Source organism: Nocardia sp. NPDC058519 (assembly GCF_042719755.1).
Taxonomy (GTDB): Bacteria; Actinomycetota; Actinomycetes; order Mycobacteriales; family Mycobacteriaceae; genus Nocardia.
Map to the genome: position 1 here is coordinate 1 of NZ_JBHXNK010000045.1, position 49,994 is coordinate 49,994.

48 protein-coding genes are annotated in these 49,994 nt (G+C 66.5%); 22 read left to right on the forward strand and 26 right to left on the reverse strand.

Annotated features, from left to right (window positions below):
• Window positions 1–517: 517 nt before the first annotated feature.
• The 5 genes from ACFWPK_RS32100 to ACFWPK_RS32120 form a co-directional block, all read right to left on the reverse strand.
• Window positions 518–1,777, reverse strand: a complete 1,260-nt coding sequence (locus ACFWPK_RS32100) for a S1 family peptidase (protein ID WP_378922198.1) — start codon at window positions 1,775–1,777, stop codon at window positions 518–520.
• Between the two features lie 153 nt (window positions 1,778–1,930).
• Window positions 1,931–3,292, reverse strand: coding sequence for a S1 family peptidase (locus tag ACFWPK_RS32105; protein WP_378922199.1), 1,362 nt, complete (start codon window positions 3,290–3,292; stop codon window positions 1,931–1,933).
• A 118-nt stretch (window positions 3,293–3,410) separates the two neighbouring features.
• Entirely contained in the window at window positions 3,411–4,511 is a 1,101-nt protein-coding gene (locus tag ACFWPK_RS32110; RefSeq protein ID WP_378922201.1) for a hypothetical protein, read from the reverse strand.
• Window positions 4,512–4,555: 44 nt separating this feature from the next.
• A complete protein-coding gene (locus tag ACFWPK_RS32115) occupies window positions 4,556–7,066 on the reverse strand; it encodes a LuxR C-terminal-related transcriptional regulator (RefSeq protein WP_378922203.1) in 2,511 nt (836 codons plus the stop codon).
• Window positions 7,059–8,873 carry an Hsp70 family protein gene (locus ACFWPK_RS32120; protein ID WP_378922205.1) on the reverse strand — a complete coding sequence of 605 codons (1,815 nt, stop codon included), beginning with the start codon at window positions 8,871–8,873 and terminating at the stop codon, window positions 7,059–7,061. The genes ACFWPK_RS32115 and ACFWPK_RS32120 overlap by 8 nt, the downstream gene beginning before the upstream one ends.
• Before the next feature lie 292 nt (window positions 8,874–9,165).
• On the opposite strand from ACFWPK_RS32120, the gene ACFWPK_RS32125 reads away from it, so the two are divergent.
• The 6 genes from ACFWPK_RS32125 to ACFWPK_RS32150 all read left to right on the forward strand — a co-directional run bounded on the left by ACFWPK_RS32125 (window position 9,166) and on the right by ACFWPK_RS32150 (window position 19,385).
• Window positions 9,166–11,949, forward strand: a complete 2,784-nt coding sequence (locus ACFWPK_RS32125; protein ID WP_378922207.1) for an IniB N-terminal domain-containing protein — start codon at window positions 9,166–9,168, stop codon at window positions 11,947–11,949.
• A 17-nt stretch (window positions 11,950–11,966) separates the two neighbouring features.
• The gene (locus ACFWPK_RS32130; protein ID WP_378922209.1) at window positions 11,967–13,805 is read left to right on the forward strand and encodes a dynamin family protein; all 1,839 of its coding nucleotides are present in this window, start codon (window positions 11,967–11,969) and stop codon (window positions 13,803–13,805) included.
• Between the two features lie 89 nt (window positions 13,806–13,894).
• Window positions 13,895–15,364, forward strand: coding sequence for a dynamin family protein (locus ACFWPK_RS32135; protein WP_378922284.1), 1,470 nt, complete (start codon window positions 13,895–13,897; stop codon window positions 15,362–15,364).
• 270 nt (window positions 15,365–15,634) lie between these two features.
• The gene (locus ACFWPK_RS32140) at window positions 15,635–17,779 is read left to right on the forward strand and encodes a hypothetical protein (protein WP_378922211.1); all 2,145 of its coding nucleotides are present in this window, start codon (window positions 15,635–15,637) and stop codon (window positions 17,777–17,779) included.
• 67 nt (window positions 17,780–17,846) lie between these two features.
• On the forward strand, window positions 17,847–19,058 hold the full coding sequence (locus ACFWPK_RS32145; protein ID WP_378922213.1) for an LGFP repeat-containing protein: 1,212 nt from the start codon (window positions 17,847–17,849) through the stop codon (window positions 19,056–19,058).
• Between the two features lie 39 nt (window positions 19,059–19,097).
• Window positions 19,098–19,385 carry a hypothetical protein gene (locus ACFWPK_RS32150; RefSeq protein ID WP_378922214.1) on the forward strand — a complete coding sequence of 96 codons (288 nt, stop codon included), beginning with the start codon at window positions 19,098–19,100 and terminating at the stop codon, window positions 19,383–19,385.
• 49 nt (window positions 19,386–19,434) lie between these two features.
• On the opposite strand, the gene ACFWPK_RS32155 is transcribed toward ACFWPK_RS32150, so the two are convergent.
• On the reverse strand, window positions 19,435–19,737 hold the full coding sequence (locus tag ACFWPK_RS32155; protein ID WP_378922216.1) for a hypothetical protein: 303 nt from the start codon (window positions 19,735–19,737) through the stop codon (window positions 19,435–19,437).
• A gap of 21 nt (window positions 19,738–19,758) precedes the next feature.
• Window positions 19,759–21,447 (reverse strand): MFS transporter, encoded by a 1,689-nt coding sequence (locus ACFWPK_RS32160; protein WP_378922218.1) that lies wholly within the window; start codon window positions 21,445–21,447, stop codon window positions 19,759–19,761.
• Between the two features lie 107 nt (window positions 21,448–21,554).
• Here ACFWPK_RS32160 and ACFWPK_RS32165 point away from each other — a divergent pair, with 107 nt between their 5' ends.
• The 6 genes from ACFWPK_RS32165 to ACFWPK_RS32190 all read left to right on the forward strand — a co-directional run bounded on the left by ACFWPK_RS32165 (window position 21,555) and on the right by ACFWPK_RS32190 (window position 28,173).
• On the forward strand, window positions 21,555–22,019 hold the full coding sequence (locus ACFWPK_RS32165) for a MarR family winged helix-turn-helix transcriptional regulator (protein ID WP_378922220.1): 465 nt from the start codon (window positions 21,555–21,557) through the stop codon (window positions 22,017–22,019).
• Window positions 22,020–22,258: 239 nt separating this feature from the next.
• The gene (dnaK, locus tag ACFWPK_RS32170; protein WP_378922222.1) at window positions 22,259–24,124 is read left to right on the forward strand and encodes a molecular chaperone DnaK; all 1,866 of its coding nucleotides are present in this window, start codon (window positions 22,259–22,261) and stop codon (window positions 24,122–24,124) included.
• Window positions 24,125–24,150: 26 nt separating this feature from the next.
• Window positions 24,151–24,693 (forward strand): nucleotide exchange factor GrpE, encoded by a 543-nt coding sequence (grpE, locus tag ACFWPK_RS32175; protein WP_378922286.1) that lies wholly within the window; start codon window positions 24,151–24,153, stop codon window positions 24,691–24,693.
• A 24-nt stretch (window positions 24,694–24,717) separates the two neighbouring features.
• The gene (dnaJ, locus tag ACFWPK_RS32180; RefSeq protein WP_378922224.1) at window positions 24,718–25,911 is read left to right on the forward strand and encodes a molecular chaperone DnaJ; all 1,194 of its coding nucleotides are present in this window, start codon (window positions 24,718–24,720) and stop codon (window positions 25,909–25,911) included.
• 128 nt (window positions 25,912–26,039) lie between these two features.
• Complete coding sequence (locus tag ACFWPK_RS32185; protein ID WP_378905048.1) at window positions 26,040–26,387, forward strand: heat shock protein transcriptional repressor HspR; 348 nt, start codon at window positions 26,040–26,042, stop codon at window positions 26,385–26,387.
• 616 nt (window positions 26,388–27,003) lie between these two features.
• On the forward strand, window positions 27,004–28,173 hold the full coding sequence (locus ACFWPK_RS32190) for an FAD-binding oxidoreductase (RefSeq protein ID WP_378922226.1): 1,170 nt from the start codon (window positions 27,004–27,006) through the stop codon (window positions 28,171–28,173).
• Between the two features lie 3 nt (window positions 28,174–28,176).
• Here the strand turns inward: ACFWPK_RS32190 and ACFWPK_RS32195 are convergent, their stop codons facing one another.
• From ACFWPK_RS32195 to ACFWPK_RS32230, 8 genes are all read right to left on the reverse strand, one after another.
• A complete protein-coding gene (locus ACFWPK_RS32195; protein WP_378922227.1) occupies window positions 28,177–28,581 on the reverse strand; it encodes a type II toxin-antitoxin system VapC family toxin in 405 nt (134 codons plus the stop codon).
• Window positions 28,569–28,835: a type II toxin-antitoxin system Phd/YefM family antitoxin gene (locus tag ACFWPK_RS32200; RefSeq protein WP_378922229.1), complete on the reverse strand. Its 267-nt coding sequence runs from the start codon at window positions 28,833–28,835 to the stop codon at window positions 28,569–28,571. The genes ACFWPK_RS32195 and ACFWPK_RS32200 overlap by 13 nt, the downstream gene beginning before the upstream one ends.
• Before the next feature lie 400 nt (window positions 28,836–29,235).
• Window positions 29,236–29,520 carry a hypothetical protein gene (locus ACFWPK_RS32205; RefSeq protein WP_378922231.1) on the reverse strand — a complete coding sequence of 95 codons (285 nt, stop codon included), beginning with the start codon at window positions 29,518–29,520 and terminating at the stop codon, window positions 29,236–29,238.
• Window positions 29,517–30,911, reverse strand: a complete 1,395-nt coding sequence (locus tag ACFWPK_RS32210) for a hypothetical protein (RefSeq protein WP_378922233.1) — start codon at window positions 30,909–30,911, stop codon at window positions 29,517–29,519. Before ACFWPK_RS32210 ends, ACFWPK_RS32205 begins: the two co-directional genes overlap by 4 nt.
• Window positions 30,908–31,210, reverse strand: a complete 303-nt coding sequence (locus ACFWPK_RS32215) for a WXG100 family type VII secretion target (RefSeq protein ID WP_378922235.1) — start codon at window positions 31,208–31,210, stop codon at window positions 30,908–30,910. The genes ACFWPK_RS32210 and ACFWPK_RS32215 overlap by 4 nt, the downstream gene beginning before the upstream one ends.
• Window positions 31,211–31,212: 2 nt before the next feature.
• Window positions 31,213–31,530, reverse strand: a complete 318-nt coding sequence (locus ACFWPK_RS32220) for a WXG100 family type VII secretion target (protein ID WP_378922237.1) — start codon at window positions 31,528–31,530, stop codon at window positions 31,213–31,215.
• Window positions 31,531–31,675: 145 nt separating this feature from the next.
• Complete coding sequence (locus tag ACFWPK_RS32225; protein WP_378922239.1) at window positions 31,676–32,434, reverse strand: FAD-binding oxidoreductase; 759 nt, start codon at window positions 32,432–32,434, stop codon at window positions 31,676–31,678.
• A 29-nt stretch (window positions 32,435–32,463) separates the two neighbouring features.
• Window positions 32,464–33,621, reverse strand: a complete 1,158-nt coding sequence (locus ACFWPK_RS32230) for an FAD-binding oxidoreductase (protein ID WP_378922241.1) — start codon at window positions 33,619–33,621, stop codon at window positions 32,464–32,466.
• 253 nt (window positions 33,622–33,874) lie between these two features.
• Here ACFWPK_RS32230 and ACFWPK_RS32235 point away from each other — a divergent pair, with 253 nt between their 5' ends.
• Both ACFWPK_RS32235 and ACFWPK_RS32240 read left to right on the forward strand, forming a co-directional pair.
• The gene (locus ACFWPK_RS32235; protein WP_378922243.1) at window positions 33,875–34,654 is read left to right on the forward strand and encodes a hypothetical protein; all 780 of its coding nucleotides are present in this window, start codon (window positions 33,875–33,877) and stop codon (window positions 34,652–34,654) included.
• A gap of 32 nt (window positions 34,655–34,686) precedes the next feature.
• Window positions 34,687–35,265, forward strand: coding sequence for a DapH/DapD/GlmU-related protein (locus ACFWPK_RS32240; protein ID WP_378922245.1), 579 nt, complete (start codon window positions 34,687–34,689; stop codon window positions 35,263–35,265).
• A gap of 7 nt (window positions 35,266–35,272) precedes the next feature.
• Here the strand turns inward: ACFWPK_RS32240 and ACFWPK_RS32245 are convergent, their stop codons facing one another.
• Complete coding sequence (locus ACFWPK_RS32245; protein ID WP_378922247.1) at window positions 35,273–35,707, reverse strand: MarR family winged helix-turn-helix transcriptional regulator; 435 nt, start codon at window positions 35,705–35,707, stop codon at window positions 35,273–35,275.
• A gap of 74 nt (window positions 35,708–35,781) precedes the next feature.
• On the opposite strand from ACFWPK_RS32245, the gene ACFWPK_RS32250 reads away from it, so the two are divergent.
• Complete coding sequence (locus tag ACFWPK_RS32250) at window positions 35,782–36,411, forward strand: maleylpyruvate isomerase family mycothiol-dependent enzyme (RefSeq protein WP_378922249.1); 630 nt, start codon at window positions 35,782–35,784, stop codon at window positions 36,409–36,411.
• Window positions 36,412–36,418: 7 nt separating this feature from the next.
• Here the strand turns inward: ACFWPK_RS32250 and ACFWPK_RS32255 are convergent, their stop codons facing one another.
• Window positions 36,419–36,784 (reverse strand): hypothetical protein, encoded by a 366-nt coding sequence (locus ACFWPK_RS32255; protein WP_378922251.1) that lies wholly within the window; start codon window positions 36,782–36,784, stop codon window positions 36,419–36,421.
• 88 nt (window positions 36,785–36,872) lie between these two features.
• Here ACFWPK_RS32255 and ACFWPK_RS32260 point away from each other — a divergent pair, with 88 nt between their 5' ends.
• Genes ACFWPK_RS32260 through ACFWPK_RS32275 form a run of 4 tightly spaced genes read left to right on the forward strand, consistent with a single transcriptional unit; the run spans window position 36,873 to window position 39,876 of the window.
• Window positions 36,873–37,397, forward strand: a complete 525-nt coding sequence (locus ACFWPK_RS32260; RefSeq protein WP_378922253.1) for a DUF3558 domain-containing protein — start codon at window positions 36,873–36,875, stop codon at window positions 37,395–37,397.
• 12 nt (window positions 37,398–37,409) lie between these two features.
• Entirely contained in the window at window positions 37,410–37,787 is a 378-nt protein-coding gene (locus ACFWPK_RS32265) for a hypothetical protein (protein WP_378922255.1), read from the forward strand.
• 1 nt (window position 37,788) lies between these two features.
• Window positions 37,789–39,084, forward strand: coding sequence for a hypothetical protein (locus tag ACFWPK_RS32270; RefSeq protein ID WP_378922257.1), 1,296 nt, complete (start codon window positions 37,789–37,791; stop codon window positions 39,082–39,084).
• A gap of 33 nt (window positions 39,085–39,117) precedes the next feature.
• Window positions 39,118–39,876, forward strand: coding sequence for an ESX secretion-associated protein EspG (locus ACFWPK_RS32275; protein ID WP_378922259.1), 759 nt, complete (start codon window positions 39,118–39,120; stop codon window positions 39,874–39,876).
• Window positions 39,877–39,891: 15 nt separating this feature from the next.
• Here ACFWPK_RS32275 and ACFWPK_RS32280 read toward each other — a convergent pair whose 3' ends face one another.
• Both ACFWPK_RS32280 and ACFWPK_RS32285 read right to left on the reverse strand, forming a co-directional pair.
• On the reverse strand, window positions 39,892–40,278 hold the full coding sequence (locus ACFWPK_RS32280) for a type II toxin-antitoxin system VapC family toxin (protein WP_378922260.1): 387 nt from the start codon (window positions 40,276–40,278) through the stop codon (window positions 39,892–39,894).
• 13 nt (window positions 40,279–40,291) lie between these two features.
• Complete coding sequence (locus ACFWPK_RS32285) at window positions 40,292–40,546, reverse strand: type II toxin-antitoxin system Phd/YefM family antitoxin (RefSeq protein ID WP_378922262.1); 255 nt, start codon at window positions 40,544–40,546, stop codon at window positions 40,292–40,294.
• Window positions 40,547–40,569: 23 nt separating this feature from the next.
• On the opposite strand from ACFWPK_RS32285, the gene ACFWPK_RS32290 reads away from it, so the two are divergent.
• Window positions 40,570–40,830: a hypothetical protein gene (locus ACFWPK_RS32290; RefSeq protein ID WP_378922264.1), complete on the forward strand. Its 261-nt coding sequence runs from the start codon at window positions 40,570–40,572 to the stop codon at window positions 40,828–40,830.
• On the opposite strand, the gene ACFWPK_RS32295 is transcribed toward ACFWPK_RS32290, so the two are convergent.
• Genes ACFWPK_RS32295 through ACFWPK_RS32305 form a run of 3 tightly spaced genes read right to left on the reverse strand, consistent with a single transcriptional unit; the run spans window position 40,827 to window position 43,721 of the window.
• Entirely contained in the window at window positions 40,827–41,465 is a 639-nt protein-coding gene (locus tag ACFWPK_RS32295; protein ID WP_378922266.1) for a hypothetical protein, read from the reverse strand. The two genes, ACFWPK_RS32290 and ACFWPK_RS32295, sit on opposite strands and share 4 nt — an antisense overlap.
• A 27-nt stretch (window positions 41,466–41,492) precedes the next feature.
• A complete protein-coding gene (locus ACFWPK_RS32300) occupies window positions 41,493–41,897 on the reverse strand; it encodes a hypothetical protein (RefSeq protein ID WP_378922268.1) in 405 nt (134 codons plus the stop codon).
• Window positions 41,898–41,906: 9 nt separating this feature from the next.
• Window positions 41,907–43,721 carry a hypothetical protein gene (locus ACFWPK_RS32305; RefSeq protein WP_378922270.1) on the reverse strand — a complete coding sequence of 605 codons (1,815 nt, stop codon included), beginning with the start codon at window positions 43,719–43,721 and terminating at the stop codon, window positions 41,907–41,909.
• Between the two features lie 328 nt (window positions 43,722–44,049).
• On the opposite strand from ACFWPK_RS32305, the gene ACFWPK_RS32310 reads away from it, so the two are divergent.
• Both ACFWPK_RS32310 and ACFWPK_RS32315 read left to right on the forward strand, forming a co-directional pair.
• Window positions 44,050–44,238: a hypothetical protein gene (locus tag ACFWPK_RS32310; RefSeq protein ID WP_378922272.1), complete on the forward strand. Its 189-nt coding sequence runs from the start codon at window positions 44,050–44,052 to the stop codon at window positions 44,236–44,238.
• 210 nt (window positions 44,239–44,448) lie between these two features.
• Entirely contained in the window at window positions 44,449–44,601 is a 153-nt protein-coding gene (locus tag ACFWPK_RS32315; protein ID WP_378922274.1) for a hypothetical protein, read from the forward strand.
• 204 nt (window positions 44,602–44,805) lie between these two features.
• Here ACFWPK_RS32315 and ACFWPK_RS32320 read toward each other — a convergent pair whose 3' ends face one another.
• The 4 genes from ACFWPK_RS32320 to ACFWPK_RS32335 form a co-directional block, all read right to left on the reverse strand.
• Window positions 44,806–46,842: a hypothetical protein gene (locus ACFWPK_RS32320; protein ID WP_378922276.1), complete on the reverse strand. Its 2,037-nt coding sequence runs from the start codon at window positions 46,840–46,842 to the stop codon at window positions 44,806–44,808.
• Between the two features lie 3 nt (window positions 46,843–46,845).
• Window positions 46,846–47,163, reverse strand: coding sequence for a WXG100 family type VII secretion target (locus tag ACFWPK_RS32325; RefSeq protein ID WP_378922278.1), 318 nt, complete (start codon window positions 47,161–47,163; stop codon window positions 46,846–46,848).
• A 123-nt stretch (window positions 47,164–47,286) separates the two neighbouring features.
• The gene (locus tag ACFWPK_RS32330) at window positions 47,287–48,000 is read right to left on the reverse strand and encodes a DUF6882 domain-containing protein (protein ID WP_378922280.1); all 714 of its coding nucleotides are present in this window, start codon (window positions 47,998–48,000) and stop codon (window positions 47,287–47,289) included.
• A 712-nt stretch (window positions 48,001–48,712) separates the two neighbouring features.
• A complete protein-coding gene (locus ACFWPK_RS32335) occupies window positions 48,713–49,702 on the reverse strand; it encodes an NADP-dependent oxidoreductase (protein ID WP_378922282.1) in 990 nt (329 codons plus the stop codon).
• Between the last annotated feature and the right edge of the window lie 292 nt (window positions 49,703–49,994).

The following is a 49,994-nucleotide window of genomic DNA, read 5'->3' on the forward strand; positions in this document are numbered from 1 at the left end:
GTCAGGCACCGTTGCTTGCTCCTTCGTCGCCTACGCAACGGCGCCTGACCGGCGACCCGGCCGCGGACCGGCCACTTCGTGGCCGCCGCTCCCTAGGGGTCGCGGGTGGGGGTTGGGAGTGCGGTCATGGCGGAGCTGGGGTGCACGGGGTGGTTGGAAGTGCGGTAGGGCGGAGCTGGGGTGCGCGGGGTGGTTGGAAGTGCGGTAGGGCGGTGGACCTTGTTAGTGGGGTGTGGCTGGTAGTGCGGTAGCACGCCGGGCTCGGGGTGTGCGGCGTGGCAGGGAGGTTGAGCGGGCGGCGCAACCGACTGATCACTCGAGGACATGGGTAACTCCCCAACCACTTCCCAGCCGCTACGTACATAACGTAAGTCCGAGAGCTAACAGTCGAGCTACCGGACGACACGCTGAAGTCTCGGGGAGGCGGACAAGCCTCGGGGAGGCGGACAAGCCAAAAGGCCGGTAGCGGGAGTGCTACCGGCCTTTTTGGGGCTGCTCTGTGCCTACATGGTGTTGATCAGTTGGTGCGGACCGACAGACCGGGGTTGTCCGAGAGGACGACGGTCAGGGGCTGGGCGAACAGCTGGGGGGTGTCGCCGGTGATGGCGCCGATGATGTTCGGGATCTCGCAGATGGGGAAGTCGGCGACCGAGGACGCGCTGGAGATGCCGAGGGCGAGGCGGCCGGTGACGATGGCGCCGCCGGAGTCGCCGGGGAGGGCGCAGATGTTGGCCGAGAAGCTCTGGGTGAGCTGACGGTCGCCGACCTGGACGGTCTGGTCGATGCCGTTGATCACGCCGCAGCTGAAGCCGGTGCGGGCACCGGACTTGCAGACGGGGGCGCCGACCACGGGGATGGCCACACCGTCGACGGCGATGGGGGCGTTGCCGGGGACGCGGACCAGGTTGTTCTCGAAGCGGGCGCGCGCGTTGTCGTTGACCCGGATGATCGAGTAGTCCTGCTCGCCGAGCACCGACTTCTGGAAGGTGCCCAGCTGGGCGCCCGCACGGTCGCCGTTGACCTCGTACACGGCGGCGGCGTTGCCGGTGCCCGCGGCCTCGATGTCGGGGTTGCAGTGGCCCGCCGAGATGTTGATGACGTTGCCCGAGCGGTCGGTGCCGTTGAAGCCGAGCGAGCAGCGCAGCGAGCTGCGGCCGATCACGGAGGCGTAGCCGTCGCCGCCTGCCAGCGCGCCGTTGCCGTCACCGGCGACGGGGGTGGCGGACAGTTCGATCCGCTCGCCCGCCACCGGCGGAGCGGTGACGATGACGCGGGACGGGTCGATGAAGCTGGGCAGCGGCAGACCGGCCTGCTGCACGCGGACCGCGATCGAGTTGTTCACGGTGTCGACGACGACGCCACGCACCAGCGCGGAGATCTCCGGCGGTGCGGCAGCGAGCCAGTTCTCGAAGGCGGTCTTCTCGCCGCGCAGCGTGGACTCGCTCTTGGCGACGTTGCGGACCTCGAAACCGGCCGACTGCGCGGCTTCACGGGCCTGGTCGGTGCCGGGGCCCTGCGACAGCGCGACCACGGCGTTGCCCTGGTCACTCAGCCAGGAACCGGCGAAGACCTGCGGGAACTGACGCTGCGCGGTGGTGGAGAACGCGGCAACCTGCTGCGCGACTTCGGCGCGGCGCAGGTACTCGTCGGGCGAGATCTTCAGATCCCGGGTGACCGCCTCGATGAGCTGGGCGGGCAGGTCTACGGGCGCGGGCTGCGCATCGGCAACCGCCATCGTGGGGCCGAACAGCAGAAACGCCGCCGAAGCGGCGATCATGGATTTCCGAGCTCTTCTCGAGCTTCGCGCGGACGGGGTACGACCCATACGTGGCAGGAGCATGGTCCGAACTATATGGGCTCGAGCGACTTATGCCTACTCGGACCGGGCAAGAGATTTCGCTCACCCGGTCCGGTCGGTGATTTGTCCCGCTCAGCCCGCGTTGGACTTGGTGCGCACCATGATTCCGCTGCCGACGCCGCCGCCGGAGCTCGCCTCGATATCGGCCAGGATGGGCCGGATCGGGATGCCGAGCGAGGCGGTGCCGCCATAGGGGGCGAGCTGGGTGTTGGCTTCGGTGCAGTTGGGCGCGGCCGAGGCGTTCGAGCCGCTGGTGATGCCGAGGGCGAGCGTGCCGGACACGATGGCGCCGCCGCTGTCGCCGCCGAGGGTGCAGGCGGTACTGGCGAAGCCGCGGATCGTCTTGCTGACGCCGGCCTCGGTGAACAGCTGGGTCTCCACGTGGTCGGCCGAGACGAAACCACAGGTGAAGGTCGAGGACTGGCCGGTCTTGCAGACCGGCGCGCCGGTGACGGGTTCGGCGGTGCCGGTGAGCGTCAGCGTGGTGCCTTCGGCGCCGCGCACCCGAGGCTGGTTCATGCCCGCGTTCACCGCGCGCTCGTTGAGCTTGATCACCGAGTAGTCCAGCGAGGCGGCGCCGCCGAGCACCGCGTGGGTGAACGAGCCGACCTCGGGACTGTTGGGGATATCGCGCACATTCGGTACGTAGACCGCGGCAGAGCCGCCGCTGTCGACATTCGGATTGCAGTGGCCCGCGGAGATATTGAGCGCGTTGCCCGCGGCGTCGGTGCTGTTGAAACCGAACGAGCAGACATCGACGCCGCGCAGGTCGGCGTCGTGCAGGCTCTTCTTCGCGGTGATGTAGGTGTCGCCGCCCATCGGCTTGTACTCCACCGGACCGCCGCCGCCGGGCGAGAGCACCACCTTGATGGTGGCGATCAGGGTCGGCAGGTTGAGCATGTGGCCGGTGCCGGTGTTGGCCACGTTGAGCACCAGCTGGCTGTTGAGCGCGTCGATCGCGATCGAGCTGATCGGTGCGGAGATCGCGGGCGGCAGGCTCGCGATCCACTGACTGAGCTGGATCAGCGCGCCTTCCAGACCACCGGCCGAGATCGGCGCGAGGTGGGTCTGGTAGCCGGCGGCGGTGACGAGCTTGCCCGCCTCGGCATCGGTGGTGGCGACGACGGCCTTGCCCTCCGGCGTGAGCCAGGCACCGGCGAAGGTGTCGGGGTTCGTGGCGCGGAAGTCGTTCGCGTAGTCGCGCAGTTGCTGGGCGCGCGCGGCGCGATCGAGGTACTGGGCGGGGGTCATCCCGAGATCACGCGAGAGCGCGGTCACCAGTTCTCCGGGCAACGCATCAGCTGAGAGTTGTAGTGGCGCAGGTGGTTCCGACGACGCGATACCGGATCCGAGCAGGGGTGCGAGTAGAACAGTCGCGGCGAACCCGGCGGAGGCTGCCTTGACCGCGGCGCGACGCGCCACCAACTTGCGCATGAAATCCCTTCGTCGACAACCAGTGACCGAGAACACCGCCGGCGGCGATCATGTCGGTCAGCGCATCACTCTAAGGCACACTCGCCCAGCTGGCGCGGTTACCGTCCGGCTGCTGGATTCAGCGCTGACCCGGGATCGTCAGCGGCGCGGGGAGATAGCCAGGTGGGTAGGTCCCGAAGGGCGACCGAGGTCGGGTGGTGGTGGGGCTCGGCGTGGTCGTCGGCGGGGTGGTCGTCGGTTCCGGGGTGGTCGTCGGTGGCGCCTCGGTGGTGGTGGTCGGCTCCGGCTCGACGGTGGTGGTGACCGGCGGGGGCGTCGTCGATTCGACGACCGGCGCCGGTGGGGGCGGCACGGGTGCCGAGCTGGGGGGCAGCGTATCCGGGCGGGCATCGGAAATCGCCGGTGGCGTGACCGTCTCGGGATCGCGGATCAGCACCGAGACCGCGACACCGCCGAGCAGCAGGCCGATCAGCGCGGCGGCGGCGATCAGGAAGGGGGTTTTGCTCGGGGCGGGTTTCGCGGCGGGCACCACCGCGGGCTCAGCGATCGGCGCGGGTGCGATGGGCGCCATCGCCTTCGTCGGCAGGGGTGAGACCGGCAGCGCCGCCGAATAGGCCTGCGCGGTCACCGCGGGCGGTTGCAGCGCGGGCATCACATCGGTGGCGACCGTGGCGTTCTCGGTGACGATCGGGTCGGGCGGTGTCGCGCCCGCCGGGGTCGCCAGCACCGCGACCAGCGCGGCCTGGGCGGCGGCATTGGCGAAGGTCTTGCCCGGATCGGCGCCGTCGGTGGGCTGGGGCAGTTCGTCCTCGCCGAGCAGGGCCACCGACTTCAATCCCAGATAGTCCAGTGCCTCGCGCACGCCGCGCACGACCTCGGGCGACCAGCCCGCGGGGTGGGTCGCGTAGAACTCGGCGGGACCGCTGAGGTGCTCGGTGGTGAGATCGATCAGGCAGAACATGGCCGTCGCGAGGAGGTCTTCGGCGCGGTAGGCCTCGCCGCCGTCGACGTCGACACCGGCCGGGTCGCCGATCGCGCGCACGAATCCGGCGATCGAGTGGGCGTGCCCGGTGGGAGCGGGTCCGCCGAGGGCGGCGTCACCGTCGTCGGACATGTGCAGGACCGAAGCACGCTCGATGACCTGAACCGTGCCGTCCTCGGTGACCACCGCGGCGATGCATTCGTCATCGGCGATACGCAGGCCGACCCCAGTGGCCATCGGCGGAACACCCCTCATCTCGGCGTCGACATCGTCCGCGCGAGTCACACCAGCAATTGGCCGTGTCCCATCGCGCGCAGCATTGACAGTAATTCCGATCGTGAGCGCGCGCCTAGTCGACGTCGGATTCGCGCGACGTGATGCTCCACGGTCTTCGCGGAAATGTACAGCCTCGCGCCGATCTCGCGGTAGGTCAGACCGAGCAGAACCAGCTCGGCCACCTCGCGTTCGCGGTCGCTGAGCGTGCCTGCCTCGCTGGTCAGCGGCGTCGGCCCGGCGGGTGCCTGCGGTAGCGGTTGGGTGGTCGGTCGCGGCGGCTCGACCGGATGGGCTTGCGTGCGCACCGAACGCGCGAGTTTGAGCAAGGCGGTGGCGGTCGTGGAATCGCCCGCCGCGAGGGCGGCCTCGCTGGCCAGGCGGGCGGCGTCCCAGGTGAGCCCGAGTTCGGCCAGTGCCGACACCGCGGCCTGCACATCGGCCGCGACGACCTGCCCGCGCAGCACGAGCACCCAGGTGCGCCCGGCGTCGGCCAGCACGCCCGCCTGCCGGTCGCCCGCTTCCGCCGCCGTCTTCAGCGCGTGGGCGTGCGGCATGAGCGAGCTCGGCGACTCGTCGGCCAGTGCGGCCTGTACCCCGTACCAGTGGAACGAATTGGACCAGGCCGGTGCGCGGCCGAGCTTGCGCACCAGCGCCCGTGCGGCGTCGACGAGCGGCTCGATCCGGCGCACATCGCGCAGGCGCACCCCTGCCAGCCACAGTTCGCCGATCGGCAACAGACTCAGCAGGTCGGCTTCCAGCTCGTCGAACAGCGGGCAGGCCGCTTGCCACGCGCGAGCCAGGGCCGCGTGATCGCCGCCGCGACGTGCCAGGCCGACGGTGAGGGCGTGGGCGAGGAGTTGATCGCGTGGCGCGAGGGCGGGGATGTCGATCTCGGCGAGGGTGCTCGCGGCGCGGCGTTCGTCGCCGCCGAGCAGCGCGGTCCAGGCGGTCAGCACCGGGAGCTGCCGGCCACCGCCCATACCCGCGGCTCGACGCAGCGCGTCACCGGCGCGGCGGGGCTCGCCGCTGCCGAGGCAGAGCAGGGTGGCGATCGAGACTGCCGAGCAGGGCAGATAGCGATCGTCGCCGGTATCGGTGTTGCCCGCTTGGATCAGTGCGGAAATCGCCGCGGCCGTGCCGGTTCCGTGCGGGTCGAGCGATTCGTCGAGCGCGCCCGCGATCAGCCGGGCGCCCGCGTCGGCCTCGGTCGGCGGCCAGTGTTGCGCGGATTCGGACATGCGCGCGGCGGCGGCCTGTTCACCGGCCAGGGTGAGGACCATGACCGCGGGCGCCCAGTCGGCGCCGATTCGCTCGGGTCCGAGCCAGTTGTACAGTCCGGCAGCCCGGCTCACCAGCCCCCGGCGGGTGAGCACGCCCGCGCAGATTCGCACCGCGGCGACGAGTTCGGTGCGTGCGATGTTCTCCGCGGTCAGCAGCGGTTCGGCCAGGCGTAGCGCGGTGTCGGTGTCACCCGCGTGCGCGGCGGCCTCGGCCCAGCGCACCGCGATCGACTCGACCGGGGCGCCCGCCGCGGCCGCTGCCGCGTAGCAGCGAGCCGCCTGGTCCGACTTCTCGGCTGTGCGGCAGAGGAACTCGGCGAGCCGAGCGTCGACGACACCCGACTCGGCCAGGATCAGCGCCGTGCGATCGCGCAGCAGGCCGGCGTCGAGGCGCGCGGTGAGCAGCCTGCGCTGCACATCGACATAGCGGCGATCGCCGAGCAGCGTCCGCAGCGGACCTACGGCGGGCGAGAGGAGCAGGTCGGCATCGGTGACCAGCGCGCCCGCCCTGGCACGGTCGATCAGCTCGTGCGCGGTGGCGGTGTCGACCCCGAGCACCTCGGTGAGTTCCGTCGCGTCCAAACCGGTTCCGGTCGCCGCGATGACCAGCGTCTCGAGCAGTTCGGGTTCGACCGCTTCCAGCAGCGACCTGGTCCAGCCGGTGACAGCTTCGTCGACCGCTGTCTCGCAGGTCTCGAGCGTGGCCGCGCGGGCACCGACCAGCGCCGCGACGACACCGCCGGGAATTCCCGCAGTGAGCTGATGGATGTGCGACGCGAGCGGCTGTGACACGGCCACGCCGAGTTCCCTGGCGAACGAGGTGATGTGGGCACTACCGAGGGCCCGCAGATCCACCGTGCGGCCGTTGCGCGCCACGGCGTCGGCCAGCGCGCGCAACCGGGGATCGTGTGGGCGCGGCTGGGTGGTCAGTACGACGGAGCGCTGTCCGGTTTCGATTGCCGCGCAGAGTGCGCGAAGCTCGGCGTCGCTGTAGCGGTGGACATTGTCGGCGACGAGCACCGCCCGGTCGGGAACCCGGTTCTCGACATTGTCGGCGGATTCGACGACCGGAATGCCGCGGCCACGCAGATGTGCGCGAACGGCGTTGAGCAGGAACGATTTTCCGGTCCCGGCCCGGCCGCGGATCAACAGCAGCACTGTCTGCTGGGCGGCGGTGTCGAGATCGCGGAAAACTGTTCGGGCGTGGGGGAAGGTCTCGTGGGCGATCTCAGCCACCGTTTCCTCCGAGGACCCGGCCCGGCAGCTGCGTGCCCGATTCGATGGTCTCGTCGACCGCGCCGCCCACGCCGTCGAGCAGACCGCCGGGATCGACCTTGATGGTGGGAACTTGCGGCCGGGTCGGTGCGGGAGCGGGAGCCGGGGCCGGTGCGGGGGCCGGAGCCGGCGCGGGTGCTGGTGCGGGGGCAGGGGCCGGCGCGGGCGCCGGGGCCTGCCCAGCGGGCGGTTCCTGCGCGGCGGGACCTGGCTGACCTGCGGTCGCCGGTGTTCCGTCGGCCGGTGCTCCAACGGCGGGTGTTCCGGCGGCGGGTGCCGAAGTTCCCGCCCCGGGTGTGCTGCCGGGAGCCCCGGCATCGGTCGTGCCGACCGGGATCGCACCCGACGGCACCGCGGCGCCGGTCGTGCCGGGCTTGGCCGGGTCGGTGACCACGGAGTTCGTGGCGTTCGATGTCCCGGCCGTGCCGCCTGCGCTGGTCGAGGTGGGTGCGCCGGGGACCGATGGGGCGCCGGTGGTCGCGGCGGGTCCGGTGGGTGAGAACTGTGTGGTGCCACCGAGAGCGAGGGTGCCGGTGGCCAGCGCGGCCATGGTCAGGGCCGCCGCCGCGACGATCGCCGAGCGTTTGGCCGTGAACATCTTGGTCCGTACGGGCTCCGACGGAGGCAGCGCGAGTTCCGCGACGGCCGGTGCCACGGCCGCCGGCGCCGGTGCCACCCGCACTGCCGGGATGGCCACGGTGGGCACGCTGATCGCGGCGACATCGAGGGCGATCTCGGCCGCGCCGTGTGCCGCACAGGTCGCCGGGTCGGCGCAGGCGATCACCGGCAGGCCGAATTCGGTGGAGATCAGCTCGGCGACAAGGGGAATCGCGCCACCGCCACCGGTGAGGAGCACCCGGCTGACATCGCCGAGGGTGAGTCCGGCGCGGCGCACCGCGTCCTGGAGCAGGCTCATCGAGTCGAGCAGGATCGGACGCAGCAGATCTTCGAGCTCGCCCCGGGTCAGCCGAACCTGTTCGGTATGGATGGAAGGGTTGAGCATGCCGACGGGAATCGCCGTCGCGGTAATTCTGGAGAGCTCTTCTTTCGCAATTCTGCAGCGTTCCCGCAGTGCCGACAATTCTTCTTCGACAACGGGATCGAATGGATCGATATCATTTCCATCCAGAACATTTGCCAGCACGTAGCGCATGGTCAGCAGGTCGAATTCCGAACCGGCGATCGCGGTGCTGTGCGCCGGGGTGCCGAGCAATCCGGCCTGCTCGCCGGTGCGCAGGACCGTCACCGTCAAGCCGCTCGCGCCGAGGTCGTAGACGACCAGCGCGCCGTCGTCGAGCGGTCCGTGCTCGATCTCGTATCGGCGGACCGCGGCCAGCGGCTCGGGCACCAGCGTCACCTCGGGCAGGCCCCAGCGCGCGAGCGCGGACCTGGCGGCCTCGACCGTCTGCTCCGGCCACCATGCCGGGCAGCACGCGACGGTGGTCGGCGCCTCGGTGGATTCGGTGGCGGTGCCGGAAAGTTCGGCGATCAGCGCGCGGGTCGCGGCGGCGACCAGATCGGCTGCGTCGTGGGTGGAACCGTCCTCTGCCAGCAGATCTACCGGATCGCCGACTCTGGACAAGTAGTCCTCGACAACCACTGAGCGATGATGTCGCGTCGTGTCGGCGAAGCTCACCGATCCGTCGGCGCCGAGCGACAGCGCGCTGCGGTGTGTGAGAACCGTGGCATCGGCGCCGTCGGCTGTCGTAGCCACGGCGACCGAATTCACCGCTCCGACAGTGATGCCGAGCGCCTGACGCTCTGTCATGTGACAACCCCGTTCGCAGGACTTCCGGTGGACCGGTAACGCTTGTGTGCAGCGAGATCGCCGATGGCGGGCGTCCCACTCGATCTGTCGGTTGCTAGGGAGCAGCTGTTACCTGCGATGGGGCAAGTACGGGGAAATTCCCCTAATCGGCGGTGGGCCCCTAATGGGGCACCCCGGCGTGAACTAGGTATTCGCCCCATTACCTGTAACGACGAACCCACCTAGCGTGAAAGACATTCCAACGACAAACAGATCCGGCACCACCGCCCATGATCTGGAGGAGCTGATCTCGATGACACCTAACGCGATTCTGGAGTTCATCCTCAATCTGCTGCGCGACCCGGAGGCCGCGGCCAATTACTGCGCCAATCCTTGCTATGCGCTCGCTGAGGCAGGCCTGGCGGTTACCCCGGAGGATATCTCCGCGGTCGCCCCGATGGTGGCGGAATCCGCGCTGGTCAGCGGCGGCTCCCAGTTGCAGGCGATCGTGGCGGCAGGCGCCGCGGCGAGCACGAGCGCGGCCCTCGCCTCCACGGCGACAGCTGCCGCCGCCGTCACGGCTGCCGCGGCCGCCGACAGCGACGTCGACCTCGGCCTCGATGTCGGCCTCGGCGCCGTCACCTCGGTTGTCGCCGATGCCGCCGCGCAGGTGGGGGCAGGCCTCGACGTCGCTCTGAACGCCGTCACCGGCGCGAACGTGGATGTGAACGCCGATCTCGGCGCCGACCTGTCCGCCGGTCTGACCGGCGCCCTCGGCGCGGGCCTCGGCCTGACCGGCGCGATCGACAGCGCGGCCAACCTCGGCGCGAACCTCGGCGCAGGCCTCAACGGAGCCTTGAACGGTGCAGTTGGCGTGGGCGGCGATCTTGCTGCAGGCCTCGGCGGTGCCCTGAACGGTGCGGTCGGCGTGGGTGGAAACCTGGCCGCCGGCCTCGGTGGTGCCGTGAACGGCGCTGTAGGTGCAGGTGGGGATCTTGCTGTCGGCCTGGGTGGTGCCCTCAATGGTGCCGTCGGTGCAGGTGGCGATCTTGCTGCCGATCTGGGTGGTGCCCTGAATGGTGCCGTCGGCGCTGGTGGCGATCTCGCTGCCGATCTCGGCGGTGCCCTCAATGGTGCGGTCGGCGTGGGTGGCGATCTCGGTGGTGCCTTGAACGGTGCGGTTGGCCTGGGTGGAGACCTGGCCGCCGGCCTCGGTGGTGCCTTCAATGGTGGGGTCGGCGCGGGTGCCGATCTCGGTGGTGCTTTGGGCGGTGCGGTTGGCGCGGGTGGAGATCTGACCGCCGGCCTCGGTGGCGTACTGAATGGCGCGGCGGGTGCTGGCGCCGGTCTCGGTGCGAGCCTCGACGGTGCCTTGAATGGCGCGGTCGGCGCTGGTGCGGATATCGGTGCTGGTCTCGGCGGTGCGTTGACCGGCGCGGCGGGTGCGGGCGCAAATCTCGAGACCGGCTTGGACGCTGCCCTTGGTGGTGCGGCTGGTGCCGGTGTCGGTCTCGGTGGTGCGTTGACAGGTGCGGCTGGTGCGGGTGCCGGCCTCGGTGGCGTACTGAATGGCGTGGCGGGTGTGGGCGCCGGTCTCGGTGCGGGCCTCGACGGTGCGTTGAGTGGCGCGGTCGGCGCTGGCGGGGGCATCGGTGCTGGTCTCGGCGGTGCGTTGACCGGCGCGGCGGGTGCGGGCGCAAATCTCGAGACCGGCTTGGACGCTGCCCTTGGCGGCGCGGCTGGTGCCGGTGTCGGTCTTGGTGGTGTTCTGTCGGGTGCGGCCGGTGCGGGTGCTGGTCTTGGTGGTGTTCTGTCGGGTGCGGTCGATGCGGGTGCTGGTCTCGGTGGTGCTCTCGGCGGTGCGGTCGGCGTGGGTGGCGATGTCGCCGGTGGCTTGGATGGTGCGGTCGGGGTGGGTGGCGATGTCGCTGCTGGGCTCGGCGGTGGTCTCGAGGCCGGGCTCGGCGGTGCGACCAGCGTGGCCGGTGGACTGGGGGCAGGCGTCAACGGTGGTCTCGGAGCTGTGGCGAACGCGGGGGCGCAGGCCGCGGGTGGGCTCGGTGCCGCCGCGACCACTACGGCGATCACCGGCATCGACGGTGTGGTCGGGGCAGGTGGGGACCTCGGCACCGGCCTGGAGACCGGGTTCGGCGGTGCCGCCTCGGCGGGTACCGGGCTGATCGGTGGCTTCACCGGTGGGGCGAGCGGCGAGTCGGGTGCCGGGTTCGGTGTCGACGGACTGGTCACCGGCGGTGGCGCCGCGCAGGTCACGACAGGCTTGGAGTCGGCCGTATCCACCACGACGGGCATCGGTCTGACCACCGGCCTGCAAGGCGATCTCGAGACCGCCGCCACTTTCGGCACCGACGTCGCGGGCTCGGTCACCTCGGGTGCCCAAGCAGGGTTGACCGGTGCCGTCGAGACCGGTGTCGGTCTGGCCGGTGGCGCGCAGACAGGGTTGACCGGTGCCGTCGAATCCGGTGTCGGTCTGACCGGTGGCGCGCAGGCAGGTCTGGGCGGGCTCGCCGAGACCGGTACCGGCCTGGCCGGATCGGCGGCCGGTGGTGCACAGGTGGGTCTGAACGGTGCTGCGGATGTCGGCGCTGGACTCGCGGGTTCCGCTGTCGGCGGTGCGCAGCCAGGGTTGACCGGCGCCGTGACGACCGGCGCCGACCTGACCGGTGGTGCCGACCTGACCGGTGGTGCCCAGGCCGGAACAGGCCTCGAAACCGGCCTCGAGACCGGACTCGGCGCAGGACTGTCGGGCGCGGCTGCGGGCGGTACCCAGGTGGCGGGCGGCCTCGCCTCCGCCTTCGACGGTTCCGCGCAGGGCAGCACCGCCGCGACCGGCAACCTCACCGGCCAGACCACCGCGACTTCGACCACTCAGGTCGACGCGTCCGGCACGGTCGGCGCGACCACCCAGGGCGCGGTCACGACCGCGGCCGACACCTGGTCCGCGGTCGACGTATCCAGCGCGTTCGGTTCCGGCCTGCACGGTTCCGGCCTCGGTGGTGCCGAGGCGTCGCTCTTCGGTGAATCGAGTACCGTCACCGAGACCGGTGCCGACGTGCACACCGACGGACTGTTCCACTGAGCGAAACGGGCGCTGCGATGGCGATTCTCGCACCGAACGCGGTGCCGCTGACGACGGTGTTGTCCGACACCGTCGCGGCGGCCCACGCCGCGGGCCGCGATGACCTGGTCGGACGCCTGGAGAAGGTGGCCGAGCGGGTGCGCGACCCGCGGCACCGGATCGTCGTCACCGGGCAGCTCGGTCAGGGCAAGAGCCGGTTCGTGAACGCGCTGCTCGGGCTGGATGTGTGCCGGGTCGGCGACGACGCGACCACCGTGCTCCCCCTACAGCTGTCCTACGGCGAACAGCAGCGGGCGTACCTGGTGCTCACCGCGCCGGGCACCGACGAATCGCGGGTGGAGATCCCGTTCGACGAGATCGGCGACATCGATACCCGCAGCCCGCTGGCGCAGGGCAGACACCTCGTCCGGATCGAGGCCGAACTCCCCAGCCAGCTGCTGGCCGACGGCATCGTCCTGATCGATACCCCCGGCGTCGGCGGACACGGAAGTGCGTGCACCGCAGGTGTTCTCAGCCTCGCCGCAGCCGCCGACGCCGTGCTCGTACTCTCCGACGCCTCCACCGAGCTCACCGAACCAGAGCTCACCTTCGTCCGGCAGATCCGCGAAATGTGTCCCGCGGTCGCGGTCCTGCTCACCAAGACCGACCTGTATCCGCACTGGCGCCAGGTACTCGAGGCCGACCGCGCCCATCTGCTGCGCGCGGAAACCGATGTCACCCTGATCCCGGTGTCGGCGCTGCTGCGCGCGCACGCGCTGCGACTGCAGGACGCGGCGCTGGGCAAGGAGTCCGGTTTCGGCGTGCTGTTCGGTTTCCTGCGTGATCGGGTCGTCGCCCGCGATCAGGCGGCCACACAGCAGGCAGTGGCTCGCGAATTGCATTCGGCGGCAGAGCATCTGGCGCTGGTGCTGGGCAGCGAGCTGGTGGCGCTGCGCGATCCGGCAAGCGGCACGGCCGCGGTCAACGAGCTGCAGTCGGCCCGCGCCGCCGCCGAGGACCTGCAACGACGGACCGCGAGCTGGCAGCAGACCCTCACCGATGGCATCACCGACCTGGTCGGCGACGTCGACCACGACCTGCGCGATCGCCTGCGCGGCATCGCCCGCACCGGCCAGGAGTGGATCGACGAGAACGACCCCGGCCGGCATTGGGGCGCGATCACCGAATGGCTCACCGGCACCGTCGACACCGCGCTCGGCGACAACCTGCTGCTCACCCACCACAGAGCGGAACTGCTCGCCGAACGGATCGCGGGTCACTTCCACGAGGTCGGCGCGGTCGATCTGCCGGAGGTGCACGCCGGGATGGATGACGAGAACGGCCTGGTCAGCTCGGGTTCGCTGGCCGATCTCGAGCCGGATATCGGCTTCACGAGCAAGGTGCTGGTCGGTATGCGCGGCTCCTACGGCGGCGTGCTCATGATCGGTCTGGCCACGACTTTCGCCGGTCTGGCCATGCTGAACCCGATCTCCCTCGGCGCGGGCCTGATCGTCGGCGGCAAGGCCTATCGCGACGACAAGTCGGCCCGGCTGGCGCGCCGCCGCATCGAGGCCAACGGCGAGGTGCGCCGGTTCCTCGACGACATCGCGTTCCAGGCGGCCAAGGACACCAAGGACCGCCTGCACCGCATCCACCGTGCGTTGCGCGACCATTTCGCCGGAGTGGCCGAGCGCAGCCTGCGCTCGATCGACGCTTCGCTGCGCGCGGCACAGGACGCGGCGGCGATGGCGGCCACGCACCGCGCCGAGCGCACCGTCGTGCTGGAACGTCAGCTGCACGCGGTCGCCGAGCTGCGCCGTTACGCGGAATCGATGCAAGCCGACTCGAGACGGGCCGACGGTACGGTATCTGGGTGACCCACCGTTTCGACACCGCCGCGCCCGGCGACCGGACCACACCACCGATCCTGGCCGAAGCGCACGAGCTGATCGGCGCGGCGGCGCGGATGTTCGGCCGCGACGAGTACGCGCGCACGCTGCTCGCCGAATGCGAATACCGCCTGCGTGAGCCGTTGCGCGTCGCGCTGGCCGGTTCGATCAAGGCGGGCAAGTCGACGTTGCTGAACGCGCTGGTCGGTCAGGCGGTCGCCCCGACCGACGCCACCGAGTGCACCCGTGTGGTCACCTGGTACCGCGACGGCGCCACCCCCACGGTCACTGCCCACGCGGCCGACGGCTCGCGCGCGAATGTGATCGTGCGGCGCGGTAGCGGCGCGCACGGACTCACCTTCGATCTGAACGGTCTGCGCTGGGATGCGCGCGGCCCGCGCGAGGTGGACCATCTCGAGGTCGGCTGGCCGTCGGAGGCGTTGTCGCAGACCACGATCATCGACACCCCCGGCACGTCGTCGCTGTCGCGTGAGGTGTCGCTGCGCACCGCGCGACTGCTCACTCCCGCTGCCGCCGAGGATGATTCGCGTGCCGACGCCTCGGCGATCTCGGTGTCGGGCGCCGACGCCGTCGTCTATCTGCTGCGCCGTCTCGATGCCGCCGACGTGCGCTTTCTCGAGCAGATCGGCGCGGGCGCCGGTGGTGCGGGGCCGCTCGGCGTGATCGGGGTGGTCTCGCGCGCCGACGAGATCGGTTCGGGCCGTATCGACGCGCTGCATTCGGCCCGCGATGTCGCCGCCCGGTTCGCCGGTGAGCTGGAACGAACCGGCCTGTGCCAGGCGGTGATTCCGGTGGCGGGCTTGCTCGCGTTCGCCGCCTCGACGCTGCGGCAGCCGGAGTTCGCGGCGTTCGAGGCCCTGGCCACGGTGCCCGCGGAGGACCTCGGGATCGCGTTGCTCTCGGCGGACCGATTCGCCCGCGCCGATATTCCGCTGCCGGTCGCCCCGGAACTGCGTGCGCAGCTGGCGGATCGCTTCGGCCTGTTCGGTATTCGCATGGCCACCATGCTGATTCGACTCGGCGTCCGCGATTCCTCCTCGCTGGCAGCGGAATTGGCGGCCCGCAGCGGCATCGAGGAATTGCGTTCGGTCCTCGAGGTCCAATTCGGCCAGCGCGCCGAGGAGCTGAAGGCGCATTCGGCGCTGAGCACCCTGGACCGGATCCTGGCTGCCTACCCCGGCACCGAAGCCGATCGCCTGCGTCCCCGCGTGCGGGCCCGGCTCGCCGACGTACACGGTTTCACCGAACTCCGGCTGCTCGGCCGCTTGCGCACCGACGAATTACCCCTGCCCCCACCGGTATTGGCCGACCTGCACCGCATTCTCGGTGGTGCGGGCGTGGCCGCGCATCTACGCCTGGGCCTGCCCGCCGAGGCCGCCCCCGACTCCGTGCGCGCCACAGCCTTCGCCGCCGTCCGTACTTGGCGAACGCGAGCCACCCACCCACTCGCCGATCAAGCCACCGCCACGGCCTGTCGCGCCGCCGCCCGCAGTGCGGAAGGAATTCTGGCCGAATTCCGCGGTTAATAGCGAATATCAATTCTATGTGAGTTGTGGAATTGTTATTCGATACGCCGAATTTGTGTGTATTCTGCCGCAGATGTTCCCATCGGGACCGACACGCGTATTTGCCAAGAAGTTATCAAAAGGAATTCTATACGTGTCGGTGACCCGCCTTACATTCCGTTTGGCATGGTGGGAGGCTGGAATGCGATGCATCGTTCACCGGAATCGTCAGGTAGCACCCTTCTTGACCGTCGTTGAGATATCTCGCGACGAATTCACCTCGGAGGCGTCATGGCTAATTTCGATAATCGACCGCAGCAGCCGAAGAATCAGCCGCTGAACGTGACGGATAACGTCGTAGACCACCCTTACACCGTGCAGCGGCTGGTCGAGCAGCCAGTGGAGACCGTGGTGGACCGGCCGGTCACGATGGAGCGACTGATCGAACGTCTGGTTGTCGATACCGTCGACAACGTGGTCGACCGGCCTGTGACAGTCAACCGCCTGGTGGAGCACCCCGTCGTCTCGGTGCACGACGACGTCGTCGACAAACCCGTCACCGTCAATCGGCTGGTCGAGCATCCGGTCGTCTCGGTGCACGACGAGGTCGTCGACAAGCCGGTGACCATCAACCGCCTGGTAGAGCGGCCGGCCGTGCAAATCGTCGACGAGGTCGTCGACATGCCGGTACGGGTGCCACGCCGCATCGAACGGCCGGTGGTCAACGTCGTCGACGACGTCGTCGACACGCCCATCGATGTGCACCGTCTCGTCGAGCACCCGATCGTCAACATCGTCGACAAGGTCACCGACAAGCCGGTCGACGTGCGGCGCAATGTCGAGCACCCCGTGGTCAACATCGTCGACCAGATCACCGACAAGCCCGTCGACGTGCAGCGACTGGTGGAGAAGCTGGTCGTCAGCGTCGTCGACAAGGTGCAGACCCGGCCCACCGAGGTGCAGCGCCTGGTCGAGAATCTGATCATCGATATTCGCGACAACGTGGTCGACAAGCCGGTCAAGGTCCCACGTCTGGTCGAGAAGCCGGTGGTCTCGGTCGTCGACAAGGTCGTCGAGGTACCGGTCCAGCGGATCGTCGAACGGGTCGTCGAGAAGCCCGTGGACAAGATCATCGAGACGATCGTCGAGAAGCCGGTGGAGAAGATCGTCGAGAAGATCATCGAGGTTCCGGTCGAGAAGATCGTCTACAAGACCGTGGAGAAGCCGGTCGAGCGGATCGTCGAGGTGGTCGTCGAGAAGCCGGTGGTCAAGATCGTCGAGGTGCCGCGCGAAGTGATCGTGGAGCGCATCGTGGAGAAGCCGGTCGAGAAGATCGTCGATCGTGTCGTGGAGAAGGTTGTCGAGAAGCCGAACGTGATCGAGAAGGTTGTCGAGAAGCCGGTCGATCGCGTGGTCGAGAAGGTTGTCGAGAAGCCGAACGTGATCGAGAAGGTCGTGGAGAAGCCGGTCGATCGCGTGGTCGAGAAGGTTGTCGAGAAGCCGAACGTCGTCGAGAAGGTCGTGGAGAAGCCGGTCGACCGCATCGTGCAGAAGGTGGTCGAGAAGGTCAACCTGATCGAGAACATCATCGAGAAGCTGGTCGATCGGCCGGTTTCCCGGATTGTCGAGAAGCCCAACATCGTCGAGAAGATCGTCGAGAAGCCGGTCGACCGCCCGGTCGCCAAGACGGTGGAGAAGCCCAACATCGTGGAGAAGGTGGTCGAGAAGGTCGTCGACCGCATCGTCGAGACCGTCGTCGAGAAGCCGCATGTTGTCGAGAACATCGTCGAGCGGCCGGTCGACAAGGTGGTCAACCGGGTAGTCGAGAAGCCCAACATCATCGAGAAGGTGGTCGACAAGCCGGTGGATCGGGTGGTCGAGAAGATCGTCGAGCAGCCGAAGATCACCGAGAAGGTGATCGACAAGCCGGTGGAGAAGGTGTTCGAGAAGACCGTGCAGACCCCGATTCTGATCGAGAAGGTGGTCCACAAGGACGTCGAGATCGTGCAGGAGCGGGTGGTCGAGCATCCCATCGAGACGATCGTCGAACGGATCGTGGAACGGCCGGTCTACAAGGAGGTCGAGCGGGTCGTCGAGAAGCCGGTGGAGAAGATCGTCGAGGTCGTGGTCGAGAAGCCGGTGATCGTGCACAAGTACGTGGAGCGTCCGGTCGAGCGGGTGGTCGAGCACCGCGGTGACACCACGTCCACCTTCGTCCACGAGACGGAGGCGCAGGACAAGGACGTGCACGCGATCTATGTCGGTGACGGCCATCGGGCACCGCGCACGGAATGGGTGGAACGGTCGACCGGTGAGCACCCTGCCGACAACATCGCAGGCAATGGGCCGAAGTCCGGAGCACACCGTGCCGATCCCGGCCAGCCGAGGAAGGACGTCCCGCCGAGCGACAAGAAAGACCGCCGTCATCGCCGTTGAGCGTGCGGATGGCATTCGAGATGCGTTTCACCGCTTCGGCGGCAACTCTGGAAGAGGAGTTATGAAAATGAGTATTCTCGCGCACTATCGCCAACGGGCCGAAAACCATCGACGCAGCCGTATTCTCGCGATCGGTGGCATGACGGTGCTCGCGTTCGGGCTGCTCGGCCCCGCGCCGAGCGTTCTGGCCCAGCCGAGCCAGGATGCGGTCAGTGCTATCGACGACCGATACGAGTCCTTCGGCGGCTCCGGTTCGCTCCTCGGTCAGCCGCTCGAAGCCGCGACCGAGCTGAGCGGCGGCGCTGAACGCGCCTATACCGGTGGATACATCTATTACTCGCCCGATACCGGAGCCAGGGTGATGTACGGCGCGATCGGTGACAAATACCGCGCACTGGGCGGTCCGGAGGGTTCGCTCGGGTACCCCACCAATGACGAATCCGCTACCAGTGACGGCGCAGGTCGTTTCAATGATTTCGCCGCACCCGGTGGGGCCGCGATCTATTGGAACGAGGGAGCGCAAGCCTGGGTGGTCAAGGGCCCGGTGCTGGGAGCTTGGCGCGCCAGCGGCGATGTCGCCGGTCCGTTCGGCTACCCCACCGCCGACATGGTGAGCGTCGAGGGAGTCGATACCGGACAGTTCGCCGGTCCGGAGGGTACCGAGATCAATTGGTCGGAAGCAGGCGGATTGGCCACCGTGCCTGCCGCGCTCGCGGCAACCCTGCCCGGATTCCGGGCCGGGGCACCCAATGTGGAAGGAAACGTACCCGTGCCGACGCCCGCGCCCGCGGCTGCCCCCGTAGTCGCCGACGACCCCGGAATCAACAAATGGTGGGCCCTGCCGATCGGATTGGCGATCGCCGCTCTCGCGGGTGGCCTCATGGCGATGATCGGTCGCCGTCGTCCGACGGCCGACATTACCTCGCCTGCCCACGCGCGCGGATTCACGGCGGCTCCGGCCACCCCCGCCCCGCCGCGGTTCGACCGTCCGGTCACCCCGAAGCCTGCTCCTCCCGTCCCGCCGAAGGTGGCCGCGCCCCGCGTCACCGAGTCGACGGAACGGTTGCGGCCCAACACAATCGGCAAGGTGGACACCGGGCAGAAGCGCAGCCCGATCGGTGACGAGGTCCGTCGAGCACCGCTGGATCGTGCCGCGGCACCGGCGATGGGCCACATCGACGACCTGCACAGCGGCGAGATCCCGGTTACCTACGAGAACAACGCGGTCGGCGCCAACCAGCGCAGCGCCGACGACAAGAGCGATCCGCACCGCCGTTAGGTCCCAACGCTTCACCCGTTCCCACGCGAGGAGAGCACTATGGAATGGCTACTAGGCCTACTCGGCGGAGTCGTCGGAGGCAATCTGGCAGGCTTCGGTAAACCCGGCCTCAATGTCGCCACCAACAGCGCCGCGGGCGCAGTCGGCGGGGGCGTCACGGGCGGAATCATCCAGGCGGCCACCAGTAGTGGACTCGACTTCGGCCAGATACTCGGTCAGGTCGCGGGCGGCGGCGCCGTCGGAGCCGTCCTGACGACGGTCATCGGCTTGACCATGAAGGGCCGCAACACTGCCCACCCCACCAGGACTGCCCACCCCACCAGGTGAATCGGTCGCTATCGGCGGGCCTGCCACTGGCAGGCCCGCCGATCCGCGCTCACCCACCCAGCAACGGCACGACCTCATCGGCGAGATACTGCTCGATCCCGCGCCCGGCCCGCGCCGCCTGGACAACGGTGGTGCCGGCCGCCTCGGCCGCAGCCGTCAACACCTTCCGTGGGTCGGCTTCGACCCCGCCCCCGATCACCAGCAGGCGAACCCGCTCCCGCCCGAGGATCTCGAGTGCCTGCTCATCAGAGGTCGACCCGAGGACGCGAAATCCGAGCCCACCCACATAGCTGAGTGCGGCATCGACAACTTCACGACCACGTCCGACGGCAAGCAAATCAACTGTGTACATGCGCTTTCCACCTTTGCTGTTTCATACCGTGACGATTTGCGGCTCATCATCGAGCACTCGCTCTTCCAGCTTGGCCTCCTTCGGGAGTGCGAAGAATCCGAGGCATACCAACAGCAGCATCCCAGCACCGTAGAACAGCGTGTACCGGAACGTCTCAGCGAAGTTCACCGCGTTCGCCTCAGCGCCTGCCTCGGTGAGTGCGCGCGAAACTGCTGAGTCACCAACAAGATTCGACTGACAGCTGGCGGGCGTCACAGTCGGATCATCCTCCGCCGACCGATCACGCACGCACGCCGCGAACCCGGCGACGATCTGATCCTGGACCTGCACCGGCACTCCCTCGAGCGCCAGCTCCGCCCGGATCTCCGGCGTCACGGCTGCCACGCCGAGATCCGAATCCCGTTCCAGCGCGGTAAAGAACAGCACGCCGACCAACGCGACGCCCAGCGCGGTTCCCAGCTGCTGCCCCGTGTTCAACAGCCCGGAAGCCGACCCTGCCTCCCGAACCGGCACCTGCCGGAGCAGCAGATCGAGCGTCGGCGCCACCACCATCCCGAACCCGGCACCGGTGAGCACCAGCGGCAATGCCATCTGCCACGACGTGAACTCGCTCCCGTATCGCACCCCCATCGCGCCGTACAGCGCGAACCCCGCCGCATTCACCAGCGCCCCGATCATCAACACCCGGCGCCCGTACCGGGCAGCCAGTACTCCGACCGAAAGCCCTGCTCCCACACCGGCACCCACCGCGAACAGCGCCGAGGTGAGCCCGGCCCGCAACGGCGACCACCCGAGTCCGCCCTGCATGAACAACGTCCACACCAGGAAGAACCCACCCATGGCGATCCAGAACAACAACCAGGCTCCCAGTCCGATCGCGAACGGTCGTGACCGGAACAGCCCGAGGTCGACCAACGGCGACCGCCCCGCCCGAGCCAGCGCACGCTCATAGAGCAGGAACCCGGCGAAAACCGCGAGAGCTACCCCCATCATCACGAAAGTCCAAGCGGGCCAGTCGAGTCGACGCCCCTCGGTCACCGGGTAGACCAGCAGCAGCACAGCGGAAACCGCCAGCACCATCCCGACCGGATCCAGCCGAGGCGGCGTAGCCGACTTCGAATCGCTCATCGCGAACCACGCCGCGATGAACCCCGCGATGCCGACCGGGATGTTCACCAAGAAGATCGGCCGCCAGGCCAACCCGAACAGATCGGCCTGCACCAGCACTCCGCCGAGCGCGAGCCCGACGGCTGAGGCGGAGCCGCCGACACCGCTGTAGACGGCGATTGCCTTGGCCCGCTCCTCTTTCGGAAATGTCGTCTGAATGATGGCCAGAATCTGCGGCACCATCAATGCCCCCATCGCGCCCTGCGCGAAACGGGACCCGATCAGCACGGTCGGATCGGTGGCCAGCCCGCACGCCGCCGAGGCGATCGTGAAACCGGCCATGCCGGTGAGGAATACGCGTTTGCGACCATAGATGTCGCCGAGTCGCCCACCGGTGATCAACACCGCGGCGAAGGCGAGGACGTACGCGGCGATGATCCATTCGAGCTGTGAGTACTCGGCGTGCAGGTCGTTGCGAATGCTCGGCACGGCCACGTTGACGATGGTCACGTCGAGTAGATCCATGAAGCCGGCGGCCAGGACCACCGCGAAGGCGATCCAGCGCCGGGGATCGGCGTCGGGGGGAGTGGGAGAGGTAGTCACGATGGTCTCTCTTCGAGTAGGGAAGTCCTCTCAAACTATGCACCTCGAGTGATTATCAATCAAGAGTGCAATCACGAACGGTGCGTTAATCGGCGTATCGTAGGGGTGTGACCGACCCGACGCAGCTGTCGACCCATGCCGGATTCCTCCTCGGCCAACTGGGCTTCCATACCGCCTACCGCTTCGGTGATCTGCTGGCGCCGCTCGGTATCAAACCCCGTCACTTCGGCATGCTGAAGCTCCTGAGGGCCCATGACGGCCGCACTCAGCAGGAGCTCGGTGAGGCTCTGGAGATCCACCGCAACGTCATGGTCGGCCTGGTGGACGACCTGGAAAAACGCGATCTCGTCGAACGCCGCCGCCACCCCAGCGATCGCCGAGCGCATGCCCTCCACCTCCTCCCTGCCGCCCACGCGCTCCTTGCCGAAGCCGAGCAGCGGGTAGCCGAGCTGGACGCCGAAGTCCTGTCCCCCCTGTCTCCCGAGGACCGCACCCTCTTCCTCGATCTCCTGCGCCGAACCGCCGAAGGCAACGGCCTTCGCCCCGGCATCCACCCCGGCCTCACTCGATAGTTCCCTCTCCGGACCGTCACGATCCAGTATCAGGGGCTGCAGTTGAGCGCACTCGTGGCAAGAATGGCCGGGGGTCGGGAAGTTTTTTTCGGGTGGCGGGAATGAATCGCCGCAGCTACTGGTTGTGCTGATCAACAACATGAGCGGACCTGACTCAACTTCGGGTTGACTCACGGTGGATCTCGAAGGCAGGATTGAGCCCACTACGCTCAGCCCATCAAAAACAGGAGGAAACCACTATGGCTCGTGCGGTCGGAATCGACCTCGGGACCACGAACTCCGTCGTCGCCGTGCTCGAAGGCGGCGAGCCGGTCGTCGTCGCGAACTCGGAAGGCTCGCGCACCACCCCCTCGATCGTCGCCTTCGCGAAGAACGGCGAGGTTCTCGTCGGTCAGCCCGCGAAGAACCAGGCGGTCACCAACGTCGACCGCACCATCCGCTCGGTCAAGCGCCACATCGGCACCGACTGGAACGTCGAGATCGACGACAAGAAGTACACGCCGCAGGAGATCTCCGCGCGCACGCTGATGAAGCTGAAGCGCGACGCCGAGGCCTACCTGGGCGAGGAGATCACCGACGCCGTGATCACCGTCCCGGCCTACTTCGAAGACGCCCAGCGTCAGGCCACCAAGGAAGCCGGCCAGATCGCCGGACTCAACGTGCTGCGCATCGTCAACGAGCCCACCGCCGCCGCGCTGGCGTACGGCCTGGACAAGGGCGACAAAGAGCAGACCATCCTGGTCTTCGACCTCGGCGGCGGCACCTTCGACGTCTCGCTGCTGGAAATCGGCGAGGGCGTCGTCGAGGTCCGCGCGACCTCCGGTGACAACCACCTCGGTGGCGACGACTGGGACGAGCGCGTCGTTTCCTGGCTGGTCGACAAGTTCAAGGCGTCCTCGGGCATCGACCTGACCAAGGACAAGATGGCCATGCAGCGTCTGCGCGAGGCTGCCGAGAAGGCCAAGATCGAACTGTCCTCGGGCCAGTCCACCTCGATCAACCTGCCCTACATCACCGTCGACGCGGACAAGAACCCGCTGTTCCTCGACGAGCAGCTCACCCGCTCGGAGTTCCAGAAGATCACCTCTGATCTGCTGGATCGCACCCGCGCGCCGTTCCAGTCCGTGATCAAGGACTCGGGCCTGAACGTGGCCGATATCGACCACGTCGTGCTCGTCGGTGGCTCCACCCGTATGCCCGCCGTGTCCGACCTGGTCAAGGAACTGACCGGCGGCCGCGAGCCCAACAAGGGCGTGAACCCGGACGAGGTCGTCGCCGTCGGCGCAGCCCTGCAGGCCGGCGTGCTCAAGGGTGAGGTCAAGGACGTCCTGCTGCTCGATGTCACCCCGCTGTCGCTGGGCATCGAGACCAAGGGTGGCGTGATGACCAAGCTCATCGAGCGCAACACCACCATCCCCACCAAGCGCTCGGAAACCTTCACCACCGCTGACGACAACCAGCCTTCGGTGCAGATCCAGGTGTTCCAGGGTGAGCGCGAGATCGCCTCGCACAACAAGCTGCTCGGCTCCTTCGAGCTCACCGGCCTGCCGCCCGCCCCGCGTGGCGTGCCGCAGATCGAGGTCACCTTCGACATCGACGCCAACGGCATCGTGCACGTCACCGCGAAGGACAAGGGCACCGGCAAGGAAAACAAGATCAAGATCCAGGACGGCTCCGGTCTGTCCAAGGAAGAGATCGACCGCATGGTCGCCGACGCCGAGGCGCACGCCGCCGACGACAAGGCGCGCCGTGAGGAGGCCGAGACCCGCAACCAGGCCGAGTCGCTGGTGCACCAGACCGAGAAGTTCATCAACGAGCAGAAGCTGAGCGAGGGTGGCGCACAGGTCTCCGCCGATCAGCTGGCGAAGGTGGAGAACGCGGTCACCGAGGCCAAGCAGGCGCTGGAAGGCACCGATATCTCCGCGGTGAAGTCGGCCGTGGAGAAGCTGGCCACCGAGTCGCAGGCGCTTGGCCAGGCGATCTACGAAGCCTCCGCCGCCGCCGACGCGCAGTCCGGCAACGGCGCGGGCCCGAGCCAGGCCGATGACGACCAGGTCGTCGACGCGGAGGTCGTGGACGAGCCGGTCGACACGGACAAGAAGTGACCGAGGCGAACTCCTCGGAGCAGGAGTTGGTCACCGACATCCTGGACGACACCGCGGACGAGAACGCGGAGGCCGCCCCGGCGGACTCCGCCCTCGACGCCGAAGTTGTCGAGCCGGAGAACGACGAGCTGGCCGAGCGCACGGCCGATCTGCAGCGGTTGACCGCGGAATACGCGAACTACCGCCGCCGGGTCGAGCGCGACCGCCAGGCCAACATCGATGCCGCCAAGGCCTCGGTGGTCACCGAATTGCTCGCGGTGCTCGACGATCTGGATCGGGCGAGGTCGCACGGCGACCTCGATTCCGGCCCGCTGAAGTCCGTCGCCGACAAGCTCGAGACCGCGCTCACCAAGCAGGGTCTCGTCGAATTCGGTTCCGCCGGTGACCCGTTCGACCCCACGCTGCACGAGGCAGTGCAGCACGAGGGTTCGGGCGCCGACCCGGTGATCGGTATCGTCATGCGCAAGGGCTATCGGTTCGGCGACCGGGTGCTTCGGCACGCGTTGGTCGGGGTAACCGATGCCGAGGCCGCGGGGGCATCGGATCCGGATGCCGTCGACAGTCAATAAGAACGCGAAAGGAGGAGATGCCCGGTGAGCCAACGGGAGTGGATCGAAAAGGACTTCTACAAGGAGCTGGGTGTCTCCTCCGGCGCCTCGCAGGACGAGATCAAGAAGGCCTACCGCAAGCTCGCCCGCGACCTGCACCCGGATTCCAACCCGGGTGACACCAAGGCCGAGGAGCGGTTCAAGACCGTCAGCGAAGCCAACGCGGTGCTGTCGGATCCGGCCAAGCGCAAGGAGTACGACGAGACGCGTCGCCTGTTCGCGGGCGGCGGCGGAGGCGGCCGGGCCTACGGCGGCGGCGGGTTCAACCCCGGTGCAGGCGGCGGCTTCTCGCAGGACTTCAACATCGGTGACATCTTCGGTCAGGCCGGTGGCACCGGTACCGCGGGCGACGGCGGGCTCGGCGATCTGCTGGGCGGGCTGTTCAACCGGGGTGGCGGCGGCCGGGCGGCGGCTCGTCCGCGCCGCGGTGCCGATGTGGAGACCGAGACCACCCTGGGTTTCCGCGAGGCCGCCCAGGGCGTCACCGTTCCACTGCGGATGACAAGTCCCTCGCCGTGCACCACCTGTCACGGCAGCGGTGCCAAGCCGGGCACCAGCCCGCGCGTGTGCCCGCACTGCAACGGTGCGGGCGTGGTCAGCCGTAATCAGGGCGCGTTCGGTTTCAGCGAGCCCTGCGACGACTGCCGCGGTACCGGGTCGATCATCGACGACCCGTGCACCGACTGCTCGGGCACCGGTATCCAGAACCGCACCCGCACCATCACCGTCCGGATCCCACCGGGCGTCAGCGATGGGCAGAAGATCCGGCTGGCCGGTCAGGGCGAGGCGGGTCTGCGCGGTGCGCCTTCGGGCGATCTGTATGTCACGGTGCACGTCAGCCAGGACAAGGTCTTCGGCCGTCAGGGCGACGACCTCACCCTGGTGCTCCCGGTGAGCTACAGCGAATTGGTCCTCGGGACTACGGTTTCCGTGCCCACGCTGGACGGCCGGGTCGGCGTGAAGGTGCCCGCGGGCACCGCCGACGGGCGTATCCTGCGGGTTCGCGGTCGTGGTGTGCCCAAGCGCGGTGCGGCAGGCGGCGCCGGTGACCTGCTGGTCACGGTGAAGGTCGCGGTACCGCAATCGCTCGACTCCGATGCCACCGATGCGCTCAAGCGCTATCAGGAGGCGGAGAAGACCAGTGGCTTCGAACCGCGTGCAGGATGGGCGGGTGCTTGATGTCCCCGCGCATCGAGCTCAGCGCCCGGAGGAGGTAGCGCAGCGTGACCACGGAGGGTGTAGGGAGAGGCGCAAATAGCCCGGATCCGAAGTCTGTTTCGGGTGCTACCTCGCGTGCCGAGTTCTTCATGATCTCGGTGGCGGCTCAGCTGGCGGGGATGCACGCGCAGACGTTGCGTACCTACGACCGGCTGGGTTTGGTCACCCCGCAACGGACCTCGGGTGGCGGACGCCGTTACTCGGCCCGCGATGTGGAGGTGCTGCGCGAGGTGCAGCGCCTGTCGCAGGACGAGGGCGTCAACCTCGCCGGCATCAAGCGCATCATCGAACTCACCAATCAGGTGGAGGCGTTGCAGCAGCGCGTCGAGGAGATGAGCGCGGAGCTGGAGCGGTTGCGGGCGGGCTACCGGCCCGATCTGTCGCCGCCGGCACGCAGTACCGCGCTCGTGGTGTGGCAGCCACGGCATCGGCGCTGAGCCGTTTTCGGTACGACGAGCCTCCGGTTCGAAATCCACTGCGGTGGACGCCGAGCCGGGGGTTCGCTCGTCTCCGGTCAACCCCCGGCGACCGGCCAGTGACTCTCCAGCAACTCACTTATTCGTGATCTTGCTGATCGGAAGTAGCGTGGCGGCGCGCTGAGGTGCGGATTTATCACCGTGGACGTCCAAAAGTTTGCTGTTGGGATGCTGAATTGGGGTCGGTCGGAACGTAATTCGCCGCCCCTGGCCAGCCACTCCGGTACGCCTACCCCGCGTGTCATGGCCCGGCGCGTCGCGTTGCGGCAGGCTGTCGTTGTAGCGGAAAGGTCGCTCTACCAGGCACGTTGGCGTCCAAATGCCTGGTATGCCGGGCGTTTTGGGTAATCATCGGCAGGTGTTCACCCGCAATTAACGGTCTTCAGGTATGTTTTCATGGGAAACTACTGGGAACCGCCTGGTATTTCAAGAATTACATGCGTGATGTTTAAGAGTACGATTCCTAAGCTGGCAAACCTCGCCTAGACTTCTCGCATCGGCTGCTGACGAGTGTCCTCCCAGCCCGTCACTCGCCGGCGCGGCTAGCGTTCGATGGCGAAACGAGGTTGTGACACATATGGATTCGCGGACTATCGCTTTGATCCGTACTACGTTCAAGGCGGTTGCTGCGGAAGACGGTGGACCCGAGAAGCTGTCGAGGTCGTTCTACTCGATCCTCTTCACGGACTACCCCGGTGTCCGCGACTACTTCCCGGCTGCCATGGACTCCCAGCGCGACCGCCTCGTCTCGGCGATCTCCTACGCGCTCGACCGGCTCGAGGAACCCGACAAGCTGCTGCCGTTCCTGGCCCAGCTCGGGCGCGACCATCGAAAGTACGGCGTGCAACCGGCCCACTATGTGGCCGTGGCCAACTCGCTGAAGTCGGCGATGCGGTTGTTCGCCGGTGCGGAGATGTGGACCGACGAGGTCGCCACCGCGTGGGACGAGGGCCTGGCCACCATCAGCGGCGCGATGATCAGCGCCGCCGACAAGGAGACCACACCGGCTACCTGGACGGGCACCGTCGTCGAACATCGCGAGGTGCTGCGCAATCTCTCCATCGTTCGGATCCAGCTCGACGAGCCGATGCAGTACGCCGCAGGCCAGTACCTCAGCGTGCAGATCCCCTCGCGCCCGCGCATGTGGCGCTATCTCTCGCCCGCGAACCCGGCCAATGCCAACGGCGAGATCGAGTTCCACGTTCGCGGAGTGCTCGGCGGCTGGGTGAGCCCCGCCATGGTCGCGCACACGGCCGTCGGCGATCAGTGGCGCCTCGGCTCGCCCCTCGGGGGCCTCGGCGTGCCACGCAACACCAAACGCAAGATGCTGATGGTCGGCTGCGGCACCGGCATCGCCCCCCTGCGCGCCCAGATCATGGCGATGGCCCAGCGCCGGGTGAACCCGAAGGTCCACCTGTTCGTCGGCGGCCACCACCCCTGCGACCTCTACGACCTCCAGGTCCTGAGTCACCTCGCCATCGCGAACAAATGGCTCACCGTCACCCCTGTCACCGAAAGTGACGAAAACCCCTGGTGGTACTACGATTCCGGCGAGCCCCATCCCGAACTACCCGGCCTCGAACCCCGCATGACCGGCCAAATCGGCAAGGTAGTGGCCAGCTACGGCCCCTGGGCAGACCGCGACGTCCAAATCGTCGGCTCCCCCTCGATGGTCCAAACCACCAAGTTCCGCTTGATGGCAGCAGGCACGCAAGCCCAGTCGATCAGACACGACCCCTTGTTCTGAGAGTCAGCCCACCAGGCGGGCTTCGACTCCTGGAAGCTCGCCGAACCTGGCGCGCCGGTCGGTGGTGATGACCGTCCGTCCGGTAGCCCGCGCGGTGGCCGCGATGATCAGGTCGTGCGCACCACGTGGTGTGCCTACGGCTCGGACGTAGGAGAGTAGCTCCGCGTGGTGTTCAGCGATCGCGTCGTCGTAAGGAATGCTCGGCACGATGGCGCGGAACTCCGCGAGGAACGCTCGCGCGCTCGCTTGTTTCGCCGGGTTGGTCTGGCCGGCGAGTCCTGTCAGGTACTCGGCGATCACGACCGACGCGACGGCAACGTTATCGCTGTCCTCGATGATGTCGGTCAGATCGACTGTGCCTCGGTCGCTGGCGATCAGCACTCCGGTATCGAGGATCAGCTTTGCCACGGGTCGCTGTCTTCGTCGGTGCTCGCGTACAGATCAATCGCATCGACCGCAGCCTCGAACTCGTCGTCCAACCCGATTCTGCCCGACCACTTACGGGCCAGCCCATTGAGCCCGGCACCGTTGGCGCGCGGCGCCGGGAGCAGTCGCGCCACGCACACGCCCTTGCGGGTGATGACGAACTCTTCACCCGCCTCGGCTTCATCGAGCACCCGCGCAAACGCCCGAGCAGCCTCGGTCGCGCTGATCTCCTTCATGTTGCCATAGTATCAGACTCAGATAATCTGATATTCCCGAGCGCGACATCACTGGGAGGCATGTGTATCGCTACGGGCTACCTGGAATGAGCTGTCTCTGCGCCTCGTCGCGGCTAAGGTGGTCTCGCCAGGCCGACCGCGGGTGGTGTGGGTGAACCGCCCGCCGTCCGGTTAGGGTCCGCCGTCGGCCTTCGATGTCGGGCAGCCCGGCAACGTACTCGGCGGTGGTCTCGCTGATCGGCAGGATGACGGTGTATATCACTCACGATTCGCAGGGTCTTGTGAAATTGGATCTTGATCGAAACAATCTCATGCCAGGGGTTCTGCGCACTTACGTTGCTGCCCGACAACTTCCGTCGTGTCGCCAGGCCGCCCCCGAGACTCCGCTACCCGGAAACGCTCAATGACTGCCGTGATCATTTGTGATATCTTCATCGCCAATCAAGATAATGTCTCCCTCCTTTACTTCCTTCGCGAGAGAACCGGAAATTGAGATGGACAGCTGGTCGGGGGTTGGTCTGTGGAATTCAACTCTTTTGACGATGCCATGGTGGGGCGCTTCGTTGGCCCTGCATAGCTGTGCCTCATCGCCGATGTTTACTTCTCCGTCAGGAATTCCTATCAAGAATGGATCCGGCCAGAAGCTAACTGGGAATACTCCGACAACTCGAAATCGTGTCGTCATTTTCCGTTCCTCTCTTTGTAAGTTTTCCACCCGGCCTCATCGGCGGCGTAGGCTTCGTCCTCTAATTGTTTGATTGTGGCGCTGCCTTCGATTCGACCGTCGCGGAATTGTTCGACATGTTCTCTCTCATGAATCAGGTTTCGAACCAGTGATTCCTCATCTGCAAATGCGCTTGGAGCGAGATTTATCGAGTTCTCATGAGTACTCGCACTCGCGAGCATCGAGTCATAGTAGCGAACATCGTCGGGGGCGTTCGCAACCAGCACTTCGACACCCTCCAAGTCGACTCCCGCCCTCCGGGCTATCTCCTGAATATATTCCGGTGTCATTGGTAGATGGTCGCCGCTGTCGAGGACCTGCCTATTCGTTCTCGACCCCTGTCTGGAGAACAGTCTCCCTCTAGGGTTACCGCTACCGAAAGGTGCCTTCAATCGATTGAATAGATCCTCAGCGGCCTTCCGGGCGGCTCTGGCCGAAGCCATCGCCTGGTCCGCAATGCCTTTGAGTTGTACGATCTTTCGAAGGCGCCAAGCGGTGACTGCGGTCCTTATTGTTTCCGACCATTTCCGAGCAGACTCGACGGCTTTTGCGCCCGCTAGCATGGTGCCAATCCCGGGGGCCAAGCACGATGCAATCACCGTGAATGTCAAATCAACGGCGGCATCTACTACGATGGCTTTGATAAATTCGAGTATCTCTTTACGAAGTTCTTCGATCGACTCTTTGTAATCGGTACAGGTCTTATTCAGCAACTTGCACAGTTCAAGCAGCTTGGCGATGGATTTCTCGACGGTCTTCAGGTCCGCGCGGACCTGTATGGCGTCTTTGGAGGTGACTCCATCGAAGAGGCTAGCTGCGATTGTAATCTTGTCTTTGGCATTGGTGTTCACGTAAATATTGCCAAGGCGGTCCCAGGCGTCGGCAGCTTTGGCGAGGGTGTCGGTGTTGCCGTCTGGCAGCGGGCAGTTGATCGCGTCAAGGACGTCAACTGCAGTTTGCGCGAGGCCTTCGGGAGTTCCGCCTGAAGCCGATGCTGGCAATAGATAGGGTCCGAGAGACGCGGTCGAAGCAGCGTCGCTCGGACGCTCCGGTTGGGTCGTGCCGTGGATCGCGGCGTCGGATTTGGCGTGTTCGAAGCCAACGTCGTTCAGTGCGGTGCCATAGGCGCGAAGGGTCTTATAGGTCTGAGTGTAGAGGGAGACGGCCTCTCGGGCTGATTGATCGTAGGAGCTTGCCCACGCCCGGCCATCCTCGTCTTTGCCCGCCATCATGCCGTAGCCGCCGAGCTCGCTGAAGACGGACGTAAAACTGTCGAACAGTGCGGCTGCGGAGTCGAAGCAGTTGGTCGCGGCCTGATAATAGACCTTCGGGTCGACCTCGAGGACCGTCATACGCCGAGTATTTTCAGCGTAGTGGCGGCAGCGTCCGTGTAGCTCTTGTGCGCGGTTTTGGCGGCCGCTTCCAGTGCGGCCAAGCCCTCTTGCATGTCAGTGACGCCGGCTCGCCACTCCGTGTGCGCCTCGTTGTATGCCGCGGCTACGGCTCCTGACCAGTTGTCATCAACTTCTTTGGCCTTCGCATCGAGCGCGGTCAGTACGTCGTCAACTGCGGCCATGTACCCACGCATGCGGGCGGTCAGCTGTTCGAGCTGGTCGAGGTCTACCGAGAAGGCTGGTGTGTCATCGCTCATCGTCAGGGCAGATCCAGCGAGCTAAGACCGGAGGCGTTCGACTGGTCGGTGGTTACAAAGGTATCGGCGGTGATGCCGAGCTTCTCGGCCAGCTCGAAGAGCGCGTCCCACACCTGGTCGGCGCCGGAGTGGAACTCATCCCACCCAGCAGTGAAGGTGGTGGCGTTGTTGCCGCGCCAGCTGTCGATCGTTATCTGGGCGTCGGTTGCCAACGACCGGTATCCGCTTTGGCACTCCGATGCAACTCGGTATGCCAACCGCCCTAACGCCTTGACCTCGTCGGGTACCACCGACAAGGTAAACGGATCTTGCGCAGCCATCAGCTCCCCCTCGAACGACCTCCCCCGGTGCCAAGCAAGCGCAGGTTCCTTCGTAATCTACCGGAGGGTAACCGCGACTTGCGGTGGCTGCAAGCGAGCGAGTACCGCGTCGGCATCGTGGTGGAGGTTGTGCGGGGGAGCGGTCTCAGGCGCCTTCGGAAATGATGTTCGCCGGGGGAGTGCCTGATTCGATCAGGCGGTCGACGGTGGTGCGAACCATCGCGGGGGAGCCACACACCAGGACTTGGTGTTTGGTGAACGGTCCGTGCGCGGCGGCCACGTCGGCGAGGGTGCCGTAGAGCATTTCCTCGGGAGCGAAGCCCACGTCGGAGCGGGTCTGCTCATGCCATTCATCGCGCACCGGGGGATCATCCGGGCTTTCGACTACCGGAATGACGGAAAGCCAAGGCAATTCGCCCGCCAGCAGGAACAGCATGTCGTTGGCGTAGAGATCGCGAGGCGAGCGTCCGCCGAAGAACAGATAGGTGCGCGGCGGAGTGTCGCGGCGGGCCAGGTCCAGGATCTGGGCGCGCATCGGCGCCAGGCCGGTACCGCCGGCGATCATCACCACCTCGACAGCATCGGGATCAACCGCGAAAACCCCATGGGGAGCGTTGATTCGCCACTGATCGCCGGGCTTGGTGTCGGTGACGATAGAACTCGAACACCACCCACCGGGCACCGTCCGCACATGGAACTCGAGCTTGCCGTCCAGCGAGGGCGGCAGCGCGGGGGAGAACCGCCGCCGCACCCCGGGATGCTGCGGCACCTCCACCTCCACCGAACCCCCGGCCTCGAACGGCACGAAATCGCCGATCAGCCGGATCACGGCGAGGTCGTGGCGCAAGCGGTGGTGGCCGACGACGGTAGCCGTCCATGCGGGGTCGGGAAAAGCGTTGCTCATCAGCCTCTTTCGCGAAGTCGCGGGCGGGTTCAGACAGGGTCGGCAGCGATGATCTCACTCGGTGTACCGGCCCGCTGGAGCGCGTAACGGGTGTTGGCGATCATCGTCGGCGATCCCGCGATCTGGATCTGACGGTCCGACCACGCGCCGAAGCTGGTCACCACCGCTCCTAGATTACCGACCAGCCGACGCGGCATGCCCATCGGCGTCTCACCCGAATCCTGGGGGTACCACCAGGGATTGGTGTGTTCTTCGCACACCGGCACCACGGTCAGCCACGGATTGGACTGCGAGAGCTGCCACATGTTGTCCACGTCGTAGAGGTCGCCGGGATAACGCCCGCCGATGAAGAAGTGCACGCGCGGATTGATCCCACGCTGACTCATCTCGATCAGCTGCGCCCGCAACGGCGCGATCCCCGTGCCGGAGCCGATCATCAGCACATCGCGCCCCGACTCCCGGTCCACGTGCAACCCACCGAGCGGCCCGGCGATCTTCCACCGATCCCCGACCTTGGTGTCGTTGACGATCGCCGGACTCACCCAGCCACCACTGATCCGCCGCACATGGAATTCGATCTCGCCATACGGGTTCGCGGGGATGGCGGGCGAGAAGTATCGCCACATATTCGGCCGCTGGGGCACCGCGACCGGCACATACTGGCCGGCCTTGAACGGAATGGGCCCGTCGGCCTGCAACCGCACGATCGCCAGATCGTCGAGCACCCGCCGATGACCCACCACGGTGGCGTCCCAGTACGGCTGCGACTTGTCCTCGTTCGCGCCGATGGCCATCGACGCCGAGACCAGCAGCGTGATGTCGCGCCAGCCCTCGTCGAGCTCCCTGGTCCAGCGGTTGCCGTGGAAGGTGCGCAGCGCCGCGAGCAGCGCGCGTCCGGCCAGGTCGTAATGGTCGGCTTCGACCCCGTACTTGCGATGGTCGCGGGCAAGTTGCTCGAGGAAGCGTTGCGCGCGTTCGAAGTCCTCGAGATGGTCGAGGACGAACTGCACCGCCGTCGTGATCCGCTTGGCCTGCATGTCCATGGCAGGCGGAAACAGCTCACGCAATCTCGGGTCCTGCGCGAACAGGTGACCGTAAAAAGCGCTGATCAGCCGCTCGGACCCGCCAGGTGTCTCCGACACCCCGCGGAAATCGGCGCGGACCAGCGCAAGCGAACGCGCATCCACGTCGTCAAGCTCCATTTCTCTGCAATTGCCGCAATGTGGCTCACCCGTGGGTGGCACCCTTCTCAGTATCCCCCGAAACTGCCTTCTTGGTGCAGGGATGCTCGTCACGCCTTGCCCAGCCGCACGGATCGTAAACCGCCCGCCTCCGATCAGCACGATCTCCCCGCCATCGATACGCGTCGGTGATCTTGTTCGGAGGGTCGCCGCTCCGCCGACTACGCTGCGATCGCGAACGTGACAACGAGGGGGCGCGATGACCAGCCAGGATCCGTGGGGCCGTGACAAGGGCCAGGCGCACTGGGCACCGCCGGGTAACCAGTATGGTCCGACCCCGCCTCCCCCTGGCTATCCGCCCCAGTACGCGGGTCCACAAGGTCCCTATCCCGGACAACAGTGGCAAAGCTATCCGCCCAGGTCATCGCACAACGGTCTGCTGATCGGCGCGGCGATCGCCGCGATCGTCGTGGCCGTGGTCGCGGTGGGAGCCGTCGTGCTGGTCCGCTCGACATCGCCGGAGACGCCGACCGCGTTGCCGCCGCTACTTCCAGCCACCACGTCGGCGGCGGCGAGCGCTACTCCCGAGCCGTGGCACGGTCAATATTCGGTGGACCGGGTGGCGAGCGCGTGCGACCTGATGGATACAGGGGCGATGGCGCCGTGGGGTGGGGAGCTCAAAGTAGTCCAAAGCCCGTTTCCCACGATGCCGATGTTCGGCATCACCGTGTGGCTCGCCGACAAGAGCACAACCAGCGCCGCGAAGTTCGTGACTCGCCGAGATCGCGGTATCGGTGTGGTGGCCCGCGGTGGAACCAGCACCCCGGTGACCGGGATCGGCACCGAAGCTGTCTCGGTCGATTCGCCGATGAAGGGTTCGCCGTCCCTGCTGATCCACGAACTCACGTTTGTCGACAGCAACATGTGTGTGGAGATCAGGATGACGCTCGACCTCCCCAGTCCTGACGCGCTTGGCGATGTCGACGCTGCCGCACAAGCCGCCGCTCGCCGCGTGATCGACATGCTGCGCACCGGCTGAGCAGCGTCGTTCGGGTGGGTGAGAATCGTCCGATGGCGAGCGACAATTTCATGTTGATTCACGATCCCGAACTTCTGGCCAGGGGTGAGCGGGTTCTCGGGGCCGATTTCAAGGCGATGCACGAGCGGGTTCTGCAGGTGAGCGCGTTGACCTCCCGACTCAACCTGCTGCCCTTCGACGACGAGGCCGGGAAGGCCGCGCTGCTCGAGGAGATCCTCGGCCGTCCGCTCCCGTCGGGGCTCACCATCTACCCGCCCATCTACACCGACCACGGCCTGAACCTGGACCTCGCCGAACGGGTGTTCATCAATCAGGGCTGCACGTTCCTCGACTACGCCGGAATCCGGTTGGGCAAGGGCGTGATGGTCGGCCCGAAGGCCACCTTCATCACCATGGGACACCCCGTGGACCCGGAAGAACGACGCCGATTCCTCACCGGCGCCCCGATCGACGTCGCGGAGGGCGTGTGGATCGGCGCGGGCGCGATGATCCTGCCCGGCGTCAGCATCGGCCGCGACGCGGTGATCGCCGCGGGCGCGGTCGTAGCCGACGACGTCCCGGCCAACAGCTTGGTAACCGGCTCCAAGGCGACCGTGCACCGAAGTTGGTAGCCGCACCTCACACGTACGGGTCGGTGATTTCGCGGAGGGTGGTGAGCGTCTTCCGCAGTTCTGTAGAGGCTCGTTTTCCCAGGTGGGCGATCCATTCGGACTGAACCTCGGCGGCGGTGCGGTTGGCGAGGTCGGCGGCGGTGCGGCCGGTGGGGGTGAGGCGAAGGAGGCGGGCGCGGCCGTCGGTGGGGTCGGGGACGCGTTCGAGGTAGTCGGCGCGCACCAGCTGGTCGGCGAGGGTGCTCGCGGTCTGTTTGGTCACTTGGGCCTGGGCGGCGAGGTCGGTGAGGCGGGTGCCGTCGGGGCCGATCCGGGCGACCAGGCGGGCCTTGGCGGGGGTGAGTTCGGCGTGACCGCCCGCGGTGAGCGCGGCGAATACCCGCCGCTCCATCTCCCGGTACGGAACGAAAAGGAGCACGCCCAGGTTGAGCTCGTCGCTCATGCTCTCCTCCTTGTTTCGGTCAGTGTATCTGACTATATTGGTCAGATAAACTGACTATTATTCGGAGGTCGATCATGGATCGCGAGCAGCAGTGGCAGGTCATCGAACAGCAGCGCCGCGCCGTCGCCGACCTACTCGCCGACCTCACCCCGGCCGAATGGGATTCGCCGTCGCTGTGCGCGGGCTGGCGGGTGCGCGATGTCGCCGCGCATCTGGCGATGGCACCGCAGCCGCCCGGTCCAGCCACGATGGTTTGGCTGGGAATCCGGGCGGGCGGTTGCTTCCATCGAATGAATCACGATGTCGCGGTGCGTTATTCGGACCGTCCCGATCTGGCAGGGGAGATCCGCGCGCACGCGGCGTCGCGCCGATTGCCCGCTGTGACCAGCTACCGCAACATCTTCTTCGACGTGATCGTCCACGCCCAGGACATCGCCCGCCCGCTCGGCCGCACCATCGACGTGGCACCGCGTGCGGCCGCCGTTGCCGCACAACGGGTCTGGACGATGGGCTGGCCCTTCTGGGCAAAGCGTCACCTGCGCGGCCTGCACCTGACCGCCGACGACATCGAATGGTCAACGGGCGCGGGCACTCCGGTTCACGGCCCGATCCTCGACCTGCTGCTGGCAATGACCGGCAGATCGGTCGCCGTGGCGAACCTGCGCGGACCGGGCGTGGAAGCGCTGTCGCACAGCCTCCGCTGAGCCCGGGTCAGCCGACAACCTTCTGCACCGCCGCCTGGCGCGCTCCCTCATCGACCTCCCCGATCTCGAACCCCTTGCCGACGATGTGCTGGACCAGCGCGGCCTCGGGCGGCAGTCCGTACTTGCGCAGGTAATAGGGGACGGCGCCCGGCCAGACGAATGCGCCGTCGGTGTGGAAGTTCAACGGCACGTCGCGCTGGCTGGGGTCGAACTCGTCGGTGTCGTGGCTGCGGGCGCTCAGAATCACCGGCGCGTGCTCGAGGTAGGACAGCACCCGATCCTGGATATCGGAGTCCACCGCCGACCGGTTCACCACCGGTTTGCCCTCGGGATCACGCCCGTCGAACGGCGCCGAAAGTCGAAGTTCGCTCATGCTCACACAACCTACGCGGCCCCGGCTCGTGACGGCTGTCCGTGCTAATGTGCCTGGTCAAGGCAGTACTCGGCCGGAAGGGGTGGGGATGAAACGCGCAGGTACGGCGATGGTGGTTGCCGGTTTGGCGGTTGTCGGGCTGGTCGGGTGTGACTCGGGGGAGTCGACGTCGAAGGGGGCGACGACTACAGCTAAGCCGGTTCTGTGGAATCCGTGTACGGAGATTTCTGATGCTGTGTTGACGGAGGCGGGGGTGGATCCGGCGACGGAGGAGAAGGGTGTCGCGGGGGTTCCGCAGTCGGGGTGGGAGATCTGTGGATGGATGGCACCCAAGTACGGGCTGACGGTCTACACGTCTGCAAACTCCCTCACGGAGTTCGAGGCCAAGCCAGGCAACATCGACTTTGCTGACGTCACCGTGGCCGGTCGCCCCGGTCGGAAGTTCAAGGTCGCGGGTGACTCCCGGAACCTCATCTGCGACGTGGTCTTCGCGACTCAGGGCGGAGTGGTGCAACTCGAGGTCATGAATCGCGCGAGCCTCGACGGCCTCGAGGAACCGTGCGTTTACCTGAACAGCGCGGCAAACGCGCTCGTCCCGACCTTCCCCCAGTAGCGGGGAGGGTAAATGGCTGACACGACGGCTTACAGCACACTTCTGTCGCAGGCTCGTGCAGGCGACGTCTATCTGAACGACGAGGCGGCGGCCTACCACATGTTCAAGGCATGTGATCAGCGACTGGCTGATCTCGACAAGATACTGATCACGTCTCAAAGAGCCCAGAATGTAAGCGGTTTCGGTGATTTCGACATTGCCAAGCAGCTCGAGGCGAAGTTCCGTACTCAGGCTGGCAACGATCCCAACTCGATCTACGAGGTCATCCTTAAGGACATCGAGGCAGTGAAACAGTTGCGCGAAGTCTTCTCCATCTCCTTCAAACGCATCGCGGGCAAAGACATAGAGAACGCCAATGCCCTCGACTACGTCACCGGGCAGGTGAGCTGACATGACCGGCATGCAGAGCATCGGCGGCATCGACCTTTTCGGCAACCTCCGCGACTTCGTCATGTCCCCGTTCTCCGGCGACGACGACGAACTCGACAGCTCCGATATCGCAGACATCCAGAACAAGTACAACACTCAGCGAGACAGCAACCGAAAGAAGGCAGGCGACCTCGGTTTCGACGGTGAGTACCGCCCCATCACCGTGGCGAGGAACGATGGGTTCCCGGGAACTGTCGCGGAACTGCGTACCAAGGTCGACAAGATCGATCTCGACGCCGTCAACGGTCTGATCGGCGCGTGGAACGAAATCTCCACTCGCAACAGCACTTCCCTCGACGATTTCCGCAAGCAAATCGCTCGCGGCATGTCCCCGGATGTCTGGGCAGGTTCCGCAGCGAACGCAGCCGCGCAAACCGTCGCGGCATACGACACCACGGGCAAGAAAGTCACGACCGCGGCCGCGCTCACCGCCACCAAGCTGGACGAACTCCGCACCGGCCTCGAACCGACGAAACGGCTCGTCCCACATGCACCCGAGCACCGCAGCGGTCTCGACAACGTCGGCGCCCTGCTCACCGGCCGCGGATGGCGCAATGACGATGTCGCGAACGAGAACGCACGCGTCGAGGCTGTCCGCATCCTCCAAACCGTCTACGCCCCAGTGATTTACGAGTCCGACAACAAGGTCCCGGTGATCCCCATCCCGAAGACCATCGAAAACAACGGTGGCGAGCCCGAAACAAAAGGCACCACAACACAATCCACCAACCAGGGTTCGACAACCCAGCCCACCACCCAGCCCGCGACGAATCCGGCCACCACACCGGCGTCGACCACTCCCACCACCGACCCGGACGACACCGACGACTCGACAGACGATTCGACCACCCCCGAATCGACCACTCCCCAGTCGACGGATCCGGGTGCGACGACCCCCGCCTCGACCACCCCGAGCTCAACCATCCCCGGTTCCGGATCACCAAGTGGCGCAGGCTCTCCCGGCGGTGGCTCCCCGGGTGCGGGCACGCCGGGCGCGGGCACTCCCGGCGGCGCGGTTCCCGGAAGTCCGACGGCTGCCGGCACCGTCGCGGGCCGCGGCACCGGCGCGGGTTCCGGCACTGCGGGCCGCTCCGGCATGCCCGGCATGATGAGCCCCGGTGCGGGCAAGGGCGGCGGCAACGACGACGAATCGACCAAGGGCATCCCCGACTACCTCATCACTCAGGAAAACGGTGACGAACTCACCGGACTGGACACCCTGCCCAAGATGGTCCCGCCTGTCATCGGCGCCGACTAGTCGCCAATCCTGATGGAACAGAGTAGATCTCCCGTGCGTACCTGGCATTTAACCGCTTTAGATTTCCGCACCCTATGGGAAGCCGCGGGCCGCGACGTCCTCCCGTACCCCCTGCATCACCGCCATACCGACGTCGAAACACAGGCCGAGGTCCTGCGCCTGCGCAGCAAGGCCGCCGAGAACCTGATGGCCGAATTCGACAGCGATCTCGACCGCGCCATGGCCGCTCTGCTCGCCCCGCACGCCCGCGTCGAAGTGGCGGGGGCGGCCAAGGGTGTCAAAACCATCCGAGCCCACGGCGGCACCCGCGACACCTACGCCTCCCTCGCCGTCCAAGCCCCCGGCGACGAGACCAACCCCGGCGACATCACCCTGCACCTCTGCGCCCCCGACGCCCTGGCCGCCGCCGTCCTCTCCACCCTCCCGAAGGTCGCCCCCGGCAAAGGCCGCGAAATCCGTGTCACCGCAGCAGAACTCGCCGCCCCCCGCCCCCACGTCCGCGACCGCTGGAACCCCACCCCCCGCGAACAACTCGAATCCTTCCTGGCCAAACCCACCACCACCCTCACCCACATCGGCGTCTACGCCCACGCCAGCGTCGACAACCGCCACATCGAAGGCCGCGACGACTTCCAGCTCCACGACATCCCCGGCGACGGCCGCTACGTGTTCTACGGCGAAACCACCTTCATAGCCAAACCCACCACCCCACCCCGAATCCAAGCCACCCTCGCCACCATCCTCACCACCACAGCCACCAAGGCCCGCACCGGCACCTACCTCCCCCGCTGATCGTCGACTTCGGCTTCACACCGGCAATAGGGTGAGCACGGGCTCAAGCCCCTTGAAATCATCGGGATTGCGCGTGTAGAGCGGCAGGTCGTTGACCGATGCGATTGCCGCGATCATCAAGTCGCATTTGCGGGGCTTCGGGTTTCGGCCCTCGGCGACGACCAGCTTGGCCATCGTCGTGAATCGCCGAGCCGCTGACGAGCAAAAGTTCAGTGCGTCGAAGCTGTGCTCGATCTCCAGTAGCCGTTCGGTCCGCAAGGCCAGTATCTGTGGTGATTGGGCGAGCGCGATGCCGATGCCCAGTTCAGCCAATGTGACGGTGCTTATCCGGGAGTGCACCGGAAGTCTGTCGTCGTCGATTTTCGCTAGATCGATGAGAACGCACGTGTCGAGTAGCCCCACCGGGTGTCGCCGTTCAGTCATCGAGGCGATCCTCGCCGAACGCCGCATCGATCTCAGCCCGCTCCGCCGCGGCGTCCCCGGCTCCGGCGAAGCGCGCGAGCCGCGCCTTGAGGTCCGCTGTTGTCACGTTCCGCTGCGCGCGGATGGGACGCAGTTCTCCGACCGGATGCCCGTTGCGGGTGATGATGAAATTGTCGCCGGCCTCGAGCGCATCCATCACGCCCGCACTGCCGTTGCGCAGGTCAGCCTGTGTGATCGTCTTGGTCATACCCAAGGATAGCGTTCGATGCTATGCATGGCTATGCCGAAAAGGTGGTCGGATGTTCCGATTCCCCCGCCGACACCTTGGCCGACTGGAACATGGAGGCTAAGAGCCCCGACGAGTTCGTGCTGGACCAGATCGCGCTCGATGGCCGGCTCATGTGGGCGTGCGTTCAGCAGATCGCCGATTCGCGGCGCGATCCACCTGAGTCCGTTGAGGACGTTCTCGACGCGCTGGAAAGCGCGGGCTTGGTGGCGTCGGTGTCTGCGTTGCGAACCGGTCGGCCCTAGGCAACCAACCCGAGTAGCGGGATTGGGCGACCATCGCGGCGGGCCTGCCCGAGTTCCCGCACCGCCATCAAGATGGTGCAGTTCCAATTGTCGACGTGTGCCATCAGTCCGTGTCCGTCCTCCACGATCAGCGCCTCCGAGGACACGACCGCTAGGACATCACGAAGGAACTCCGTGACCGATCCCCACACCGCTTCTCGATCGGAGTCCACGTCCAAATCACAGAACACAACCTGCCCGACATGGCCCGCAGCGCCAGGATGAGAGTCGACTGCGATCGCCCAGTCGGCTGATGCGTGTAGTGGGCACCATCCGCGGTCCCACCAGACCATGCGAACCGCGCCGTCAGTCGAGCCGTCCAACTCCTCGTAAGGTACTCCGGGACCGCTGGATTCGGCCTCATCCGCCCGGGCAGCGCACCACCGTCCGGCCGACTGCGCGCCTTCCAGACACATCCCCAGGATGTCGCGACCACCGAGTACCGACCACAACTCGGCGACCTCCGCCGGTGCAGGTACACCCGTTTGGTCTTCGTAGCGGCTGGTGTCTTCGGATCCGCGCCGCAGCACCGGCTCGAAACCCCTCTCCACCATCACATCCCAGATGTGGTGGGCCAAGGTTGCTACTTCACCCATCGATAGCCTCTGAATCGTCCCTTCGGATCACAGTTCCTGTGGTCGAAGGATTTCCACCCGTTCGTCCGATGTGAGTCCACTGAAGACCTCGGCAGCCCACTTGATCGCTTCGTCGATGTCATAGGAATACTCGATCCGGAATTTCCCTGATCGCGCGACCGTGCATTTCATCCCCGCCCATTCCTGGCCCTGTGCCAAGAACAGCTTGTCTGAATTTATGCACACTCGGTCGCTGATGTCATGATGGTCGAAAAGGTCCACATCCATTCCCTCGTCGCCCCGGTAGGCGATGACGCCCCAGGTGCCGACTCCTGATGAAGTCTGGACATTCGTCGATACCGCGTACACCCAATCCGGATACACGAGTGCGGCGGCCTCTCCGGTTGCCTGAACCAGCCCTGTTATGAGCTCGGCCTCGTCGATGTCGGTCATGAAACCCTCCTAGTGATCGTTTCTATATCGGTTGAAATCGGCGAATTGGATTCCATGTTGATTGCGTGCGAATGTATTCCCGCCATGGTTACTGAAATAGACAGGAACCCGTGTGAACTCGTTGCCTTTGGCGTCGATCATCTTCACCCCGCCGAGGACTCTGTCCGGTGTGACTGCACCAGGTGGATCTGTCCGAATACTAATACGCGTCTCTCGGCCGGGAAACGACCTGGGCCAGTCAGCGACAGCGTTCTCCAGCACACGGAACTGTTGTTGATTGAACCGGCTCTCTTGTGCGAAGAGGTTGACGAGCCCCCGGTCCAGAGTGGTTCGGTAGCTGGACGCATGCCCGCCATCGTACGTCCGCCCTGCACCCGTCGGATCTACGCCCTCATGGCCTGTGTTCGTCGCTGCCGTGCCTTCAGCACTGTCGCCCTTGCGCTTGACCTTGTCGCCGGTGGAGAAGTCGTGGCGGATCACACCGTCGGTCGAGACATGGCGACCGTTGAGAGACTCGGTGAGGACCACGTTGTCGCCGACCTGGGATCGCGAGAACGATCGGACATTGCCGGCGGCGTCGGGCGGAAAGATGACGTGCTGTTCATGGCGTAGCGCCGTGAACGTGCCGCCGCCACGCTGGTCGTATTTGACCGCACGTGGGGGGTAGTCGCGAACAACTGTTTGGTTCGGGGCATCTCCGTAGAAGGTGTCTGTGAAATGCGAGCCGCTCAGCGTCTTCCCGTGCACGACTCGGGTCGGGTCGCCTGGTGGTATCGGCAGCGGATAGTCGTCAGGGCTCAACGTGCCACGTATGTTCGCGTGCGCGGGATTGTGCGGGTCGTACAAAGGTCCGTCGACCACTCGCCGAGGTGGTGTGATTCGGTCGCGGACCGCATCGCGGCGGTCGCCGAATGGTGTCTCCGGGACTCTCGGAGGTGTGGTGGTCGGGGTATTCGGGTCGGGGCCTGTGGGATTGGTGTTCGGTGTCGGCTGTGAGCGGTCGACCGCGCTGTCCGCGTCGATGGTGTTCGTCGGCGTGGTTCCGGGCGGGTTGGCGTCGGTACCGTGGGGTGTGGTGGTGCCATTGGGGTGGTGTGATTGCCACTGGCCGTCGGGAGGTATCCGGGGGCTGCGGGAGCCGTCGGGGTTGGATACCGCGCTGGAGCTGAACACATTTCCGTTGGCGTCGGTCCATGCGCGCTGGGTCGGCGCGAGTACTTCCACACCCAAGTTCTGGGCCAGTCGATCGGCGAAGCCGTTGGCGGAGGCATCGCACCCGAGGAGGCGGATGGGGGTTACGCCGTCCCAGCCGGAGCGGCGGAGGAGGTCGCCGTATTGCTCTGGGGTGAGGGTTTGGCCGCCGATTACGGCGTGGCCGTCAGGGGTGATGTGGGTGTCGGCGGTGAAGCGGTTGGGGTCGGCGGGGACTCGGTGGGGGAGGTCGCCCATTGTGGGGTCGCCGCGGTGGTGGGAGACGCCGGCTGGGGTTTGTTCGGCGTGGCTGTTGTGGATTGCGTCGAGGTCGACAGTGGTGTCGAGGTCGGTGTTTGTGTCGGGGGTGGTGGTTACGGTGTTGTCGGGCTGGGTGGTGGGGGTTGCGTGTTGGTCTGCCCAGGACGGGATTGTCGCGCGGGAGAGGTCGGCTCGGGAGATGTCGGAGCCGAGGCGGTGCATGTCGTCGGGGGTGAGGGTGGGGTTGTCGCGTGGGGGTAGGCCGAGGTTGGTGCGGACTGTGTTGGCGAGGTCGGTCAGGGTGGGGGTGGTGTCCGCGTTGATCGTGAGGTCGGCTGTTGATGGGTTGGTGGTGGGGACGGTGTCGACCATGAGCCAGTCGCCGAGGGGGAATTGATGGCCTTGGTTGAAGGCGAGGTCGGTGGCTGTTTGGGCATTGTCGGCGACGGTGTCGATGGTGGTGGGAGGGGTTGTGGGAGAGCCGGTTACGGCGACAGTTAGGCGGACGACTCGGACCGGCTGGGCGAACGTGTGGGGGTAGTCGGCGGCTTGGTAGGGCCGGCCTGTGGGTGGGTTGATTTGGAGGGCTTGGTTATTGGCGGGCTGGATGGGGCGGAGGGATTCGCGGGCTTGTCGGGCTTGGTTGGCCGCTTCGAGGTTTTGGGGGGTGAGGAGTGGGTCTGTCGCTGGGGTGGTGTTGGTGGGAGACGTCGGGTTCGTGGGTTGGGGTGTGTCGGCGGGAGTTGTTGTGGTCGAGGGAACCTCGCTGTGGGTTCCGTTCGCTTTGGGGGTCGGCGAGTTGGGGGCCGTGTTCGGTGCGGCTGGGGTGCGGCTGGTCGGCGGGGTGCTCGGGGTTGTCGGTCGAGCAGTGGACGGCGGCGTCGTGTGAGTCGTCGGGTTGGTGCCTGTGGACGAGTGGGGAGTGTTCGGTGTTGCCGGATTCGCAGCGGATGGCGGGGCGCTTGGCGTAGGTGTGCGGGCTGTGGATAACCCGGGATTGTTCGGGGTTGTCGGCTGGGTGGCGGACGGTTGGGCGGTGGGGGCTGTCGGCCTGGTGGTTGTGGATGGTTGGGGAGTGTTCGATGTCGGCGATTGATGCGTGGCCGGGGTGATCGGTGCGCTGATGGGTGGGGTCGACGGTGTCGAGTTGGGAGGTGTTGTGGGTGTTGCGGTGGTCGGTGTTGTGGTGGGTGCGGTGCTGGGTGCTGTGGCGGTGGTCGCCGCGCTGGTTGTCGATGTATCAGCCTGTTGAGGTTGACGGGTAGTGTCGCTGGGGGACTGGATGGTCGGGGACGGCGCAGTTGGTGTGGATGTGCTCGGGGTGGTGGGTTGTGGCGTCGTCCCGACCGTGGACGGGGTGGAGGTAGTCGGGTTGCTGCTGGTCGGCGTCTGTTCGCTGGTGGTCGGTGCCTGGGTGGGGGCCGGGCTCGATGGATTTGGTTGGGCTGCGGGCGAATCAGTAGGTGTCGCAGGTGGTGTCGCGGGCGCATCGACCGGGGGGAGGTCGAGCGAGGACGAGAGGGGTGCCGACAGACTGGGGTTGGTTGGTGGGGTTGGAGGTGTCGCCCGGAGTGGTTGGGTTTGTGCTGTTGGGCGATCCGGTTGGGTTCGGATTCGTGGTGCCGGTGTTGCCCGGCGATGAGGGCGTGCCGTTGTCGGCGGGTACCGAGGGGTTGGTCGACGCTGGGCTGGGGTTGCTCGGTGAAGCCGGTGAGCCAGTGCTGGAAGGGTTTCCGCTGTCGGCGGGTGTCGAGGGGTTGGTCTCCGACGGGCTGGGGTTGCTCGGCGAGTCCGGTGCACCTGTGCTGGACGGGTTTCCATTGTCGGCAGGCGATGTCGGGCCGGGGGAGGTCTCTCCGGGGGAGCTGGGGTTAGGCGTGCTGTCGCCTGGCGAGGTAGGGGAACTGTCGCCGGGCGAGTTGGCACTCGGCGAGTTGTCGCCTGGTGAACTGTTGCCTGGTGAGCTGGGGCTTGGCGAGTTGTCGCCAGGTGAACTCGGGCCCGGTGAACTGTCGCTGGGCGAGTTGGGGCTGGGCGTGCTGTCGCCGGGTGAGTTGGGGCTGGGTGAGTTGTCGCTGGGCGAGTTGGGGCTGGGCGTGCTGTCGCTGGGCGAGTTGGGGCTGGGCGTGCTGTCGCCGGGTGAGCTGGGACTAGGCGAGTTGTCGCCGGGTGAGTTGGGGCTGGGTGAGTTGGGGCTGGGTGAACTGTCGCCCGGCGAGCTCGGGCTGGGCGAACCATCCCCGGATGGGGTGTCCGTTCCGGTAGGTGCCGCATCGCCGGGAGTATCGGCCGGACTGCTGTTCGATGGCGAGCTATCGCCAGGAGAGGAAGGTGAACCCGCTCCGGAAGGCTGGGTTGCGTTGTCCCCATCAGGTGTTGATGGCGTGCCCTCAGATGCCGGAGCTTTGGAACCAGGAGTACCCGTCGATGCGGGCGAAGTCGATCCCGGCGCACCACCGTTCGTCTGAGCCGGAGACGAACCCGGATCTTCCGTACCGGCCGGGCTGGTAGGCGAACCTGTATCGCCCAACTCGGGAACCGTTGGCGCGGGCGAGTCCCCGTTGCCCTGCGAGGTGGACTGCAACCCGCTCTGCAACCCACCCGCACCAGCGCTGGTGAACGTATCAACGCCGATATCGAGTTTGAAATCCTGACCCATCAGCAACGATGCGGCACCCGCCGACGCGACTTGCGCGGACAGATCCGCACCGAGTTCGGTCGCCGCGCCTGCCGCTGACTTGGCAGCCAACTTGCCGAGGCCGGAGGTGACGTTGTCGCCGACACCGCCCAGCTTGTCCCCGAGACCACCACCGACGGCACCACCGACAGCGCCACCGAAGGTCGCCAAACCCAGGTCGGCCCAACCGAAGTCATCCATCGAGCGATCGCCCTTGGCGACCTGGATGGTCCGGGCGAGCGCGTCGATCCCGCCCTCTTCCAGCGCTTCGAACGCCGCCCCACGGATCGCGGCCCGCGCGGCCGCTTTGGCGATACCGCGCGCGATCATCCTGGTGAGGAGCTGTTTCATCGCGATCTTCACCGCGACCTGCGCCGCGACACGCGCAGCCACGCCCGCCGCGGCACCGACTCCGGTCCACGCGGTCGCCAGCGCGATACCGATCTCGACCGCCGCCACGATCATCGTGCCGATGATCACCAGCTTGGTGTGCTCGATATCGTTGGCACCGTCTTCGAGCAGCTCGGCCTGCTTCTCACACCACTTACGGATCGCGGTGAACGCCGCCTCGTCACCGGCCAGAAGCTTGTCGCGATAGGCCGCGATCGCGTCGTGCGTCTCGCCCTCCGACAATGCCGACAACGCCGAATTCAGCGCCTGCGCCGCATCCTCGTCAACCGTGTTGAGCGTGTTCGCCGTAGTTGTCCACGCATCGGCGAGCCGCCGCATCGCGGTCTCATCGCCTTCGGGCCAATCACCCGCTCCGAGAATGTATTTAGCGACCCACTGCAAAGACTCCGGGATCTCGATACCCACGAACTATGACCCCGTCGACTGCTTCAACTGAGCCGCACGGGCGGTGTCCTGCTCGACCAACTTGTCCGCGACAGTCACCATGTTCGTACCGAGCTGCGTCATCGACTTCGCGAGATTGCCGACCGAGGTCTTGCCCTGCTCCACACCCGGTGTGTAGTTGCCCGCGAACGCCTGCCCGATCTCGTCCCCACCCCAGCACTCACCCTCGGCCGCCAACGCAGCGGTCAACGTGGTCAACGCCGCGGACAGAGTCGAAGCGACCGAGTCGAACGAGGACTGCGTAGTTCGCAGCGCGTCGGGATCGGCCTTGATCGAACTCATCGCAAACCCCAACTTCGCCCAACAGTGCTGTCGAGATATTGGACGCACGAGGCCGAGCCGCGGATCCCTATTGTGCGCTATGTCTCATTAGCCATGCTAAGGCTATTGCTCTGTGAGACAGGGTTATCCGCTGCTCATCTGCAAGTCCATGCTCTTCATCCTGGCCAATTCGTCGAAGGCGATCTCCCCGGTGAGGCCCGGCCCGGTGACCGTTGCCAGGGAGTGGTCGCCGGACCACTGGATGCCGAGTCCTCGATGATTGGCGTAGGCGTGGAGTGCGCGGCGTCGGTCGGTGAGCGGAAACTCGGTGAGCCCCTCCTGAATAACCCGGGCGATGCGCGGCGCGAAGGGCGCGGGCAGCACCAGCGACGGATGCTCGATCAGAAACGCGGCCCTGGTCCCGCCGCCGACCGGCCCGCTGTAAGCAGTCCACACCCCGGAGATCGCCTTGGCTGCGTCCATGAACACATTCACCACGCCCTCGGCCCGATCGGGCGAACCGGGAAGTACGGCGAACGGCACTTCCGCGTCAGCGAGTTCACTGATCCCATAACGGTTTCCGATGTCGCGCACGGACTGCGCGAGCCCGGTGACCGAATCCGGATAGCTGGCCGGGTTACCCCACGCCCACAACCACGACTGTGGTCCCGGAGCCGCCGACCCGAGCAGATGCATCCGCTCGCATTCGATCGGCTGGTCCCCGGTCAAAGTGAACCGGCCGACCGCCAAGTCGACACTCCACCCACGATCACCGGCGATATCGGCGAGATGCAGTTGATGCTCGAAGGAATACAGTGCGGCATCGTCGAGCAGGTTCGCCAAGGTCACATCAGACATGACGGCGAGCGTACCGAGCGCGATTCGGATCGCGGGAACGATCTTTCCGCCCGCGCAGCCCTGGCGAAACTCGATGTGAACTAGTCGCAAGGTTCTCGCGGAAGTTACTGGCCAGAGCGGAAACTCGCTAGTTGCTAGTGTGCGCGGGAGTGTGTAGCGTCACACGAACAAGAACGGCCGCCCGGCGAGCGCCAACTCACCGAACGGCCTAGGTACGAAACAGGTACACACTGTTCGCACCGTGGGATCAAATCCTACATGCAACGGTTCGGCGTCTCTTGATGCCGGGCTTTCGTCGTTCCAGGGGTCTATCCACACCCTGACGGCGGGCTACCTGTGTCGTGTCCTGGGCTCCGGCCGCTCCTGTCGGTCGTTATCGGAGAGCCCGACCGAGGGGCAGACAACCCTGACACCCAGCCTCCTGCGAGCACCTTCGTCGTACGCCTCGCACGTACGCACCTGGTCGGTTCGGGAGTGCACACCTTCGCCCAGGTCCAACGCTGCCACACGCCGATACAGGCGTGGGGCCAATTGTGTTGGCCGAGGACGCAAATCGGGGTTCGGTGCGGGGAAGCGGGCAGGGATGGTTACGACACCGGCACCCTTGGGTGCTCCTTATCGCCGACAGCACCGCACGTTCGGGTGAGGAGCGAGCCTTGGTGGAATCGCAGACCGAGGTTCGGGGCCGGTGAATGCTGTAGGCGGGCGGGAATCAGATGGTGAGAACGGTTTTCCCACGTGCGCTGCCCTGGCCGAGCACAGCAGGAGCGGCTTCCAGTGGCACGGTCATCTGCACCGGAACAACAACGTCACCGGCGGCGACCCGGGACAGCAGTCGGCTCAATTCCGTTGAGCGCCCCTTGGACTCGAAGTTGCCGCCGGTGATGTCGTGTTCGCGCAGCGCCGCTTCGTCGGCCGCCCAGGTCGTCGAGTAGGCATGGCCACCTCGGCGGACCAGGGTGGCGTGGGTGGCGAAATCTCCCGGTGAACTGATCAAGTCGAAGAGCACATCGATGCCGTCGGGGTGGGTGAAGCGGACGGCGTCGGCGATGCTCGAGTCCTGGCGGGTGGCCGGGTCCGGATCGACGAAATTCGGGTCGGCGGGGCGGAACTGGGTGTAGTCGACGGTTTCGGCGGCACCGAGGCGGGCGACCTGGTCGGTGGCATCGGTGCGGGCGGTGGCGATCACATGCGCGCCCGCGATGTTCGCCAGCTGGACGAGGAACGAACCCACACCGCCGGTCGCGCCGACGATCAGGACCGTCTGGCCGGGCTGGATATGCGCGGCGTCGACCAGATCCTGGGCAGTCACGCCGGCGACCGGCAGCGCCGCGGCGGCCACCGTGGTGACCCCGTCGGGGATCGGGACGAGGGTCGCGTCCTCGGGGACGGTGGCGTACTGCGCCCAACTACCGTGTCCCGCCGGCGCGGTCAGGAACTTGCCGACCACCTTGTCGCCGATCTTGAATTTGGTGACACCGGTACCGACCGCCGAGACTGTGCCCGCGCCGTCGACGCCGAGGATCATCGGGAAGTCGGTGGGCATCTTGCCCTCCAGGATGCCGTCGGCCATTTTCAGATCGAACGGGTTGACCCCGGCCGCGTCGAGCGCCACTTGAACCTCGCCGGGACCCACGCCCGGCACCGGCACATCGGCGAGCTCGGGTGTGGCACCGAACTTCTGAACCACGATCGCGCGCATGGGGGTGAACTCCTCCGCATCGGGGGTGAGCCGGGCACCGCAATCCTAGGCGGATAGCCGTTCGACATGCGGTGATTGATCGTCTTCGGTGGTGTCGCGGCGTACCGTGAAGCGCGGCTTCGAAGTCCGCTGAAAATTTTTAGAGTTGAGCGGAACAGACTCAACTTTGTGAGCGTTGAACAAGTCGATACCGGACACACACAAGACCTCCGATGGTTTTAGGAGTCAAGCCGCAGCGCGTGTCGGAGGCGTGTCGGGGAAGGGCCCGAATGCTTTTGTCGGATCGAAGGAC

Coding starts and splice junctions, on each gene's coding strand:
- ACFWPK_RS32220 (WP_378922237.1), bottom strand. CDS start 31,530: ATGGCTGCGCAAGATCCGTTTACCTTGTCGGTGGTACCCGACGAGGTC.
- ACFWPK_RS32120 (WP_378922205.1), bottom strand. CDS start 8,873: ATGACAGAGCGTCAGGCGCTCGGCATCACTGTCGGAGCGGTGAATTCG.
- ACFWPK_RS32255 (WP_378922251.1), bottom strand. CDS start 36,784: ATGAGCGAACTTCGACTTTCGGCGCCGTTCGACGGGCGTGATCCCGAG.
- ACFWPK_RS32285 (WP_378922262.1), bottom strand. CDS start 40,546: ATGACCAAGACGATCACACAGGCTGACCTGCGCAACGGCAGTGCGGGC.
- ACFWPK_RS32105 (WP_378922199.1), bottom strand. CDS start 3,292: ATGCGCAAGTTGGTGGCGCGTCGCGCCGCGGTCAAGGCAGCCTCCGCC.
- ACFWPK_RS32200 (WP_378922229.1), bottom strand. CDS start 28,835: ATGAAGGAGATCAGCGCGACCGAGGCTGCTCGGGCGTTTGCGCGGGTG.
- ACFWPK_RS32110 (WP_378922201.1), bottom strand. CDS start 4,511: ATGGCCACTGGGGTCGGCCTGCGTATCGCCGATGACGAATGCATCGCC.
- ACFWPK_RS32150 (WP_378922214.1), top strand. CDS start 19,098: ATGGAATGGCTACTAGGCCTACTCGGCGGAGTCGTCGGAGGCAATCTG.
- ACFWPK_RS32210 (WP_378922233.1), bottom strand. CDS start 30,911: ATGACGGTCCTCGAGGTCGACCCGAAGGTCTATTATCAGGCCGCGACC.
- ACFWPK_RS32305 (WP_378922270.1), bottom strand. CDS start 43,721: ATGGTCGACACCGTCCCCACCACCAACCCATCAACAGCCGACCTCACG.
- ACFWPK_RS32140 (WP_378922211.1), top strand. CDS start 15,635: ATGGCTAATTTCGATAATCGACCGCAGCAGCCGAAGAATCAGCCGCTG.
- ACFWPK_RS32330 (WP_378922280.1), bottom strand. CDS start 48,000: ATGTCTGATGTGACCTTGGCGAACCTGCTCGACGATGCCGCACTGTAT.
- ACFWPK_RS32270 (WP_378922257.1), top strand. CDS start 37,789: ATGACCGGCATGCAGAGCATCGGCGGCATCGACCTTTTCGGCAACCTC.
- ACFWPK_RS32265 (WP_378922255.1), top strand. CDS start 37,410: ATGGCTGACACGACGGCTTACAGCACACTTCTGTCGCAGGCTCGTGCA.
- ACFWPK_RS32100 (WP_378922198.1), bottom strand. CDS start 1,777: ATGATCGCCGCTTCGGCGGCGTTTCTGCTGTTCGGCCCCACGATGGCG.
- ACFWPK_RS32295 (WP_378922266.1), bottom strand. CDS start 41,465: ATGGGTGAAGTAGCAACCTTGGCCCACCACATCTGGGATGTGATGGTG.
- ACFWPK_RS32290 (WP_378922264.1), top strand. CDS start 40,570: ATGCATGGCTATGCCGAAAAGGTGGTCGGATGTTCCGATTCCCCCGCC.
- ACFWPK_RS32135 (WP_378922284.1), top strand. CDS start 13,895: ATGTTCGGCCGCGACGAGTACGCGCGCACGCTGCTCGCCGAATGCGAA.
- ACFWPK_RS32155 (WP_378922216.1), bottom strand. CDS start 19,737: ATGTACACAGTTGATTTGCTTGCCGTCGGACGTGGTCGTGAAGTTGTC.
- ACFWPK_RS32225 (WP_378922239.1), bottom strand. CDS start 32,434: ATGAGCAACGCTTTTCCCGACCCCGCATGGACGGCTACCGTCGTCGGC.
- ACFWPK_RS32205 (WP_378922231.1), bottom strand. CDS start 29,520: ATGACGACACGATTTCGAGTTGTCGGAGTATTCCCAGTTAGCTTCTGG.
- ACFWPK_RS32190 (WP_378922226.1), top strand. CDS start 27,004: ATGGATTCGCGGACTATCGCTTTGATCCGTACTACGTTCAAGGCGGTT.
- ACFWPK_RS32240 (WP_378922245.1), top strand. CDS start 34,687: ATGGCGAGCGACAATTTCATGTTGATTCACGATCCCGAACTTCTGGCC.
- ACFWPK_RS32145 (WP_378922213.1), top strand. CDS start 17,847: ATGAGTATTCTCGCGCACTATCGCCAACGGGCCGAAAACCATCGACGC.
- ACFWPK_RS32335 (WP_378922282.1), bottom strand. CDS start 49,702: ATGCGCGCGATCGTGGTTCAGAAGTTCGGTGCCACACCCGAGCTCGCC.
- ACFWPK_RS32325 (WP_378922278.1), bottom strand. CDS start 47,163: ATGAGTTCGATCAAGGCCGATCCCGACGCGCTGCGAACTACGCAGTCC.
- dnaK (WP_378922222.1), top strand. CDS start 22,259: ATGGCTCGTGCGGTCGGAATCGACCTCGGGACCACGAACTCCGTCGTC.
- ACFWPK_RS32215 (WP_378922235.1), bottom strand. CDS start 31,210: ATGAGCGATGACACACCAGCCTTCTCGGTAGACCTCGACCAGCTCGAA.
- ACFWPK_RS32300 (WP_378922268.1), bottom strand. CDS start 41,897: ATGACCGACATCGACGAGGCCGAGCTCATAACAGGGCTGGTTCAGGCA.
- ACFWPK_RS32130 (WP_378922209.1), top strand. CDS start 11,967: ATGGCGATTCTCGCACCGAACGCGGTGCCGCTGACGACGGTGTTGTCC.
- ACFWPK_RS32125 (WP_378922207.1), top strand. CDS start 9,166: ATGACACCTAACGCGATTCTGGAGTTCATCCTCAATCTGCTGCGCGAC.
- ACFWPK_RS32260 (WP_378922253.1), top strand. CDS start 36,873: ATGAAACGCGCAGGTACGGCGATGGTGGTTGCCGGTTTGGCGGTTGTC.
- ACFWPK_RS32185 (WP_378905048.1), top strand. CDS start 26,040: ATGATCTCGGTGGCGGCTCAGCTGGCGGGGATGCACGCGCAGACGTTG.
- ACFWPK_RS32235 (WP_378922243.1), top strand. CDS start 33,875: ATGACCAGCCAGGATCCGTGGGGCCGTGACAAGGGCCAGGCGCACTGG.
- ACFWPK_RS32250 (WP_378922249.1), top strand. CDS start 35,782: ATGGATCGCGAGCAGCAGTGGCAGGTCATCGAACAGCAGCGCCGCGCC.
- ACFWPK_RS32245 (WP_378922247.1), bottom strand. CDS start 35,707: ATGAGCGACGAGCTCAACCTGGGCGTGCTCCTTTTCGTTCCGTACCGG.